45 protein-coding genes, 15 tRNA genes, 1 rRNA gene and 3 pseudogenes (2 of these 64 only partly in view) are annotated in these 48,451 nt (G+C 44.7%); 60 read left to right on the top strand and 4 right to left on the bottom strand.

The window, feature by feature from the left end:
* The 24 genes and pseudogenes from AC0WRU_RS20475 to AC0WRU_RS20360 form a co-directional block, all read left to right on the top strand.
* Window positions 1-2,566: ribosomal RNA gene (locus AC0WRU_RS20475) — 23S ribosomal RNA — on the top strand; it begins 362 nt to the left of the window's first position.
* A 66-nt stretch (window positions 2,567-2,632) separates the two neighbouring features.
* Window positions 2,633-2,708, top strand: a tRNA-Asn gene (locus AC0WRU_RS20470).
* A gap of 3 nt (window positions 2,709-2,711) precedes the next feature.
* Window positions 2,712-2,803, top strand: a tRNA-Ser gene (locus AC0WRU_RS20465).
* A gap of 17 nt (window positions 2,804-2,820) precedes the next feature.
* A tRNA-Glu gene (locus tag AC0WRU_RS20460) sits at window positions 2,821-2,892 on the top strand.
* Window positions 2,893-2,961: 69 nt separating this feature from the next.
* A tRNA-Val gene (locus AC0WRU_RS20455) sits at window positions 2,962-3,037 on the top strand.
* A gap of 27 nt (window positions 3,038-3,064) precedes the next feature.
* Window positions 3,065-3,138 (top strand) — tRNA-Met (locus AC0WRU_RS20450).
* A 25-nt stretch (window positions 3,139-3,163) separates the two neighbouring features.
* A tRNA-Asp gene (locus tag AC0WRU_RS20445) sits at window positions 3,164-3,240 on the top strand.
* 39 nt (window positions 3,241-3,279) lie between these two features.
* Window positions 3,280-3,352, top strand: a tRNA-Phe gene (locus AC0WRU_RS20440).
* A 22-nt stretch (window positions 3,353-3,374) separates the two neighbouring features.
* Window positions 3,375-3,450 (top strand) — tRNA-Thr (locus tag AC0WRU_RS20435).
* Between the two features lie 5 nt (window positions 3,451-3,455).
* Window positions 3,456-3,541: transfer RNA gene (locus AC0WRU_RS20430), tRNA-Tyr, on the top strand.
* Between the two features lie 7 nt (window positions 3,542-3,548).
* Window positions 3,549-3,622 (top strand) — tRNA-Trp (locus AC0WRU_RS20425).
* A gap of 22 nt (window positions 3,623-3,644) precedes the next feature.
* A tRNA-His gene (locus AC0WRU_RS20420) sits at window positions 3,645-3,717 on the top strand.
* 12 nt (window positions 3,718-3,729) lie between these two features.
* Window positions 3,730-3,804: transfer RNA gene (locus AC0WRU_RS20415), tRNA-Gln, on the top strand.
* A 7-nt stretch (window positions 3,805-3,811) separates the two neighbouring features.
* A tRNA-Gly gene (locus tag AC0WRU_RS20410) sits at window positions 3,812-3,883 on the top strand.
* A 12-nt stretch (window positions 3,884-3,895) separates the two neighbouring features.
* Window positions 3,896-3,969, top strand: a tRNA-Cys gene (locus AC0WRU_RS20405).
* 11 nt (window positions 3,970-3,980) lie between these two features.
* A tRNA-Leu gene (locus AC0WRU_RS20400) sits at window positions 3,981-4,059 on the top strand.
* A gap of 97 nt (window positions 4,060-4,156) precedes the next feature.
* Window positions 4,157-5,361, top strand: a pseudogene (locus AC0WRU_RS20395) (MFS transporter); the annotation flags it as partial.
* A gap of 30 nt (window positions 5,362-5,391) precedes the next feature.
* The gene (locus AC0WRU_RS20390) at window positions 5,392-5,703 is read left to right on the top strand and encodes a LiaF transmembrane domain-containing protein (protein ID WP_025686559.1); all 312 of its coding nucleotides are present in this window, start codon (window positions 5,392-5,394) and stop codon (window positions 5,701-5,703) included.
* 90 nt (window positions 5,704-5,793) lie between these two features.
* Complete coding sequence (locus AC0WRU_RS20385) at window positions 5,794-6,462, top strand: PspA/IM30 family protein (protein WP_476126112.1); 669 nt, start codon at window positions 5,794-5,796, stop codon at window positions 6,460-6,462.
* A 7-nt stretch (window positions 6,463-6,469) separates the two neighbouring features.
* On the top strand, window positions 6,470-6,958 hold the full coding sequence (locus AC0WRU_RS20380) for a PspC domain-containing protein (protein ID WP_476126111.1): 489 nt from the start codon (window positions 6,470-6,472) through the stop codon (window positions 6,956-6,958).
* Window positions 6,958-7,662, top strand: a complete 705-nt coding sequence (locus AC0WRU_RS20375) for a PspA/IM30 family protein (RefSeq protein ID WP_025686556.1) — start codon at window positions 6,958-6,960, stop codon at window positions 7,660-7,662. Before AC0WRU_RS20380 ends, AC0WRU_RS20375 begins: the two co-directional genes overlap by 1 nt.
* Before the next feature lie 150 nt (window positions 7,663-7,812).
* The gene (gene liaF, locus AC0WRU_RS20370; RefSeq protein ID WP_476126110.1) at window positions 7,813-8,460 is read left to right on the top strand and encodes a cell wall-active antibiotics response protein LiaF; all 648 of its coding nucleotides are present in this window, start codon (window positions 7,813-7,815) and stop codon (window positions 8,458-8,460) included.
* A 16-nt stretch (window positions 8,461-8,476) separates the two neighbouring features.
* Window positions 8,477-9,556, top strand: coding sequence for a sensor histidine kinase (locus tag AC0WRU_RS20365; RefSeq protein WP_476126109.1), 1,080 nt, complete (start codon window positions 8,477-8,479; stop codon window positions 9,554-9,556).
* The gene (locus tag AC0WRU_RS20360) at window positions 9,534-10,184 is read left to right on the top strand and encodes a response regulator (RefSeq protein WP_025686553.1); all 651 of its coding nucleotides are present in this window, start codon (window positions 9,534-9,536) and stop codon (window positions 10,182-10,184) included. The genes AC0WRU_RS20365 and AC0WRU_RS20360 overlap by 23 nt, the downstream gene beginning before the upstream one ends.
* Before the next feature lie 146 nt (window positions 10,185-10,330).
* On the opposite strand, the gene AC0WRU_RS20355 is transcribed toward AC0WRU_RS20360, so the two are convergent.
* Window positions 10,331-11,014, bottom strand: a complete 684-nt coding sequence (locus AC0WRU_RS20355) for a hypothetical protein (RefSeq protein WP_476126108.1) — start codon at window positions 11,012-11,014, stop codon at window positions 10,331-10,333.
* A 36-nt stretch (window positions 11,015-11,050) separates the two neighbouring features.
* Between AC0WRU_RS20355 and AC0WRU_RS20350 the strand changes: the two genes are divergently transcribed.
* From AC0WRU_RS20350 to AC0WRU_RS20340, 3 genes are all read left to right on the top strand, one after another.
* The gene (locus AC0WRU_RS20350) at window positions 11,051-11,821 is read left to right on the top strand and encodes a YwmB family TATA-box binding protein (RefSeq protein WP_476126107.1); all 771 of its coding nucleotides are present in this window, start codon (window positions 11,051-11,053) and stop codon (window positions 11,819-11,821) included.
* A 186-nt stretch (window positions 11,822-12,007) separates the two neighbouring features.
* The gene (gene zwf, locus AC0WRU_RS20345; protein ID WP_476126106.1) at window positions 12,008-13,564 is read left to right on the top strand and encodes a glucose-6-phosphate dehydrogenase; all 1,557 of its coding nucleotides are present in this window, start codon (window positions 12,008-12,010) and stop codon (window positions 13,562-13,564) included.
* 309 nt (window positions 13,565-13,873) lie between these two features.
* Window positions 13,874-15,454, top strand: coding sequence for a peptide chain release factor 3 (locus AC0WRU_RS20340; protein WP_476126105.1), 1,581 nt, complete (start codon window positions 13,874-13,876; stop codon window positions 15,452-15,454).
* A 145-nt stretch (window positions 15,455-15,599) separates the two neighbouring features.
* Here the strand turns inward: AC0WRU_RS20340 and AC0WRU_RS20335 are convergent, their stop codons facing one another.
* Complete coding sequence (locus tag AC0WRU_RS20335; RefSeq protein WP_044648543.1) at window positions 15,600-15,833, bottom strand: small acid-soluble spore protein SspI; 234 nt, start codon at window positions 15,831-15,833, stop codon at window positions 15,600-15,602.
* A 164-nt stretch (window positions 15,834-15,997) separates the two neighbouring features.
* On the opposite strand from AC0WRU_RS20335, the gene AC0WRU_RS20330 reads away from it, so the two are divergent.
* The 10 genes and pseudogenes from AC0WRU_RS20330 (at window position 15,998) to ltrA (ending at window position 25,424) form a co-directional block, all read left to right on the top strand.
* On the top strand, window positions 15,998-16,660 hold the full coding sequence (locus AC0WRU_RS20330) for a potassium channel family protein (protein WP_014277969.1): 663 nt from the start codon (window positions 15,998-16,000) through the stop codon (window positions 16,658-16,660).
* A 74-nt stretch (window positions 16,661-16,734) separates the two neighbouring features.
* Window positions 16,735-17,523, top strand: a complete 789-nt coding sequence (locus AC0WRU_RS20325) for a TrmH family RNA methyltransferase (RefSeq protein WP_476126104.1) — start codon at window positions 16,735-16,737, stop codon at window positions 17,521-17,523.
* 613 nt (window positions 17,524-18,136) lie between these two features.
* Complete coding sequence (locus tag AC0WRU_RS20320; protein ID WP_476126103.1) at window positions 18,137-19,105, top strand: cation diffusion facilitator family transporter; 969 nt, start codon at window positions 18,137-18,139, stop codon at window positions 19,103-19,105.
* 285 nt (window positions 19,106-19,390) lie between these two features.
* A pseudogene (locus tag AC0WRU_RS20315) lies at window positions 19,391-19,558 on the top strand (transposase); the annotation flags it as partial.
* On the top strand, window positions 19,557-19,736 hold the full coding sequence (locus AC0WRU_RS20310) for a transposase (RefSeq protein WP_081750809.1): 180 nt from the start codon (window positions 19,557-19,559) through the stop codon (window positions 19,734-19,736). The pseudogene AC0WRU_RS20315 and the gene AC0WRU_RS20310, both read left to right, overlap by 2 nt.
* An 890-nt stretch (window positions 19,737-20,626) precedes the next feature.
* On the top strand, window positions 20,627-20,944 hold the full coding sequence (gene trxA, locus AC0WRU_RS20305; protein ID WP_025686545.1) for a thioredoxin: 318 nt from the start codon (window positions 20,627-20,629) through the stop codon (window positions 20,942-20,944).
* A gap of 243 nt (window positions 20,945-21,187) precedes the next feature.
* Window positions 21,188-21,853 (top strand): ArsR/SmtB family transcription factor, encoded by a 666-nt coding sequence (locus AC0WRU_RS20300; protein ID WP_476126102.1) that lies wholly within the window; start codon window positions 21,188-21,190, stop codon window positions 21,851-21,853.
* A 249-nt stretch (window positions 21,854-22,102) separates the two neighbouring features.
* Window positions 22,103-22,432: a thioredoxin family protein gene (locus AC0WRU_RS20295; RefSeq protein WP_025686543.1), complete on the top strand. Its 330-nt coding sequence runs from the start codon at window positions 22,103-22,105 to the stop codon at window positions 22,430-22,432.
* 146 nt (window positions 22,433-22,578) lie between these two features.
* Entirely contained in the window at window positions 22,579-23,541 is a 963-nt protein-coding gene (locus AC0WRU_RS20290; RefSeq protein ID WP_476126101.1) for a zinc-binding dehydrogenase, read from the top strand.
* A 491-nt stretch (window positions 23,542-24,032) separates the two neighbouring features.
* The gene (gene ltrA, locus AC0WRU_RS20285) at window positions 24,033-25,424 is read left to right on the top strand and encodes a group II intron reverse transcriptase/maturase (protein WP_476125370.1); all 1,392 of its coding nucleotides are present in this window, start codon (window positions 24,033-24,035) and stop codon (window positions 25,422-25,424) included.
* 126 nt (window positions 25,425-25,550) lie between these two features.
* On the opposite strand, the gene AC0WRU_RS20280 is transcribed toward ltrA, so the two are convergent.
* On the bottom strand, window positions 25,551-26,519 hold the full coding sequence (locus tag AC0WRU_RS20280) for a LacI family DNA-binding transcriptional regulator (RefSeq protein ID WP_476126100.1): 969 nt from the start codon (window positions 26,517-26,519) through the stop codon (window positions 25,551-25,553).
* Between the two features lie 147 nt (window positions 26,520-26,666).
* Here AC0WRU_RS20280 and AC0WRU_RS20275 point away from each other — a divergent pair, with 147 nt between their 5' ends.
* Window positions 26,667-26,804: a hypothetical protein gene (locus tag AC0WRU_RS20275; RefSeq protein WP_476126099.1), complete on the top strand. Its 138-nt coding sequence runs from the start codon at window positions 26,667-26,669 to the stop codon at window positions 26,802-26,804.
* 93 nt (window positions 26,805-26,897) lie between these two features.
* On the opposite strand, the gene AC0WRU_RS20270 is transcribed toward AC0WRU_RS20275, so the two are convergent.
* Window positions 26,898-27,566 (bottom strand): ArsR/SmtB family transcription factor, encoded by a 669-nt coding sequence (locus tag AC0WRU_RS20270; protein ID WP_476126098.1) that lies wholly within the window; start codon window positions 27,564-27,566, stop codon window positions 26,898-26,900.
* 785 nt (window positions 27,567-28,351) lie between these two features.
* Here AC0WRU_RS20270 and trxB point away from each other — a divergent pair.
* From trxB to AC0WRU_RS20160, 22 genes and pseudogenes are all read left to right on the top strand, one after another.
* Window positions 28,352-29,281 carry a thioredoxin-disulfide reductase gene (gene trxB, locus AC0WRU_RS20265; protein WP_476126097.1) on the top strand — a complete coding sequence of 310 codons (930 nt, stop codon included), beginning with the start codon at window positions 28,352-28,354 and terminating at the stop codon, window positions 29,279-29,281.
* A gap of 106 nt (window positions 29,282-29,387) precedes the next feature.
* The gene (locus tag AC0WRU_RS20260; protein WP_025686538.1) at window positions 29,388-29,876 is read left to right on the top strand and encodes an OsmC family protein; all 489 of its coding nucleotides are present in this window, start codon (window positions 29,388-29,390) and stop codon (window positions 29,874-29,876) included.
* 31 nt (window positions 29,877-29,907) lie between these two features.
* Window positions 29,908-30,249, top strand: coding sequence for a thioredoxin family protein (locus tag AC0WRU_RS20255; protein ID WP_025686537.1), 342 nt, complete (start codon window positions 29,908-29,910; stop codon window positions 30,247-30,249).
* Between the two features lie 98 nt (window positions 30,250-30,347).
* Window positions 30,348-31,091, top strand: coding sequence for an NADPH-dependent oxidoreductase (locus AC0WRU_RS20250; RefSeq protein WP_476126096.1), 744 nt, complete (start codon window positions 30,348-30,350; stop codon window positions 31,089-31,091).
* 103 nt (window positions 31,092-31,194) lie between these two features.
* Window positions 31,195-32,256 (top strand): NADH:flavin oxidoreductase, encoded by a 1,062-nt coding sequence (locus tag AC0WRU_RS20245; RefSeq protein ID WP_476126095.1) that lies wholly within the window; start codon window positions 31,195-31,197, stop codon window positions 32,254-32,256.
* A gap of 365 nt (window positions 32,257-32,621) precedes the next feature.
* Window positions 32,622-33,278: a carboxymuconolactone decarboxylase family protein gene (locus tag AC0WRU_RS20240; RefSeq protein WP_476126094.1), complete on the top strand. Its 657-nt coding sequence runs from the start codon at window positions 32,622-32,624 to the stop codon at window positions 33,276-33,278.
* A 24-nt stretch (window positions 33,279-33,302) separates the two neighbouring features.
* The gene (locus tag AC0WRU_RS20235) at window positions 33,303-34,031 is read left to right on the top strand and encodes a DsbA family oxidoreductase (protein ID WP_476126093.1); all 729 of its coding nucleotides are present in this window, start codon (window positions 33,303-33,305) and stop codon (window positions 34,029-34,031) included.
* A 62-nt stretch (window positions 34,032-34,093) separates the two neighbouring features.
* On the top strand, window positions 34,094-34,609 hold the full coding sequence (locus AC0WRU_RS20230) for an OsmC family protein (RefSeq protein ID WP_476126092.1): 516 nt from the start codon (window positions 34,094-34,096) through the stop codon (window positions 34,607-34,609).
* Between the two features lie 269 nt (window positions 34,610-34,878).
* A complete protein-coding gene (locus AC0WRU_RS20225; protein WP_103048575.1) occupies window positions 34,879-35,136 on the top strand; it encodes a YciI family protein in 258 nt (85 codons plus the stop codon).
* A gap of 387 nt (window positions 35,137-35,523) precedes the next feature.
* Complete coding sequence (locus tag AC0WRU_RS20220; protein WP_476126091.1) at window positions 35,524-36,039, top strand: OsmC family protein; 516 nt, start codon at window positions 35,524-35,526, stop codon at window positions 36,037-36,039.
* Between the two features lie 138 nt (window positions 36,040-36,177).
* Window positions 36,178-37,368, top strand: coding sequence for a MalY/PatB family protein (locus AC0WRU_RS20215; protein ID WP_025684200.1), 1,191 nt, complete (start codon window positions 36,178-36,180; stop codon window positions 37,366-37,368).
* 401 nt (window positions 37,369-37,769) lie between these two features.
* Window positions 37,770-38,210 carry an OsmC family protein gene (locus tag AC0WRU_RS20210; protein ID WP_025682072.1) on the top strand — a complete coding sequence of 147 codons (441 nt, stop codon included), beginning with the start codon at window positions 37,770-37,772 and terminating at the stop codon, window positions 38,208-38,210.
* 59 nt (window positions 38,211-38,269) lie between these two features.
* On the top strand, window positions 38,270-39,955 hold the full coding sequence (gene lpdA / locus AC0WRU_RS20205; RefSeq protein ID WP_476126090.1) for a dihydrolipoyl dehydrogenase: 1,686 nt from the start codon (window positions 38,270-38,272) through the stop codon (window positions 39,953-39,955).
* A 103-nt stretch (window positions 39,956-40,058) separates the two neighbouring features.
* Complete coding sequence (locus tag AC0WRU_RS20200) at window positions 40,059-40,493, top strand: MarR family winged helix-turn-helix transcriptional regulator (RefSeq protein ID WP_476126089.1); 435 nt, start codon at window positions 40,059-40,061, stop codon at window positions 40,491-40,493.
* Window positions 40,494-40,789: 296 nt separating this feature from the next.
* Window positions 40,790-42,229 (top strand): 6-phospho-beta-glucosidase, encoded by a 1,440-nt coding sequence (ascB, locus tag AC0WRU_RS20195; protein ID WP_476126088.1) that lies wholly within the window; start codon window positions 40,790-40,792, stop codon window positions 42,227-42,229.
* A 275-nt stretch (window positions 42,230-42,504) separates the two neighbouring features.
* Window positions 42,505-43,335, top strand: a complete 831-nt coding sequence (licT, locus tag AC0WRU_RS20190) for a BglG family transcription antiterminator LicT (RefSeq protein ID WP_025682067.1) — start codon at window positions 42,505-42,507, stop codon at window positions 43,333-43,335.
* Window positions 43,336-43,586: 251 nt separating this feature from the next.
* Window positions 43,587-45,476: a beta-glucoside-specific PTS transporter subunit IIABC gene (locus AC0WRU_RS20185; protein ID WP_476126087.1), complete on the top strand. Its 1,890-nt coding sequence runs from the start codon at window positions 43,587-43,589 to the stop codon at window positions 45,474-45,476.
* Window positions 45,477-45,701: 225 nt separating this feature from the next.
* Window positions 45,702-46,307: a bifunctional transcriptional activator/DNA repair enzyme AdaA gene (locus tag AC0WRU_RS20180; protein ID WP_476126086.1), complete on the top strand. Its 606-nt coding sequence runs from the start codon at window positions 45,702-45,704 to the stop codon at window positions 46,305-46,307.
* The gene (locus AC0WRU_RS20175) at window positions 46,288-46,803 is read left to right on the top strand and encodes a methylated-DNA--[protein]-cysteine S-methyltransferase (protein ID WP_476126085.1); all 516 of its coding nucleotides are present in this window, start codon (window positions 46,288-46,290) and stop codon (window positions 46,801-46,803) included. Before AC0WRU_RS20180 ends, AC0WRU_RS20175 begins: the two co-directional genes overlap by 20 nt.
* A gap of 17 nt (window positions 46,804-46,820) precedes the next feature.
* Window positions 46,821-47,093: pseudogene (locus AC0WRU_RS20170) on the top strand (radical SAM protein); the annotation flags it as partial.
* 70 nt (window positions 47,094-47,163) lie between these two features.
* Window positions 47,164-47,781, top strand: a complete 618-nt coding sequence (locus AC0WRU_RS20165) for a DNA-3-methyladenine glycosylase family protein (protein ID WP_476126084.1) — start codon at window positions 47,164-47,166, stop codon at window positions 47,779-47,781.
* 19 nt (window positions 47,782-47,800) lie between these two features.
* A protein-coding gene (locus AC0WRU_RS20160; RefSeq protein WP_476126083.1) for a DNA alkylation repair protein crosses the window boundary here: on the top strand, window positions 47,801-48,451 show its 5' portion. 39 nt of this gene lie beyond the right edge of the window; only the first 651 of its 690 coding nucleotides appear in the window; its start codon is at window positions 47,801-47,803; its stop codon lies beyond the right edge, outside the window.

Raw genomic sequence — 48,451 nt, 5'->3', positions numbered from 1 at the left:
CCAGAGAAGGTAAAAGCCCTGTAATTCAAAACCTGTTCCCTCCGAGACGGATCCCGAGTAGTGCGGGGCACGTGAAACCCCGTATGAATCCGGCAGGACCATCTGCCAAGGCTAAATACTCCCTGGCGACCGATAGTGAAGCAGTACCGTGAGGGAAAGGTGAAAAGCACCCCGGAAGGGGAGTGAAATAGATCCTGAAACCGTGTGCTTACAAGAAGTCAGAGCCCGATCTATGGGTGATGGCGTGCCTTTTGTAGAATGAACCGGCGAGTTACGTTCCCGTGCAAGGTTAAGGTGAAGAGCTGAAGCCGCAGCGAAAGCGAGTCTGAATAGGGCGACTTAGTACGTGGACGTAGACCCGAAACCGGGTGATCTACCCCTGTCCAGGGTGAAGGTGCGGTAACACGCACTGGAGGCCCGAACCCACGCATGTTGAAAAATGCGGGGATGAGGTGGGGGTAGCGGAGAAATTCCAATCGAACCCGGAGATAGCTGGTTCTCCCCGAAATAGCTTTAGGGCTAGCCTCGGAATAAGAGTCGTGGAGGTAGAGCACTGATTGGGTGCGGGGCCCGCAAGGGTTACCAAGCTCAGTCAAACTCCGAATGCCATAGACTTAGTTCCGGGAGTCAGACAGTGAGTGCTAAGATCCATTGTCGAAAGGGAAACAGCCCAGACCATCAGCTAAGGTCCCCAAGTGTGTGTTAAGTGGGAAAGGATGTGGAGTTGCACAGACAACCAGGATGTTGGCTTAGAAGCAGCCACCATTGAAAGAGTGCGTAATAGCTCACTGGTCGAGTGACTCTGCGCCGAAAATGTAACGGGGCTAAACACGCCACCGAAGCTATGGCTTGATATTTAGGTATCAGGGGTAGGGGAGCGTTGAATGCGGGTTGAAGGTGTACCGTAAGGAGCGCTGGACTGCATTCAAGTGAGAATGCCGGTATGAGTAACGAAAAGATCTGTGAGAATCAGATCCGCCGAAAGCCTAAGGGTTCCTGAGGAAGGTTCGTCCGCTCAGGGTAAGTCGGGACCTAAGGCGAGGCCGATAGGCGTAGTCGAAGGACAACAGGTCGAAATTCCTGTACCACCGTAATCCGTTATGAGCAATGGGGTGACGCAGTAGGGTAGTGACGCGGACTGATGGATGTCCGTCTAAGCAGTGAGGCTGATGTGTAGGCAAATCCGCACATCGTAAGGCTGGGCTGTGATGGGGAGCGAAAATTGTAGTAGCGAAGGTCATGATCTCAGACTGCCAAGAAAAGCCTCTAGCCAGGAGAAGGTGCCCGTACCGCAAACCGACACAGGTAGGCGAGAAGAGAATTCTAAGGCGCGCGGAAGAACTCTCGTTAAGGAACTCGGCAAAATGACCCCGTAACTTCGGGAGAAGGGGTGCCTCGGTAGGGTGAATAGCCCGAGGGGGCCGCAGTGAAAAGGCCCAAGCGACTGTTTAGCAAAAACACAGGTCTGTGCGAAGCCGCAAGGCGAAGTATACGGGCTGACGCCTGCCCGGTGCTGGAAGGTTAAGGGGAGTGGTAAGTCCTTCGGGGCGAAGCTATGAACCGAAGCCCCAGTAAACGGCGGCCGTAACTATAACGGTCCTAAGGTAGCGAAATTCCTTGTCAGGTAAATTCTGACCCGCACGAATGGCGTAACGACTTGGGCGCTGTCTCAACGAGAGATCCGGTGAAATTTTAATACCTGTGAAGATGCAGGTTACCCGCGACAAGACGGAAAGACCCCATGGAGCTTTACTGCAGCTTGATATTGAATTTGGGTACGATCTGTACAGGATAGGTGGGAGCCTAAGAGACTTGAGCGCCAGCTTGAGAGGAGGCATCCTTGGGATACCACCCTGATCGTATCTAGGTTCTAACTTGGTACCGTGATCCGGTACGAGGACAGTGTCAGGTGGGCAGTTTGACTGGGGCGGTCGCCTCCTAAAGAGTAACGGAGGCGCCCCAAGGTTCCCTCAGAATGGTTGGAAATCATTCGAAGAGTGCAAAGGCAGAAGGGAGCTTGACTGCGAGACCTACAAGTCGAGCAGGGACGAAAGTCGGGCTTAGTGATCCGGTGGTACCGCATGGAAGGGCCATCGCTCAACGGATAAAAGCTACCCTGGGGATAACAGGCTTATCTCCCCCAAGAGTCCACATCGACGGGGAGGTTTGGCACCTCGATGTCGGCTCATCGCATCCTGGGGCTGAAGTAGGTCCCAAGGGTTGGGCTGTTCGCCCATTAAAGCGGTACGCGAGCTGGGTTCAGAACGTCGTGAGACAGTTCGGTCCCTATCTGTCGTGGGCGTAGGAAATTTGAGAGGAGCTGTCCTTAGTACGAGAGGACCGGGATGGACGTACCGCTGGTGTACCAGTTGTTCCGCCAGGAGCACCGCTGGGTAGCTATGTACGGAAGGGATAAGCGCTGAAAGCATCTAAGCGTGAAGCCCCCCTCAAGATGAGATTTCCCAGTATGTAAGACCCCTTGAAGACGACGAGGTAGATAGGTTGGGGGTGGAAGTGCAGTAATGCATGGAGCTGACCAATACTAATCGGTCGAGGGCTTATCCTAAGATAAGACGCAATGGAGTTTCGGATCCAGTTTTCAGGGTGTAACCTTGAAACAAATGTCTGTTATTCCCTGATAGCTCAGTTGGTAGAGCACTCGACTGTTAATCGAGTTGTCACAGGTTCGAGTCCTGTTCGGGGAGCCATATGGAGAGGTGTCCGAGTTGGCCGAAGGAGCACGATTGGAAATCGTGTAGGCGCCAAAAGCGTCTCGAGGGTTCGAATCCCTCTCTCTCCGCCAGATATTATTTATTGTGTGGCCCGTTGGTCAAGCGGTTAAGACACCTCCCTTTCACGGAGGTAACAGGGGTTCGATTCCCCTACGGGTCATTAACTATTCTATAAAAGAGCTTGAAATAAAAAGCTTCTAATGGTATAATATGTGAAGTGTTGCGTTGTGGAGGCTTAGCTCAGCTGGGAGAGCATCTGCCTTACAAGCAGAGGGTCGGGGGTTCGAGCCCCTCAGCCTCCACCACTTGGAAAATTGAATACTTATTATTGTCGCGGGGTGGAGCAGTTCGGTAGCTCGTCGGGCTCATAACCCGAAGGTCACAGGTTCAAATCCTGTCCCCGCAATTAATTTCCCTTAGGAAATACCCTTGGAACTGTGGTGTAGAGGCCTAACATGCCTGCCTGTCACGCAGGAGATCGCGGGTTCGAATCCCGTCAGTTCCGCCATTTTAGTAATACAATGTTTGTCGAAGAGCCTTAGAATAAGGCTCGGTAGCTCAGTCGGTAGAGCAGAGGACTGAAAATCCTCGTGTCGGCGGTTCGATTCCGTCCCGAGCCACTTTTAATTGAATAATTTATGCGCCGGTGTAGCTCAACTGGTAGAGCAACTGACTTGTAATCAGTAGGTTGGGGGTTCAAGTCCTCTCGCCGGCACCATTTTTGGAGGATTAGCGAAGTGGCCAAACGCATCAGACTGTAAATCTGCTCCCTTACGGGTTCGGTGGTTCGAATCCATCATCCTCCACCAGTTTTATAGGGGCATAGTTTAAAGGTAGAACAACGGTCTCCAAAACCGTTGGTGTGGGTTCAATTCCTGCTGCCCCTGCCAAATTTTTTTTTTTGTCTTTGCGGCGATCGTGGCGAAGTGGTTAACGCACCGGACTGTGACTCCGGCATTCGTGGGTTCAAGCCCCATCGGTCGCCCTTTACCTTTAGTGGGGATTAGCCAAGCGGTAAGGCAACGGACTTTGACTCCGTCATGCATAGGTTCAAATCCTATATCCCCAGCCATCTTAATGCGGACGTGGCTCAGCGGTAGAGCATCGCCTTGCCAAGGCGAGGGTCGCGGGTTCGATTCCCGTCGTCCGCTTCGTTATACTTTGGCGCCATAGCCAAGTGGTAAGGCAAAGCTCTGCAAAAGCTTTATCCCCAGTTCGAGTCTGGGTGGCGCCTCCATAATTATATATGCCGGCGTGGCGGAATGGCAGACGCGCTCGACTCAAAATCGAGTGGGAAACCGTGGAGGTTCGAGTCCTCTCGCCGGTATACCAAAAAGAGTTATGAAATTGCTGATATCAGTAATTTCATAACTCTTTTTTCTTTAGATTTTAATCATAATACTGGCTGCAATTTTTAATACATAATAAGTGAGCTAGGGATGAAACGTTCCTCGATGGGACTGATGATTGCTGTTTTTGCGCTGACACAGCTTTTATTATCACCATTGTCAGGAAAGTAGTCTGACCGTTATGGACGCAAAAAGTTGATTGTTACTGGGATGTTCATCTTCATGTTATCTGAGTTTGTTATTGGACTTGGGAGTTCCATTCCTATCTTGTTTGTTGCACGGATCATGGGCGGGGCAGGGGTTGCGTTGCTTACCCTTCTATTATGGCCTATGTCACTGAGGTGACCTCGTTTGGAGGAAAGAGGCAAGGGAATAGGCATGATCAATGCAGCGATTAACACAGGCTTCATAATCGGGCCAGGGATTGGTGGTTTGCTTGCCATCTATGGAATACGCATTCCCTTCTTCGCGCGGCAGGAGCCGCCATCTTCTCCCTGTTAGTGCTGCCTGAATCCGTAAGCAAGGAAAAGAAACAGTACAATAGAGAGCTTCCACGTCAGAAAGAAAACCTTTTGCAGCAATTTGCCAAGCCATATCAATCTCCTTTTTTCATGGGTTTACTCATTGTATTTGTCGTTGCTTTTGGCTTAGCTAACTTTGAAACGGTATTTGGACTGTTTGTTGACCATAAATATGGTTTTACACTGATGGATATTGCCATCATTATAACGACAGGCTCCATTCTGGGGGCAATTGTCCAAGCGACTATATTTGGCTGGATTATTAATCGTTTTGGCGAGAAAAAGATCATTCATATCTGTCTGGCTGTTGCGGGATTATTCATTTTTCTGACACTGTTTGCCGAACAGTATGCCATGATTATGTTGACGACTTTTATCGTTTTTCTGGTGATGGACATCCTTCGTCCGGCTGTAAGCACATCCTTGTCACGGCAGGCCGGGGATGAGCAGGGGTTTGTGGCTAGAATGAACTCATCTTATACAAGTTTGGGTAATGTGATCGGACCACTGATTGCAGAACTGCTGTTTGATGTTCATATTAACTTGCCTTATATGGTTGCAGCTATAGTGTTACTGGCTTGTCTCGTCCTTTCACTAGGCTCCAAGCAAGCGGGTGAGCAACACCCAACAGCCCGTGCGGCAGAAAAACATAGAGGGTATAGCCGCAGGTCTGTATGCACCCCCGACTTAGGTCTAGGTTCAAAAACCGTCTGGGGTCCGTTTTGGAGAACTCCAGATCAGCGTACAATAAGGACATAAGCAAGACACAGTGAAAGGCGGTGAGAGATGATGAGAGTTAACAAAGGGAATGGGTTGGCTATTGTACTGATTGTATTGGGTTCGATTATGCTGCTCGGTAAGTTTACTCCGTTTTTCGGTCACTTTGTAGGACACTTGATCGGTTACTTAATCCCGATAGCGATGATCATGTTAGGTTACTACGGTGTGAAAAGAGGAAATGTGGTCTTCGGATGGATCGTACTTGTAATTGGCGTACTCGTTTTACTTGGCAAACTGTCCTGGCTTTTGGGGCCACTGCTGGCAATCGGGTTAATCATATTCGGTGTTTCACTGCTGAGCGACCGCAGAAGACGTTATTAATTAAGATTGATGGGCTTGCGGGTGAATGCGAATTACAGAAACGAAAGTATGAAGATATGAAAATACGAAATGTGAAAGGAGCAGACGCAAATGAGTGTTTTTCGTAGAATGCGTGATATTACCGTAGCGACCTTTAATGAGCATTTGGAACAAAGTCAAGATCCGATACAACTGATTGACCAGTTCTTGTATAACACCCGCAAGGATATTGCAGAAGCGGAAAAGCTTCATCAGCAATACGCATTGCACACAAGACAGATGAAGCAACAGTTGGATCACGCAGTGTCCATGCAGATTAAACGGGAGGAACAGGCGCTGTTGGCTTTAAAGGCTGATGAAGAGCATGTTGCGAAACTGGCCCTCCAGGAGAAAATGTTGTATGCGGAAAAAGAAGAACAGTACAGAGAACTGTTGGAGCAGAGCCGTGAATCCCTGTGTGAGTTGGAGCAACAGCTGGATACCTTAAAAACGGAATATCAAATGGTAAACAGCAAGCGTCAGTATTATGCGGCACGTGTACAAACGTTGAGACTCCAGCAGCAGATGAACGAACGGGCAGGTACATACGGTGGACGAAATGTTCCCCGAATGTTCAACCGCTTGGAAGACCGGGTAGCAGATATGGAAGCAGAAACGCTGAGCCTGCGTGATTTGCGGCGGGGAGAAGGCAGTCAGCTGAATGTCCAAGGCGGTGGATCGCTGCTCGAACAAGAGTGGGCGAGACTGAAGAGTAAGCTGAACAACAGCGGGAAGGAGTAAGTTGATTATGACCCGAATTTACCGATCAAACCGGGATAGAGTATTAACAGGTGTATGCGGCGGTCTTTCTGATGCAACAGGGATGGACTCAACGTGGATTCGTATTCTGGTTGTGATCAGTTTCTTTATTACAGCAGGAACCACGTTTATGATTTATGTGATTGCGGCATTGGTTATCTCCAAGGAGCCGAGATCTCCTTATGATGGAGGATTTGGTCCCAACAGCGGGCCTTACAACCAACAGGACTCACGCTATTATGGTGGGAACAGCACCGGATCGCAGTACGGACCGGGAACTGGCTACAATCAAGGTGGAGCATACGGTAATACGAGCCAATCTTTTGGTCAAGATGCCCGCCATTCATCCCAATTTAACACAGGTCCTAACAGTGATCTGGATTCCATGATGGAAGATATCGAGAAAAAAGCAATGAAAAAAGAGTTGGCAGAGTTACGCAAAAAAGTAGAGCAATTCGAGAAGGGAGATCGTAAATAATGGGAATCTTTAAAAGAATGAAGGACATGACAAGAGCATCGGTGAATGAAGTGCTGGATAAAGTGGAAGACCCGATTATTATGCTGAACCAATATCTGCGCGATATGGAGGCGGAAATTCACGAGGCCGAAGTAACGGTAGCCAAGCAAATGGCAAATGAACGTCGCATGAAACAGCGCTTGGAGGAAGCAGTACGAGTATCTAATGAGCGTGAACAACAAGCAGAATCCGCGTTGCGGAACGGCCAGGAGGAAGTAGCACGCAAGCTGCTGGGCGAAAAGATTTATTTTGCACAAAAGCAGGATGAGTACCGTGATCTGCACACTCAAGCCGAGCTTCAAGCCAAAGAACTGGTACAACAGCTTCACGATATGAAGGATGAATTCTACAAAATGCGCAACAAGCGCAATGAGCTAGTATCCCGTGCTCAAATGGCGAAGGCGAAAAAGCAATTGTCGCAGATCAACAGTCTGCATACCATTGAAAGCGGTTCTGCTTCGCTGGGCTTCCACCGAATGGAAGAAAAAATTATGCAATTGGAAGCGGAAGCTGACGTACTGCGTGCCCCTTACCGTCAAGCTCCGGGGGAAGCTTATGTCAACCCGGCTGAGGCTGAAAAACAGTTCAAAGTGGATGAGCAGCTTCAACAGCTCAAATCTAAAATTCAAACGGGTGCTAAACCAGTAGATATAAAGAAGGACTGACTACTCGAAAATAAGACATTATGATATGCTGTATGGGATGGACACTGGTCAATGATCGTGCTCAATCTGTATGGTTCGGGAAAGCCATATGGCCGAAATATCGCGCCACTATGGCTTTTCCTTCCTGTATAAACAAAAAGGGGGTGCAGCATGGAGAGAAGAAAATCAGCCTTGGCACTGGCAGGGATCGCCATCGGAGTTATCATTTTATTCGGTCAGTGGATTGGGTTCCTCTCCGTGGTTGCACTGATCCTGATGTTGACCGGAATATATAAGATTCGCAATTCCAAGATCAAAAAAGGTTACACGATGCTCGCAATTGGTGCCGGACTGTTGGTGCTGGATCATTTGTTCCTGTTTGTGGTAGTTACACTGACATCACTAGCTGTATTCTATTCACGTTCAAGAAAGCTGCATAAGGGTCAAAGCTCGATATTCAAGCACAATTTCATATCCAATCATAAATGGGATGAAGTGCCGTGGAGCCTGCGCAGCACAAGTATATGGCATGTAGTTGGGGATGTGGACGCCGATCTGACGTTGGCTCTCCCAGAGGAACGTGAATCCGTCATATTTTTGCAGGGAATCTTCGGCGACATTGACATCACGCTGCCGGATAATTACGGTGTAGAGGTGGAGATGTTCGTATTGTTTGGGCAGATTCAGTTTGACCGGGATCATGAGGCAGGTATGCTTAATCGACTGGTTTGGAGGTCTCCCCATTTTGAGCAGAGTGAATATAAAGTGAAGTTTGTCGTTTCGTACTTGGCGGGCGATGTCCGCGTCCGATTTTATTGAATCAGGAGGAGCCGGAATGGATCATAAAAAAACGTCCAACATGGTAACCCGCAGTATGGGTGAAGGTATCCTCCTGTGTGTTGTTGTGGGCGTAGTTGTCTTTTATATGCTGTATACATATGGATATGTGAAGTCGTTCCCAACCTGGGGAATGATATTGAAATTTGCAGGAGCCATTATACTGGTACTGATTGGTACAGGGGCAATGTACGGATTTTATGAGAGCTACCGCTTTAAAAGCAGGCTGGAAAAGCTGCGGGAGACGCTACTGATGTGGGAAAAGGGGACCCCTGCTCGGGAGCTGCCGCCACTGGGGCATGATGAGCTAGGCAGGCTGGGGGAGCAACTGGAGCGAATCGGGAGCAAATGGCAAGAGCAGGTTACTTCTTTACAACGCTTGTCCACCAACAATGCACAACTGGCAGAACAGGCCAGAGTGACCGCGATTGTCGAGGAAAGGCAACGATTGGCGAGGGAGCTACATGATGCAGTGTCACAGCAATTGTTTGCGATTTCGATGACGGCAACGGCTGTAGGCAGGACGCTGGATAAGGATTTTGATAAGGCGCAGCGTCAGGTTGCATTAATTGAAGAAATGTCCTCGGTGGCGCAATCCGAGATGCGAGCGTTGCTGCTTCATCTACGGCCTGTTTATCTGGAAGGCAAGCGGCTGGAGCAGGGATTACGTGATTTGATACAGGAATTGCAGGCCAAGGTTCCCATGGAGATTGATTTTGAGATGGAGAGCGGAGTACAGTTGGTTAAAGGCATTGAGAATCATTTGTTTCGCATTGTTCAGGAAGCGATGTCCAACACGTTGCGTCATGCCAAGGCAAGCCGTATGGAGATTCGTATCGTGCAACGCACGGATTCCGTTCGGTTAACGATTAGGGATAACGGAATTGGATTCGAGCTGGATGAGAAAAAACAGACTTCGTATGGATTGTCCACGATGCAGGAACGGGTCAGTGAGATTGGGGGAGCTATACAATATATAACAGCCCCGGGGAAAGGGACACGAATTGAGGTATCGGTGCCGGTTTTAAATGATGAAAGCGGAAGGAACGATGATCATGGAAACGGAATTGCCGATTAGCGTACTGCTGGTAGACGACCATGAAATGGTACGAATTGGTCTGGCGGCGGTGCTGGGCACGGAAGATGGCATTGAAGTGGTAGGCGAGGCCGGGAGCGGGGAAGAAGGCATACGACTGGCTACAGAGTACAAGCCGGACGTGATTTTAATGGATCTGGTTATGGACGGTATGGATGGCATCGAAACGACTCGCCAAGTGACACGCTTGCTTCCAGAGACGAAGGTTATCGTACTGACGAGTTATTTGGACGATGAGAAAATGTATCCGGTTATTGAAGCGGGTGCGTTCAGCTATCTACTCAAAACGTCCCGCGCATCCGAGGTTGCGGATGCGATTCGTGCAGCGGCACGCGGACAATCCGTGCTGGAGTCACAGGTTGCTTCCAAGATGATGAACCGATTTCGACAGCCACAGGCTGAAGCGCCTGCGCATGCGGAACTGACGGATCGTGAAATGGAAGTGCTTCGGCTGTTAGCACAAGGTAAATCCAATCAGGATATTGCGGATGAGCTGATCATCGGGATTAAGACAGTTAAATTCCATGTCACCAATCTTCTCGCCAAGCTGGGAGTGGAGGACCGCACACAGGCGGCAATCTATGCCTACAAAAACGGATTAGCAGAGTAGCGTGTAGAACGGACTAATACTATGAGATACCAAAGAGTGGAGCACTTCTACGCTGTTGAACAGGTTCCACAATTTAAATAGGGAAATACAATGAACCGGAGACTTGTATTAGTTCTCCGGTTTTTTTGTGCTCTTGAAAACGGTATTTAAATAAGTAAGAACAGAAAAGCGATTAAGGCCAGATCCAGCACAAGTCCAGCTCCGTGTCCATATCCACCATAACTACCATATCCGCGGCCATAGCCTGGTCCACCTTTTCCATATCCACCGTAGCTATTTCCGGCAAATCCACCTGTGTCATAGGGAAAGGACGGACTTAAGGGCTCACTGCGAGGTTTGATTAAGCTGTTTATTTTGGCAGAGGAACGTGCTTTGTTTTTAGAGTTTCGTTTTTTCTTTTTAGAGGATATCTTCTTGGCTTCTTGTTTTCCCTTGTTATTATAGTTTCCGGCATTGAGACTGTTGGGAAAGGAGGATGGATATCCGTTTAACATCAGCTTGCCTTTGCCACACCCGCTGAGAATACCAACATGTCGTGTTCCGTCATGCAGAACAGCACAGACCAATCGTCCACCATGAGGTGCCACATTGGCTTCATTTACAGGATATATTGGAAACATGATTTCACCTCTTTCTGTATAAGATACGTTGTGATCACAGTCTATTCTTACGATGCCTATAACGTATGGTCGAACACCCAGCAGGTAAACGATAATTTTTAAAACGTGGGCTTCTGCGTTTTGCGTGTATAAAATCTCTGGCAACGGGAAAGCTATTGATAGATTGATAGATTCCAAGCCAGCCGAAAAAAAACATCCAGAATGTCCCATCCGGAATCGGAAGCTTGTGGAGCGGGAGGAACGACGATGTTAAAAGCAGAGGTCATCAAAAAAGGGATGGTAGCTATTGCAGTGTTCGGAACGGTGCTGTTACTCGTAGGCTGGCGTTATGGGACGTTTCAAACGACTGAATATGACTCGTATTCCCGCAAGGCAGAAACGGACTTGCGCTCTGTATTGGCTGTCTCGGATACTGCTCCCGGTATACTGGATAAAGTGGTTGTGAAATGGCAAGGTGATTGGACTTCTTACGGTGAAGATCCGGCAGACATGGCGGTCCAGATAGCCGATCAACTAAATATTCCCGCCGTAAACAAGGTAGAGGAAAACGGACACACAGTGTATCGTTCGGTTGGCAGTAGCGGAGAACTGAAAATCCGCTTGAACGTAATGGAACAGCTTGCGGGTCAATGGTATACGGTTGTTCAACTGGAGAGTAACAATGCAGGACGTGAGCAGTTAATCCGGCTGCATAAGCTTTGTGCTGTACAATTGGCGACTGTGGGAGTAAAAGCAGTATGGAATACGTCCATTCAGCATTCGCTGCATTCAAATGAGCCCGTTAACCAACTGATGAAGCTGACAGAGACACGGTTAGCAGAAAGCTTGCCCATGAAGGCAAAAGAAAGATATACAGATGCGACGACGATAGCTGTAACCTATGAAGCACCGAAGCTGCCTCTGGCGGTTCAAAGTGGTGAGCATCTGGTGCATATGCAGATGGCTGTGCATGAAGATGAGGAGCATCAGGATACACGTATTACGATCGGTTTTCCGCTAATTACGATAGAATACTGACTTATAAGGTAAATTTATGATTCATCGGATAGCTTATCCATGCGGAATATGCTAAAATGTCATCAAATCTTCAGTTTCATGTTTGTCGAAAATCAAGTATGATCTTGTATAAATATACACAATACTACATGCGGATTTCGAGGGTTGTGGAAGCGGAATCTTGTCATGGGAAGAATGAGGTACTTCATGGCTGACATACCTAATAATGAATCTGTTGTGACGCAAGGCGCAGTGTTATTTATTTTTGGTGCTACGGGTGATTTGGCTCGCCGCAAGCTTTTCCCTGCGATCTACAGCTTGTACCGCGAAGGGAAGCTTGGTGAGGATTTTGCCGTTATTGGCGTAGCGAGACGCCCTCGCACAGAGGAAGAATTCCGTAATGACCTGTACGCTTCGATACAGGAGTTTAGCCGCTACAAGGCAGAAAATGATCAAGAATGGCAGGCATTTGCCGAGCATTTTGAATATAAATCGCTGGATATCAACAATGTCAAAGGATTTCATGAACTGAGACAGCAGACGGAGACCATAGAGACGAAATTCAGTATTCCGGGGAACCGTTTGTTTTATTTGGCCTTGTCCCCTGAACTGTTTGGAAGCGTATCGAAGAGCCTCAAAGAAGGCGGTATGATGGATGGAAAGGGCTGGAATCGTCTTGTTATTGAGAAGCCGTTCGGTTATAATCTGGAATCTGCGCAAGAGCTGAATGTTGAAATACGCGAAGTATTTGAAGAGGAAGAAATTTATCGGATTGATCACTATCTTGGTAAGGAAATGGTGCAAAATATCGAAGTGATCCGCTTCGCAAACGCCTTCTTTGAACCATTGTGGAATAATAAGCATATTTCCAATGTGCAAATTACGCTTAGTGAAACCGTGGGCGTGGAGGAACGCGGAGGTTATTACGATCATTCCGGTGCTCTGCGGGATATGGGACAGAACCATATGCTGCAAATGCTGACGATGATTGCAATGGAACCGCCGAGCCGTTTGCTCCCTGAGGATATCCGTGATGAAAAGGTGAAAGTGCTGCGTTCGCTGCGTCCTTTTGAATCAGCAGAGGATGTGCTGACTAATGTGGTACGCGGTCAATACACGGAAGGAAGCTACCGCGGTCAGCAGTTGCCGGGGTATCGTGAAGAGGACAAGGTTGATCCACAGTCGAGCACAGAGACTTATTTTGCTTCACGCGTATTTGTGGATAATTTCCGTTGGGCAGGGGTTCCGTTCTACATTCGTACCGGCAAACGTCTTCCTGTAAAGACAACCGAGATCGTTGTGGAATTTAAGAGCATGCCTACGAACGTGTATCTTGGTCAAAAGCATAAGCTGGAGCCAAACTTGCTCGTGATCCGGGTTAATCCGATGGAGGGCATTTACATCAAAATTAATGCCAAGAAGCCGGGTTCGGAATCGGATATTGAACCGCTGGCTATGGACTTCTGCCAAAGCTGTATGGTCGGCATCAACTCACCGGAGGCTTATGAACGGTTGTTGATGGACGCGATTGAGGGGGACTCTACGTACTTCACGCGTTGGGATGAGGTTGCGACAGCATGGAGATTCGTGGATCGGATCGCCAAAGCATGGCAACAAGCCCCGGATACGCTGGAAACCTATGCCGCAGGCTCATGGGGACCGGAAGGCGCTCACAAGCTGCTGGAGCAAGATGGCTTCAAATGGTGGCCTGTCAGCGGTCAGGATGAAGATAATGTCATCTGGCGAGTAGGCGGCACTAAGTAATCCTGATATTGTTCAGCATCCCCCTACGTCCTGTTCAGGATGTAAGGGGATGCTTTGCGTTCGGAGTGTGCTATAATAACTTAGTCTCAGGTTTTCAGTTTGCAACTGATTATACGTTAAAGGCAGGCTAAAACATGTAAATAGATCGTATTTATAATGAATATGGTAACGGAGTACGCCAAATACTGGTTCTAACGGTAAAGAAACCGATAGAACCGATGAATTTACGAAAACAGGCGTGCATCATGGCCTTTTTATGAATAGCTTGTGCAGGAACGCAATGGATTTGATCATGAAGGGATATGTGAAATGAGTAAAACACTGGATATACTTCAACAGGAAGTCGACAAACGGCGCACGTTTGCGATTATTTCTCACCCGGATGCGGGGAAAACGACACTGACGGAGAAGCTGCTGCTGTTCGGGGGCGCGATTCGTCTTGCCGGTTCAGTTAAAGCGCGTAAAGCAAGCAAGCACGCGACGAGTGACTGGATGGAGATTGAAAAGCAGCGGGGGATTTCGGTTACATCCTCAGTTATGCAATTTGATTATAATGGGCATCGTATTAACATTCTGGACACCCCAGGTCACCAGGATTTCAGTGAAGACACTTATCGTACATTAACAGCAGCGGATAGTGCAGTCATGCTGATTGACGTAGCGAAAGGTGTGGAAGCGCAAACGATTAAGTTGTTTCAGGTTTGTGCCAAGCGTGGAATTCCGATTTTCACCTTTATTAACAAGCTGGACCGAGAGGGACGCAGTCCTTTTGATCTGATGGAGGAGCTGGAGCAGGTGCTCGGCATCCGTTCGGTGCCTATGAACTGGCCAATTGGTACAGGACGTGAGTTGTGCGGTGTCTATGACCGTGTCAAAAATCAGGTCGAGCTGTTTCAGGGAGACGACCATTCCACGATCAAGGTACAAAAAGTGGAGGGTTACAATGATCCAATCATTCGCGAAATGGCGGGTGAATATTTGCATGACCAATTGTGTCAGGATCTGGAGTTACTCGATGTTGCGGGTGACCCTTTTGACATGGAGAAAGTACAACGCGGGGAATTAACGCCTGTATTCTTCGGTAGTGCGATTAATAACTTTGGAGTTCAAACGTTTCTGGAAAACTTTCTTCAGCTTGCTCCCAAGCCGGAGCCGCGTCACAGTACAGCGGGGGAAATCGAGCCGACGAACGAGAAATTTACTGGCTATGTATTTAAAATTCAAGCAAACATGAACCCAGCTCACCGTGACCGCATCGCATTCCTGCGTATCGTATCTGGTAAGTTCCAACGGGGCATGAGTGTTAAGCATGTACGGATGGGCAAGGAGATTAAGCTGTCCCAGCCACAGCAATTTTTGGCGCAGGACCGCGATATTGTCGAGGAAGCTTTCCCTGGCGATATTATCGGATTGTTTGATCCGGGCATTTTCCGTATTGGTGATTCGCTCAGTCAGGGTAGTGAGGTCGTATTTGATGAATTGCCGACCTTCTCGCCTGAGATTTTTGCCAAGGTTACCGTAAAAAATGCTTTGAAGCACAAGCAGTATCTGAAGGGTATTGACCAGTTGACCGAGGAAGGTATGATTCAGGTGTTCCGTACGGTAAGCTTTGACGATACGCTGCTGGGCGTTGTCGGCCAACTGCAATTTGAAGTATTTGAGTACCGCATGAAGGGTGAATATGGAGTTGATGTACAGCTTCAGCGTATGCCATTCCAATTTGCACGCTGGATTGTGGATGATCAGATTGATCCAAGCAAATTCCGTATTAACTCCACGTTGGTGAAGGACAAGAAGGGCAATTATGTCGCCTTGTTCGAAAATGAGTATGCGATGCGGACCGCTATAGAGAAAAATCCTACAGCCAAGTTTTTGGAGATGGCTCCATAAGATTTGGATTTGATAAGCAGGCAGGAATGAAACCTGTTATTTGATCTGTACAACGAATAGTCCACTCAGTGTTACGGCGAGTGGACTATTTGCGTATACGGGCAGTAGGATGAAGCAGGGTTGAACAAAAGTTTGAAGATAAGACTTAGGTTAGCGGGACGGGCTTGATTTTATCAAGCTGCTCATGTGCCAGGTGGACAAACTCTTGTTGCTGGGTCTGATTCATGTGCTTCCATGCCACCTCAAGAATGACACCCAATCCGGGCAAAGCGGCCTCTGGTCCATCCACTGACCCGATAATCATATCGGTAAGATCAGCTTCTGATTTGCCGTGAACTTTGTGAACAATGGCTTGTCGTAAATCCAGTGTAATGGGCATGTGGTACCTCCCGTATGTTTGTAATGGTTGTCGGGTGTATTATGGCTTGGACTGCTGCCTGGTATACATGATGAAGCATTTGGCATAAGCATACCAAATTTATGTTTTTGGCGTGTTATGCTATACTATGACGGACAGTATGGTGATCGGGAGGTAAGGTAGGAATGGCAAAGAAGCAGTATGCGGTAATTGGTATGGGTCGTTTCGGCTCCAGTGTTGCCACTGCATTGAGCGAAATGGGCTTTGATGTGTTGGCGATCGATTCGGACGAGCAGCGCACACAGGAAATGTCGAATATTGTGACCCACGCGGTATCTGCCGATTCAACGGATGAGGAAGCGTTGCGTGCGCTCGGTATTCGCAATTTTGATGTCATCGTGGTGGCAATTGGCGAAGATATACAGGCAAGCATATTGACGACATTAATCCTCAAGGATATGGGCGTGCCAGCTCTGATCGTAAAAGCGCAAAATGAATTGCATGGGAAAGTGCTGCAAAAGATAGGCGCGGATAAGGTGGTTTATCCTGAGCGGGACATGGGGCTGCGAGTAGCCCATCATTTGACGTCTCCAAATATTCTGGATTATATTGAGCTGTCTAAGGATTATAGTATTCTGGAGATGAAAGCGGCGGATTCCATGATAGGAAAAAATCTGAAGGAACTTGATATACGCGCCCGTTTTGGCTGTAACGTGATGGCGATTCGTCGAGATCAGGAAATGAATATCTCGCCTTATGCTGAGGATCGGCTGGAGACGGGGGATGTGCTGGTTATTGTAGGTCACAAGGATGACTTAACCAAGCTGGAGTTGGCTTTTGCAGTATAATGTCTGCTTGATGACTTGATGCTCGAACACAAGTGATGCATCATTTATTTTTTAAAGGAACGGACGGATAACGAATGGAAATCATTTCACCAAACAATACACGTGTAAAGGAATGGGCACAACTGCTGGAAAAAAAGCATCGTACCCGCCAGCATAAATATATCGTCGAAGGCGTTCATCTGGTGCAGGAAGCGCTGCGTTCGGACGCAGCTGTCGAATGTGTTGCCTATGATTTGGACAAGGGCATTCCTGCCGAGCTGAATGGCTTGGACCAAGCTGACCAGCCGGTGGAATGGATTCCCGTGTCGGCGGCGGTCATTGCCAAATGCACCGATACGAAGACACCGCAGTCTGTCTTTGCTATCGTGCGCAAGGAGGAGCGTGGCGCATTCCCGGCGTTGCTGGAGCAGGCGGATGCGCTGGTGATGGTGCTGGACGGGGTACAGGACCCCGGCAATGTAGGCACCATTATTCGTAGTGCCGACGCCGCCGGAGCCGCAGGCGTCATTCTGGGTCATGGCTGCGCCGACCTGTATAACCCAAAGACGATCCGTTCTACGATGGGATCGCTTTTTCACCTGCCCGTGATTGAGGGCAGTCTGGAGGAGCTTTTGCCGCAGGCCAAAAGCAAAGGCGCCCGACTGATCAGCACCTCGCTGGACGCAAGTCTGTCGTGCTATGCCGTTGATTTGCGTGTTTCTGCTTGGCTTGTCATTGGCAACGAGGGGCAGGGTATTTCCGCGTCCACCGCACGTATGGTGGATGAATCGGTGTTCATTCCGATGCAGGGGCAGGCGGAATCGCTGAACGCAGCGATGGCCTCCACGGTGCTGCTTTTTGAGGCGATGAGACAGCGAAGCTAGTGAAAATAATTATATATTTGTGGGTTATAACATCAATTGAGACAATTTATATTACTAAATGAGACAGTGAATATCCCCTGAAAACCCAGTAATCGGACAATCCTGCAATAGGTTAACCGAGTGGGAACAAGTTATCAATTCAGCCAAGAATGGACTACCAAAGTTAGAGATGTGAGCAGCAGATGATGTGCTGAATCAATCAAATCAGCTTTGAATGATTAGGTATGCACCTAATGAAATACCACTAGAAAAGTTGTATCGTTAAAAGTTCTTTACCTCGGTTGGTGACGGTAAAGAACTTTCAACGATATCCGAAGGGGTTACCTATGAGAGCGCTTCCTTTCCCCGCTCCGGCGCAGTTCGGTATATTTCTGCGTGTTTGTCCCATATATTTTCCTCCTTAGGCTCAGATTTCGTTCAATCAAGAATGAGGGTTGACACCTGTATCGGGAACAAATATAATAAGGCTAATTAAAACATATGAACAGTTGATCATATGTTTATATAAATTCAATTCGTTTCTTTCAAACTGTAAAGAAAGGGAATAAAAAGCTGATCGAAACAGGAAAGGTATTATGACAAACCATTCAATTTGTTTAAGGAGAGGATAACGATGTCCGCACACAATCACGACCATGGACATAACCATGACCATGGTCATACCAACAATAAAAAAGTACTCCTGATTTCATTCTTCATTATTACGGCGTATATGATTATCGAAGCGGTTGGAGGAGTGATTACCAACAGTTTGGCTCTACTTTCCGATGCGGGTCATATGTTGTCCGATTCCATCGCTTTAGGGGTGGCTTTGCTTGCATTCACATTTGGCTCCAAAGCTGTAAACACAGGGAAAACATACGGCTACAGGAGATTTGAAATTTTAGCTGCAGCCCTTAACGGTGTTACGTTGATCGGCATTTCACTCTACATTTTTTATGAGGCGATTGAGCGGTTCATGAATCCTCCAGAAGTAGCCACCTTTGGCATGTTGATTATCAGTTCCATCGGGTTGCTTATAAATCTGTTGGTTGCGTGGATTATGATGCGTGGAAGTGACACCAAGGAAAACCTGAATATGCGCAGTGCCTATTTACACGTGCTCAGTGATATGCTGGGGTCAGTTGGCGCCATTGCCGCAGCTCTTATGATGATGTTCTTTGGCTGGGGCTGGGCAGATCCGCTTGCTAGTGTCATTGTCGCGGGACTTGTTTTACGCAGCGGTTACTTTGTCACGAAATCTTCCTTACATGTTTTGATGGAAGGGGCGCCCAAAAATGTTGATATGAACGAAATTGTTAATTCGATTCGAAAGGTAGATGGTGTTAAGGGAGTCCATGATGTACACATTTGGTCCATTACAAGCAGCATGAACGCTCTTACTGCTCATGTTGTCGTTAACGGAGACAAATCGATCTATGAAACCGAAGTGATTCTAAAAAAAATCGAACACATGCTGAAACACAAAGAAATCTGGCACGTGACCTTACAAGTTGAGTCCGAACGGAATGCTCACGATAGCTCGATTTTATGTACCGTCAAAGCCGATGCGCCGGATGCGCATGCTCATCATCACCATTGATGAACGTGGAATCGTCAACATCAACTGCTGAAGACGAAATGAATTTATTCCCCCACAAGCGGCCTCTCCACTCCATAGTGTGATGAGGCTGTTCTGCTTCTTATGGAACGAAGTCAATCAAATCAAGATGACTTCTATAATGAGTTATTAATAAAAGGTGTCTGGCCTACATTCAAGTTCGGAACTAATTCTTACTAAAATAGTATCTCAGTGTAATAGAAAAAGTACTTTAATCCTACTGGATTGTTATAAAAACTAAGTCTCAATGGATGTTATAACCCATACTACTGCAAGTATTACGGCAGGCTGGCAAACGAGCCGGAGCTGCTGTTTCGCTTGCTGTTTTTGCAGATCCTATACAATCTCTCGGATGACCGAATGATTCAGGAAGCTCAAGTGAATTTGGCTTACAAGTGGTTCATCGGGATTAATCCGGAGGATCCGCTGACAGATCGAGTTTGACCTTAGCGATACGTTCAAGAAATGGATCAAGCGCAGGCAGATCATTGAACACAAAAACGTGGAGATGAAGAGATTCCACGGTATGGATACAGCCAGGTACCAGGGTCTCTTTCGCATGCGATTACAAGCCTACCTCACCGCGTTCGTTGTAAACGCGAAACGGAGGTGAAGCTAATAGAGCAAAAGCAGCCCATCCTCGGGTAGAGGATGGGCTGCTTTTTTCGTCTCATCGTATCCATTTTCCAGTCTGAGCCCTCACAACTATATAAGCGAGGGTTTGCAGGACTCTCCTAATTCGGGGCTGTTTTTACGTTATGGATGGTAGGTTGAAATGGTGAACCGTTTTTGGGGAAATGTTGCCCTCATTCAAATCTCTTTCTGCTATTTAGAAGCTGCATCCATCGATACTCAGGCAAAGTTTGTCTTTAGCTTTCGGGATATTTAGATAATTAACAAGCCTGTTTTTAGATTGTATTTGTTAAGCTGGGGTGAAAAAGTGCCCATTAGTTTTATATAGTTTACATATTCAGCTTTTTGATGTATATGAGAGGAACCAACAGGATCGCCATCCTTATCAAAAGGATATTAATTTTTATAATAGACAAGCCAAAGCGAAAATATTCAAGAAAAGCAAAATCACAGATGAGTTCCCAGTCTGGGTATACCAGATGAACCAAAGCCAGTAGCTCCGTTTTCCTTGGCTGTGGAATAGGGCTGTTATTATCGTTTTTTTCCATAAGGGCTTTATTTAATCTTGGCAGCTATATGGTGTGGATTACTTGAGTTTGAAGACACGCCCTAGTTAATCAAAATCTTAAATAAGTTGGATCTTTAGCCGTTGATCTAAATCAAAAGATCTTCGTCTTTTTGGTTTAAGAACAAAATAGACTTAGTAGTTTAAACGGGAAAGTAATACAGGGAAATCGTACAGGTGCTGTAATGAATTTAAGTCTGATATATAAAGAATAGATATTAAAACGTTGACTAAATTCGATTTCATAAGTATAATTCAATTAATCGATTTAATAATTGATAAGTTGATTGAGGAGGATTATATTTATGGGAGCAGTATCTTTAACAAAACAGAATTTTGAATCGAACATTAAAACCGGAGTGACACTAGTCGATTTTTGGGCACCGTGGTGTCCACCTTGTCAAGTGCAACTTCCAATCGTGAACGAGCTAGCTGATGATTTAGCTGGACAAGCAACAATAGCCAAAGTCAACGTTGATGAAGAAATCGAATTGGCTTCACAATTTGGAGTTAGAAGTATTCCTACGTTACTCTTATTTAAAGATGGTAAATTGGCTGAAACAATGGTGGGGGTCAATCAAAAGCAAGCTCTTAGAGAAAAAATTCTAGGATTGCTTAATTAACAGAGTATTCAACAAATCCATTTTTGTAATATCATTGAAATACATGTGAAGAGAACGACGGATTTGGATTTTTCTGAACCGTCGTTTTTTTTACATAATTTATTAAGTGAATTCTTGAGCTAGAGAACCAAAATGAACGGAAAGTAAATGTTGCTATTTTATACTTGGACATATTAGTGAGTAATTCGAATGCAGGAAGGCATACCCGAAAATCTAAGATATTGCAACAAAGAGGAGGTTCCAATGGAAAGTAGATGTTCTGAATCGGATATTAAAGAACGTTTATATCAGCAATTCGCTCGAATTGGGAAATGTTTATCCAGTGACAAAAGACTTGAGATTATGGACCTCTTATCAAACGGACCAAAATCTGTTGAAAGTTTGGCTACACAAACTGGTATGAGTGTTGCGAATGTATCCCGTCACTTACAAATTTTGCTGGAAGCCAAGTTGGTTAGATTCAACAAAAAAGGTACTTATGTCATATATAATATTAGTGATTCATCTGTAACTCATTTTTTGTCCTCTTTATGGAATTTGTGTGAGGACAGACTCTCTGACATAAAACAGATTAAAGATGAGTTAAAAAGGAAATATGTAGGTGTTCAAAGTATCACAAAAAACGACCTATTGGCAAAAATGAAGCAGGATAACATGGTTCTCATAGATCTTCGACCAGTTGAGGAGTATAAAACATCTCATATCCCGGGTGCTATTTCTGTACCTTTAGAGCAGTTGGAAGAATACCTGAAAACATTAAATAAAGCTGATGTAGAACTTGCTGCATACTGTCGTGGCCCTTATTGTTCTCTTGCATCTCAAGCTGTTGATTATGTTCAAAAACAGGGCTTCACAGCGTATCGAATAGAAGAAGGAGCTCAAGAGTGGAATGCTTACGATGGAAGATGAGGAACGGAATTTTCATAAAAGATGCAGGTGGGAAATATAGTACTTTTAACATTTAAAGTTCGATTTAGAGAGTTAATAATACTGAAATTTAATCATTTAATTCAGCTGTTCAATTGATTTTAATGATTTAACTTAATGTGTCAGAATGGAATAGAGTAGAAAAAAAGTAAATTAGAACAATATTACATTGAATATTATTGGATCTGTAGCCATTCAGTTCCGAATAACATACAGTAAGGTGGGAGATTAATGATAAATGTCCAAGAAATAACTTCAGTGAATGAAATAGATACGTTTATCCAAAATAATAGATTAAGTATGCTATATATATCTCAAGATAATTGTAATGTATGTCATGCAATTTATCCCAAACTAAAAGAATTACTCAACAACTATCCAGAAATAAAACTTGCGCATATAGATGCTAGTCAGGTAGAGGCGGTTGCAGGCAAATTTTTGATTTTTACAGTTCCCATGATCATCTTATTTTTTGATCAAAAGGAATATCTTCGTGAAGGACGGTTTGTTCAGTTTGAACAATTAGAAGCACGATTAGAACAGTTGTACAATGCGGTATAAATTCTAAGGTAATATTCATTTGGAACAGAAGCAAACTCCGTAATGAAAATAATTAATTCAAATATACAATTAATTAATTGAAAGTTTGACCCGTTTAAACTATACTAATGGAGAGTTCCATATATTAGAACTAAGGAGGTTTATTCATGAAGAAAATGAAAGCCATGCAAATTCCAGCTGCAGGAGAAAAAATGCAGTTAGTTGAGGTGCCGGTTCCGCAGCCGGCAGAAGGGCAAGTATTGCTCCGCGTTGAAGCTTGCGGCGTATGTAATGGAGATTCAATGGCCATGGGCGGTGCGGCGTCAGCATATCCCCGCATTCCTGGACATGAAGTGATAGGAATTGTTGATGAGCTTGGATCAGGCTCGTCAAAATGGAAAATTGGAGAACGTGTCGGCATTGGATGGCATGGGGGACATAGCCATGTGACCGGATTAACAATGGACGGTGGATATGCTGAATACATGGTTGCTTATGAGGATAGTTTGTCCAGTATTCCAAATGAAATTTCGGCAATGGAAGCTGCTCCACTAATGTGTGCTGGAGAAACGACCTTTAGTGCCATCAAAAATAGTAAAGCTCGCCCTGGTGATCTGGTAGCGATTCAGGGGATTGGTGGACTGGGACATCTTGCCGTTCAGTTTGCAAGCAAAGCCGGATATCGCACCGTGGCTATTTCACGAGGAAATGATAAAGAAGCTCTCGTACGTGAACTTGGAGCCCATCACTACATTGATTCGGCTAAAGAAGATCCGGCTGAGGCATTACAAGCATTAGGCGGTGCTAAAGTCATCCTGGCAACTGCACCTAACGCGAAGGCCGTTTCCTCTCTGATCAACGGGTTGGGTCAAGACAGCGAGCTCATCATTGTGGCAACTTCCACTGATCCACTAGAATTGTCAGCGATGGACTTTTTGAAAGGACCTAACACGGTCAAAGGTACGTTAACAGGCGGAGCGGAAGAAATCCAAGCGACGATTAATTTCAGTGTGCTGACGGATATTCGCCCCATGATTGAGTCATATCCATTAGATCGTGCTAGCGAAGCATACGATAAAATGATGTCAGCATCGACTCGATTCCGTGCTGTCCTGAATATTTCTGAGTGAAGATATAATTCTATGGGTGGGTAGCCTACGACTCGCTGGTTAATAGAACCACTTGTTCAATTTGAACAAGTGGTTTTTTAGTACGCCCAGCATGGGCGTCATCTCTAGGGTGAAAGTCCTGAACGGGGGCTGGCGAGCGCCTACCGTTAGCCAAGGGCAAGGGTGTCCACCGTGAGGTGGAATCTGAAGGAAGCTGGAGGCAAAAGCACGGGCCAAGGTACACGAACTGGATTTGAGGCTGTGTCAGTCGGATGAGTCACCTAAACATGACGAAATCCAAAGCCGCCAAGGACTGACGCGGTATACTCCAGTGGTCGCGGGCAGAAAGATGGCGTTCTTATCTGGGGAGACCTGTCAGATAAGCAAGGAAAAAAAACTTGTAACCGTAGCCGAGAGGCTACGCTGAACGGACAGGAGTCAGCAGAAGCCATAGTACGTAAGCTGTTGCAACAACTTACGGAAGGGCTGAACCGAAAGGAGAGAGGAAACCGATGCGTTCGCATGAAGAGCAAAGACAGCCGAATATCTCGCAAGAGAGCTGCCAGCAAAGAGAAGCGGTGAAGCCGTCAGGGTATGCTGGAGCGCTGAGTTCTTCGTCGGCACAAGTCGCCCTATCCTCTCGCGAAGACCAGAACAACTTGCTGGAACGAATGCTCGAAGGAGATAACCTCAGGCTCGCATACAAACGAGTGGTGCAAAACGGAGGAGCGCCTGGTGTGGACGGTGTAACGGTAGCCAATCTACAAGTTTACCTGAATACGCACTGGGCAAGGGTGAAAACTGAACTTCTGACGGGAACGTACAGGCCTGCGCCAGTCAAACGGGTGGAAATTCCCAAACCCGGAGGCGGTGTACGGCTTTTAGGCATCCCGACCGTAATGGACCGATTTCTCCAGCAGGCGCTTTTACAAGGGATGAACCCGATCTTTGACGCGCAATTTTCCTGGTATAGCTACGGCTTTCGCCCGGGGAAAAGTGCACATGACGCGGTGAAACAAGCGCAAAGATATATCCAAAGTGGACTTCGCTGGGTCGTGGATCTAGATCTGGAAAAGTTCTTTGACCAGATGAATCATGACATGTTGATGGGAAGGGTGGCGCGGAAAGTGACGGACAAAAGAGTGTTGATGCTGATTCGTGCCTATCTGAACGCCGGAGTCATGGTGGACGGAAAGCTGGAGCGTAGCCGGGAAGGAACGCCACAAGGCGGCCCGCTTAGTCCGCTATTGGCCAACATTCTACTGGACGATTTGGATAAAGAATTGACGGAACGTGGCCTGCGGTTTGTGCGCTATGCGGACGACTGCAATATCTTTGTGGCGAGTAAGCGAGCAGGCGAACGTGTGATGGAATCGGTAAGTCGGTTTGTAGAAGGAAAGCTAAAGCTAAAAGTGAATGGGGAAAAGAGCGCGGTAGCCAGACCCTGGCACCGGAAGTTCTTAGGGTTCAGTTTCCTGAGCCAGAAGCAGGCGACGATTCGAATAGCACCGAAGAGCCTCAACGCATGTAAAGAGAGGATTCGAGAGCTGACAAATCGAACATGGTCCATTTCCATGGAAGAACGGATTCGCCGATTGAACCGCTATCTGTTGGGTTGGCTCGGTTATTTCCGTCTAGCTTCGGTGAAGACGCACCTCCAAAAACTGGACCAGTGGATTCGGAGAAGACTACGAATGTGCCTGTGGAAGCAATGGAAACGAGTACGCACACGAATCCGTGAACTCCGGGCACTTGGGGTTCCAGAGTGGGCATGTTTCAAGATGGCTAACTCGAGGCGAGGCGCATGGGAAATGTCCCGGAATACCAATAATGCCCTTCCTACTTCCTATTGGAAAGAGAAAGGGCTGAAAAGTTTGCTTTCACGTGATCTGGAGCTTGGTTAACCTTTTGGAACCGCCGTATGCGGACCCGCATGTACGGTGGTGTGAGAGGACGGGGGTTTACCGCCCCCTCCTACTCGATATGTACTGTAGGATTTACCATACGCCTGTAATACTAAAGATACTGCGTTATGTCGAACTTCGCTCAACTAACTTGTATGTTAAAGTGTTTAGCCTGTTTTTGGTGTTATTCAACTTATTTTGCAAAATAAGAAATGCATTCTCAGCTTGCTGGTCGATAGGATAGTCAATCGTTGTCAAATCGAGCAAGTGAGCCACCTCCGTATTATCGAAGCCCATAATCCCCAAATCTCCCGGAATGGAAAATCCCAATCGACGCAGGGCTGTCATAAGACCAGCTGCCACTTCATCATTGGCACAAAAAATAGCATCAGGTCGGTCTTCCTGCGATACCCACCATTTAGCAAGCTCCTCCCCATCACGAACTAAAGTTTTATCTTCGAAATGAGGAAATGGATACGCCATGAGATTGTGTTTCTTAACGAATTCTGTATGGGCACGAATGCGTTCCTTTGTATTCAGTCCTTTGGACATCGGATATATGCTAAGTATTTTTCGGTAACCTTTGGAATGAAGATATTCAAGACCTGTCCAATAGGCATGAAATTGATCCATAAAGACAGAAGGAAGATTCTCGTTTTGAAGACGTTGCCATATAACAATGGGGCCATACCGGGCATAGGATTCAATGACATCCCATTCATTGGACCGTATCAAACACACGATAGCATCTAATTGCTTCCGTTTTAGCATTTCCAGGGCGATAAGCTCCTTTTCAGGTTCTCCATTCGTGATAAAAAGAGTGATGATAAATCCGTTTTTCTCAGCAAAAAGAGTGAATGCACGAACAAAATTAATAATAATGGGACTAAAGGCGACCGTCATTATTCCAATCTGACGAGTTTCACCTTTTTTTAGAGAGATCGCATTAGCATTGGGGACATAATCAAGCTCCTCGATAATTCCTAAAACTTTTTGTCTGGTTAAATCACTTACGTAGCCGTGTTTATTAATTACTCGTGATACAGTTGCTGTGGATACTCCCGCTAAGCGAGCAATTTCTTGAATATTCGCCACTTCTAACCACCTCTTAAGAGAAATCATATCATGTTTCCTAAGCAGCCACAAAGCAGAAAAGGGAGACATTCGGAGCACGATTTTTTTATGCTTGACATGTAATGCATTACATAAATTACAGTGCAAATATTGTTTGGAGGAGGTGCTATGGCCAATGCACTGGTTCTAAGCGGTGACTCGGCCAAAGTTTTGTTGGATGAATTACTTGAGGCTCATATAACAGTATTTACCGCAGTTTCACCGGAAAGAGTCAATCCATGTATCTTTAAAGTTTGTCTTAACTAAAAAGGACTTCAGAGCCTATTAATATTGGTCTTGAAGTCTTTTAGTTAAGAATTGGAGAAATTAATTGTTCTTCGTCTGTTCTTAGAAGTCAGCTTAATGTAACTGAAAATGTTCTTGCCACTCATTCAAGCCCTCTTCCATGCGAAAAGACCTAAAGCCTTCAGATTGTAATTTCTGTGTTGCCAGAGCTGAGTAGACACACAGTGGGCCTCTGCAATATGCGATGATTTCTGTGTTTTTCGGTATCTCTCTTATTAATGCATCTAACTCTTCCATCGGCATCGAAATTGCTCCCGCAATATGATCCGTGTCATACTCTTCTTTAGGACGTAAATCCACCAAAATTATTGAATCATTATTAATCTTCTCCCTAACCTCATCCATCGTAAGCGTTTGAACGGTATCAAGATTGCTTAGGAAATCATCTTTCATTCTACTTATGTCAGGAATCTGTTTTTCACTGATTCGCCATAAAGAGGAAATAAATTCGATGATTTCTGGATCAGCCAAAGAATAGATCACATATACTCCTTTTTTTGTGAATTTAACCAGTTTTGCATCGAGCAGAACATGAAGGTGTCGGGATACATTGGCAATATTCATGTCTGTGCAGGTAGCTATTTTTTCTACAGTTCTAGAACCATTGGATAGCAAATTTAAGATCTCAAGGCGCTTATCACTGGATAAACATTTTCCGATTCTAGCCAATTGTTTATAGAGATCTTCCTTTAAAATTTTCGCAGAGTTCAGCATATCTTCCATTATTGTCAACCTCTATTCTTGTCGTATTATAAAAACGGGAATCCCCAATTTCAATTCTCAAAAATTGACTCTAATCACGAAATTGAGCTCTTGGTCATTTAATTGAATATTAAAATTTTAACATGAACATCCCGAGTGGAGTCAAGTCAAAAGGATATAACTCCAATCTATTGACAGAGAACCAAAGCACATCAGTTAATCTCCATCCGAATGGATTATGATTAAAGGCGCCAAACCTGCTGCTCGATGACTATCGGGCGTGTAGAACAGCGTCCCGGAAGTCGAATCTGCAATCCTCAACGAGATGGCGCAGATCAATTCCCAGGTGCTTGAGACAGTCGATCCGCTCTCAGCCAATCACCAGCCCGGACTATAAGGCAACAATGATGCAGTACGGGATGACTGAGGCATGGTCGACATGGCTACGGCCCAGGTCAGGGCCTCCGCAACATTGAGTCGCGTAATGCACAGCTTACCCCAGAGACTGCTAAGTGACCAAACAAAGTGAAGATCATTCAGGAGAATTATGATGACGAGTTGCGGCTAGCCCATTTCTAGCTGAGAAGGGACAGTCTTTACATCACTTATAAACGCCCACAAATATAATTTTCTACAATGCGTGTGTCTCATTTGCAATTATTTTCTATCCGTGTGTTGACGAACAGATATACCAATGTTATAATTCGATTAATCAATTGAATATTAAAAAAAGCATGGTTATAAACAACTGTAAAAACTAACTGTAAAAACTAACTGTAAAAACTGTCGAATTTGGAGGGATGAATATGTATAAATCTGTAATTGTTGGAACTGGTCCAGCAGGATTGACCGCAGCGATCTACCTGGCTCGTGCTAATATGCATCCACTCGTCATTGAAGGACTTGAACCAGGAGGACAGCTTACAACAACAACTGAAATTGAGAATTATCCTGGATTTTCAGAAGGCATCACGGGCCCTGAATTAATGGATAATATGCGTAAACAAGCGGAACGCTTCGGGGCTACATTTATTAGCGGTTGGGTAAAGACGGTAGATTTGGAAAAACGGCCGTTTAAACTGGAAGTGGAGGGCAGAGGTGAAATTATTACTGAAACTCTGATCATTTCAACCGGTGCCAGTGCGAAATATTTAGGAATACCAGGCGAAACAGAAAATGTAGGCCGGGGAGTTAGTACTTGTGCCACTTGTGATGGATTTTTCTTTAGAAATAAGGAACTCATCGTAGTGGGTGGAGGCGATACTGCTTTGGAAGAGGCAAACTTTCTAACACGATTCGCTTCCAAAGTTACTGTGGTGCATCGTCGAGAAGAACTGAGAGCCTCAAAAATTATGCAAGATCGCGCTCGTTCAAACCCTAAAATTGAGTGGGCTTTAAGCAAGACCCCTCTTGAGGTTGTTGCGGGAGAGCGCGGAGTGACAGGATTGAAAGTCCGGAACAATGTTTCAGGCGAAGAGGAAATCCTACACGCAAACGGTGTATTTGTAGCCATCGGCCACCATCCGAATACTGACTTTTTAAAGGGTCAAATTGAAACGGATGAGAACGGCTATATCGTTACAGTACCCGGCACATCAATGACAAATGTTCCAGGCGTGTTTGCTTCTGGAGATGTACAGGATACTCGCTATCGTCAAGCCATTACTGCAGCAGGCACTGGAGCCATGGCGGCCATGGATAGCGAAAAGTTCATCGATTCTTTGGAAAATAATTAAAACGTCGTTAACCAATAGAACGTTTTTAAGCTTCTCGGAATCTAAGGATTTTTGTTTTTAGTGACAAGTACAAGTATTGAAAATATGGGAAAGGAGCATATTAGAAATGCCAAATCAAAAAATTAATATGAATACGGTTTGGTACAAAGACGCGAAAGGTATTGGTCGCATAAAAAGCGACAATTTACAAACTCAAATTGCTATCCCTGTTCCTAAAGGGGGAAGTGGAGAAGGTGCTAATCCACAACAACTCCTGATGTCCTCAGCCACTGCTTGTTATGCTCTGACACTAGCGTACATGCTCGATCGCAAGAAAGTACCTGTTGCCGGGTTCTTTATGGACACAGAAGGGAACATAGCTAAAGGGGATCAACTTAGCATTACACATCGTCCGCATGTTGTTTTATCCTCGAGTGCATCAAAGGAGGATATCACTGTGGTGGAAGCATTAATTCTCCAAGCCGAAAAAAAATGCCACATTGGTCACCTGCTTGTAAAAGCGGGTGTGCCCGTAGGTACCGAGGGTAAGGTGTCGATTGATGCTGGAGATGATCTGACAAGTAACTATATTGAAAAACATCAAATGGAATGGTAAACCCATTCTTTTATAAAAAGGAGATACTAAAATGAAAAAAGTTTCCTCCAAATCAGAATTTGATACAGCTATTCGTTCCCCAAAAATTACAGTTGCTGTTTTTAAAGCCGACTGGTGCCCGGACTGTAAATTTATTGATCCATTCATGCCTGAAGTTGAAGAAAAATTTGCGAATGATTTGGATCTCATCGAGGTGGATGTAGATCATGTAGGGACTGTAAGTGAAGAACAGAATATTATGGGTATTCCAAGCTTTGTAGCCTATGTCGACGGTAAGGAGCTTACCCGATATGTCAATAAGCTTCGTAAATCACGCGAAGAGATTGAACATTTTCTGCAAAGTGCTATTGAGGTATATAACAAACGTTCATAAGGATTTTGTGCTAATTGGGTTTCTCTTTATTTGTGAAGGCTTGTCAATTCAATATAGAAATTAATTACATTGGATGAACTAAAGGGAGATAAGAAATAATGAATAAGAATGAACTATACGAAATCTTAATGAATCACCGATCTATCCGCAGTTACACGGATCAGCCAGTCAGCGAGCAAGAACTGACACTAATCATGAATTCTGTGCAAGCAGCTCCATCCTCTATTAATGGGCAGCAAGTGTCTGTCATAAGCATTGAGGATCAACAAACCAAAGAAAAAATCGCTGAGCTGACTGGAAACCAGCCATGGGTAGCACAAGCTCCAGTGTTCCTATTGTTTTGTGCTGATTTTTTTAGAGCGAAAATTGCGGCAGAATTGAACGAGGAACCCTTGGTTATTACCGAAGGCATGGAGTCCATCTTAGTAGGAGCGACTGATGTTGGACTGGCAATGGGCAATGCAATTGCTGTAGCTGAATCATTAGAACTAGGTATTGTGCCGATTGGAGGAGTGAGAAACCGGCCGCTTGAATTAATTGAGTTGCTTGGGCTTCCTGAATATGTATTTCCTGTGAGTGGACTGGTTGTTGGACATCCTGCTAATCCCTCTGCGAAGAAGCCACGTTTACCTCAAAAAGCAATTTGGCATAAAGAACGGTACAACACCGACTTAGAAGGCCTTATTAGAGAATTTGATCAAACGATCTCTAACTACATGGATAAACGTACAAATGGAAAAGAAAAAAGAGGTTGGAGTAAAGAAATATCCTCTTTTTATAACCACATTTATTATCCTGAAGTGAGAAAAATGTTGGAGCAGCAAGGATTCGATTTCAAGTAATTCTTAGGCTAAACAAGCCCTAAGCCAAAGATGGAGCAGATATCTGCTAATACACAAAGGTCTACGTTATAAAATGACAAAAATAAAACTTGGAGGTTTTTTTATGAATAATTCTCAATCTGTTGCAGCTCTTTTTAAACCATTCGAAATGGGTAATCTCAAACTATCTAATCGTATTATAATGGCACCTATGACTCGAAATTTTTCTCCAAATGGAGTGCCAGGGGAGGATGTCGCTGCGTATTATCGTCATAGAGCTGAAAATGGTGTTGGACTTATTCTGACAGAGGGTACGTTTATCAACCATCCTGATGTTGCATCCGAGGTGCCAGCATGGCAGGAGGACGTACCACACATATACGGAGAAGAGGCGCTAAAGGGTTGGTCAAAAGTAGTTGATGGAGTACATGAGGCCGGTGGGAAAATTTTCTCTCAATTGTGGCATATGGGTGCACGAGGCAACGCTAATGATTACTCAAAACAAGAAATTTCGGAATTGGTTGAAGCTTTCGCACAGGCAGCAGTCAATGCTAAAAAAGTTGGGTTTGATGGCATCGAGATTATGGCAGCCCATGGATTTTTAATTGATCAATTCTTTTGGGAAAAAACAAACTCGCGTACCGATGAATACGGTGGCAGCATTGTCAAGCGTTCACACTTTGCTAGTGAGGTTATCGCAGCTTGCCGACGTGCTGTTGGACCAGAATTTCCAATTGTGTTCCGAATCTCACAGTGGAAATACGATGCGTATACAGTAAAATTAGTAGAAACTCCAGAAGAACTAAAAGACCTCTTAGCGCCATTAGTTGATGCAGGCGTTGATATCTTTCATGCCTCTCTTCGTCGCTTTTGGGAACCAGCTTTTGAAGGATCTGACTTGAATCTTTCAGGATGGATAAAAAAACTGACAGGGAAACCAACAATTACAGTTGGATCTGTCGGTCTTGACGCTGACTTTTTGGATTTCTTTGCTACCGGGGAAAAGGCTAATGGCAAAACCAACAAGATGGGCGATTTAATCGAGAGATTGGAACGTGAAGAATTCGATTTGGTCGCAGTCGGGCGCGCATTATTGGCTGACCCTGACTGGGTAAACAAAATCCGTGATGGACGAACAGAAGAATTACTTCCGTTTACGCGTGAGGCAATCGCAACATTGAATTAAACGAGAGTATGAAAAATAACGAAGAACCTATATCGATTTGAAATGCACCCACTAGAATACATTAGATAAACCCTGGGTTTAACCAATGTATTCTAGTGCTTCATTTTTTTATAACTTATTCATGGCTTCCAAGGTGTCCTCCTCTTCGCATAAAAAGTACTTGACTTAAATGCTTTTACATTCTATAATTCAATTAATCAATTGAATTATGTTTTCCTGTTTTCGACTAAAAGGAGGCATTTAATGAGAGAAACTTATTATTCAATCGTAGGATCTATGAAAAGCGTAAGTAAGGAAAAAATTTTGAGCGTGATGAATTAAAGTTTAGAGTACACTAAAATTTCTAATGAATAGAGGGGTTTTTTATGAGTCATCAAGACAGTTTATTTAAAAAATCGAATTTTCAACGTATTGGAGAATTTAACTCGGCTTCTCCAGAGATATTCAAGGCGTTTGTAGCCTTTGATAAGCTAGCATTGGCTGAAGGTAAACTTACGGCAAAATACAAGGAACTAATTGCAATCGCTATAGCCCACACCACGGGGTGCCCTTATTGCATTGAGGTTCATGTAACACAAGCTAAGAAACTGGGTGTTTCAAAAGAGGAAATGGCAGAAGCTATAATGGTCGCCACCGCGCTCAAAGCCGGTTCGGCGATGGCTCATGGCGTTAATGCTTTAAATGCGTATGATGGGTCCGATGACGACGAGTTATACCGTGCATCTTATATTAATAGACTGCGGGAGTTTACCCAATTAAGTGATTCGTTTAAATCATTTGCGTCTTTTGATCAGCAAGCGTTGAAAGCCGGCATGCTCAGTACCAAGGAAAAAGAATTGATGGCGGTTGCGGTTGCTCATACCACTGGGTGTCCATATTGCATTGATATTCATACGAAAGCAGCCAAAAAAGCCGGAGCAACCAAAGAAGAGCTGGCTGAGTCGATTATGGTAGCTACTGCTTTAAAAGCTGGTTCCGCCCTTGCTCATGGAGTAAATGCACTGATTGCATTTGACGAATAATTAAAACGGAGAAGGGGTAGAAATATGAAGATTGAAATCTGGTCTGACATTGCATGTCCATTCTGCTATATTGGTAAACAAAATCTGGAGCGGGCCTTAGATGGATTACCGTATAAAGATGAAATAAGTATTGAATACAAAAGCTTTGAGCTTGATCCGGGAGCTTCTTCGTATGATGGAACAAGTTTTGTAGAAAAATTAACTCCTAAGTTTGGCGGAAGAGAACAAGCGAAAGAATTTCTTAGCCACTTAACTCAACAAGCCAAGAACGTGGGATTATCCTTTCAATTAGATAATCTTAAACCCACCAATACACTGGATGCTCATCGTTTATTAAAATGGGCAAAAACCAATGGCAAAGAAACAACATTGAATGAAAAATTACTTATTGCACATTTCACTGAATCCAAGGATGTAGGAGATTATGATACACTGGCCGATATTGCAGAAGCGGTTGGGTTAGACAGAAAAGAAGCCCTCGGAGTCTTGAATAATAAGGATCTCTATGCAGATCAAGTGCGAAAAGATCAAGATGAAGCTCGTCGAGTTGGGATTAGCGGGGTACCGTTCTTTATATTCAACCAAAAATATGCAGTTTCAGGGGCACAGCCAACAGAATCTTTTTCTCAAGTGTTGGAGAAAGTTTGGGAAGAAGAGCATCCGGCACCTAAGTTTGAAATTCTTTCTGATGAAACCTCTAGTGAAGGACTATGTACTGATGAAGGGTGTGCGATCCCGCCTAAAAAGTCATAAAGGACAAGCGAGGATTAATTAAGATTGGTTTATGAAAAATATAAAATAGAGGAGTCCTAAACATGAGTAAAATGAACGGTATAGATGTGAATATGCTCGGAAGCTTGGCAGAAAAATATAAGGAAAACCCTGAGGAGGCAATTACAAGTTTTGCTTCTACAGTAAAATGGAAAGATGGGTTTTACTCGGAGGCCGAGGTTGGGGACTATAAGCCGGTATCCATTGATGAACCAGAGTGGCTATCCGGAACTGGAAAAGGACCTAATCCCGTTGAGCTTTTGTTAAGTGCACTTGGCGCTTGTGTAGGTGTTGGATTCATTGCAACAGCTAGTGGTATGGGGATTAAAGTAAATTCGTTGGCCGTTGATGTTACTGGCGATATAGATTTGAACGTTTTCTTTGGCTTAAAAGAGGGGAATTCTGGATTTAATGAAATAAACGTTCGTTTCAATGTGGATAGTGACGCAGATGAAGCGCAGGTTGAAAAGTTGATTGCAAAAGCTATAGAAATATCACCTGTGAGAAACACCATTGAAAGAAACGTTAAAGTGACTTCGGAGTATACACTTCACAGTTAAAACGTAAGCGTCAAACCCAGTACACCTGTAAACCCAACACCAGTCATGAGATCATAGGCATATCTTAACGATTTGCCAGATGACCAAAGCAGAACGACACCAGCAGCAATGGACGGAGAGCATCACGGACTATCGAGCCAGTGGCCTCACTGTATGAAAAACGTGAAGATCACGAAATTGTGTACTAATTTAAAAGATTCGTGCTATTAAGAATATAAAGGCTTCATAGACTTGGTAATCTATTTTTCATTCACTTAAGGAGTGATACAATGGCACATTACGCAGCAATCTTGCACATAGTTGACCCGGTAAAAAGACAAGAGTTACATCCTAAGCACCTGGAATTTTTGAACAAAATGAAGGAACAGGGGAAAATTTATGCCATGGGACCTTTTGTTGATGGGGCCGGCGGTCTAGTCATTTACGTTGCAGATTCATTGGAAGAGGCACAGGCGATGGTTGAAAAAGACCCGTATGTGTCGGAAAAAGCGCTTCGCTTGGAACTTCATGAGTGGAAAATGGTATAAATGAACATACATTTCTCTTTTAGGTTTCGTTAAAAAGCCATCAACGCTACTACAATATCAAGAGGCCCCCAGTATAGGGAGCCTCTTTTTTTGGTGCACCTCACAGTCCCATCATTAGGTGGTTCAAATCCACCGGGTAACTTTACCCTTTAAAGTGCCGTAGCCGAAGCAGACATCCGGCAACCCAAGGTTTCGGATGGTCAGGGTGGAGAAAGTTTGGGAAGAAGAGCATCCGGCACCTAAGTTTGAAATTCTTTCTGATGAAACCTCTAGTGAAGGACTATGTACTGATGAAGGGTGTGCGATCCCGCCTAAAAAGTCATAAAGGACAAGCGAGGATTAATTAAGATTGGTTTATGAAAAATATAAAATAGAGGAGTCCTAAACATGAGTAAAATGAACGGTATAGATGTGAATATGCTCGGAAGCTTGGCAGAAAAATATAAGGAAAACCCTGAGGAGGCAATTACAAGTTTTGCTTCTACAGTAAAATGGAAAGATGGGTTTTACTCGGAGGCCGAGGTTGGGGACTATAAGCCGGTATCCATTGATGAACCAGAGTGGCTATCCGGAACTGGAAAAGGACCTAATCCCGTTGAGCTTTTGTTAAGTGCACTTGGCGCTTGTGTAGGTGTTGGATTCATTGCAACAGCTAGTGGTATGGGGATTAAAGTAAATTCGTTGGCCGTTGATGTTACTGGCGATATAGATTTGAACGTTTTCTTTGGCTTAAAAGAGGGGAATTCTGGATTTAATGAAATAAACGTTCGTTTCAATGTGGATAGTGACGCAGATGAAGCGCAGGTTAAAAAGTTGATTGCAAAAGCTATAGAAATATCACCTGTGAGAAACACCATTGAAAGAAACGTTAAAGTGACTTCGGAGTATACACTTCACAGTTAAAACCATGAATACTTGATTGTTTCACAAAAAAAGTAGACATTATGCGAGGAACACATAGCATAATGTCTACTTTTTTTGTAATATTAGGATCAGGGTGCCGATGTACGAACTATTCTACAGTAGGAGTGGAGAAAACAGATGAAGTACAATTTTGATGAAATTATTGATCGAAAAAACACCAATGCTATGAGTACAGATGGCTTTAAAGAATACATTTTTAAGGCTTCTAATGACATGACGTTCCCTTTTAAAGATGATGAATTTATTCGTATGTGGGTGGCTGATATGGAATTTGCTACTCCTCCTGAAATTATCCAAGCCGTTAAAGAACGGTTAGATAAACGAATTTTGGGCTATACGAAGGTATTTGATCCTGATTATTATCTTTCTGTTGTTCATTGGACACAAAACTACTACAATTGGAGCTTTCAAAAAGAACATTTGGTAACTTCACCTGGAATTATTCCCGCTTTATATGAGTTGATTGAGTACATTTGCAAACCAGACGAAAAGGTTTTAATTGTTACGCCATCCTATGCATATTTCAAGCACGCTGTAGACTTTAATAATCTTGAATTAGTGACCTCCGATTTAATAAATCACCAGGGGGACTATACGATGGATTATGATGATATAGAATTAAAAGTGCGAGATGAAAAGGTAAGTTTATGTATCTTTTGTAATCCGCACAATCCCACAGGACGTGTTTGGACACCGGAAGAACTAAAAAAGTTTGGTGAAATTTGTCTTGAAAATGACGTTTGGATTATTTCAGATGAAATTCATTGTGATTTGCTCAGGAATGGCATGGTTCATACGCCTTTGGCCAAGATCTTTCCCAATACAGATAAGATCATCTCCTGTATGGCTCCAAGCAAGACCTTTAATATGGCGGGGTTGATGCTCTCAAATATAATCATTCCCAATGATGAAGTCAGAGCAGTGTGGCAGGCTCGTCACTACAGCATGGAAAATCCACTGAGCATTGCGGCAACACAGGCAGCTTATCAACACGGTGATGAGTGGCTGAGACAATTAAAAACTTACTTGGATGACAATTTTATTTTTACCCAGCAATATCTAGAAAGCCATTTACCTCAGGCTGTATTCCGTATCCCAGAGGCTACTTATCTTGCATGGGTGGATATTAGTGCATATCTTCCACATGAAGAAAATATGTCTTTATATTTTGCGAACAATGCAGGAGTATTACTAGAAGGAGGAAGTATGTTCGTGGCCAATTCAGATGGTTATATTCGTCTTAATCTGGCATGTCCGAGAGCAATTTTAACAGAAGGGCTAAAGAGAATATGTGGAGTGTTGCAGTAGAAAAACTATACCAAAAACGAAAAGGTATTATGTGATATTGTTCGACCTAGTATTTTTAAAATCGAAAACTTTAATTTCATTGGAGGGCTAAGGCTCTTCCTTTTTTTATTTCGATATGCCCAGCCAAGCACGCTTTTCGTTTCGCTGTTGAAAGTCTGGTCGGGCAAAAGAGGCTCCGAAGCGCTTTTCTGGTTGTGGAAGTGAGTCGGGTAGACGAAGGTGACCAGCCACTAGATTTTCCCGGATCATTGTCTAGAATGAAAAGAATTGGGAAGGTCACTTTGTTCGTCATGTTTATTTCAACAAATTACTTAGCTAACTATTGACTTTGAGTAAATAGATTGTTATTATTTTCACAAGAATAAGTTATTTTTTTCACAAAGCAAAGGGAGGCCATTTCTATGTTAACTACGTTCAAAGCTACTGCCACAAAATTGCCAGAAGGTTTGCAGGTTGAGGCTCAATCCAGAGGTTTTAAAATCTTGATGGATGAACCCCAAGATTTAGGTGGAACAGATAAAGGGATGAATCCGGTCGAAGCGCTTCTGTGTGCGCTGGGAGCATGTCAGTCTATCGTTGCTGCTGCTTTTGCGGATGCGTATAACTTTTCGTATGAAGAGTTGCATGTTGAGCTTGAAGGGGATTTGGACCCGGATGGGTTCATGGGGCTGGCAGATGTAAGAAGCGGTTTCCAGGAAATTCGTTTTGTAATGCACTTCAAAACGACCGAAAGTCAAGAAAAAACAGAAGCTTTTGCGGCATTCATTGAGAAGACCTGCCCGGTTGGAGACTGCTTGGCGAACGGGGTTAAACTGGTGCAATCCGGTGTAGTCAGACACTAAACTATTCGCTAAAAGCGGCGCGGTTTAGCCCTTTTTAGTAGTGAAGGAGCTTGAACATCATGGAAATTAAAATGTCAATGATTGCTGGGGGAAAAAAAGGGAAAGCAGGAACAATCAATGTGCAGCTAGGGGAGAAGGTCTCTTTAGGAGACTTACTCGTCGAGGTTGAGACGGGAAAAGGCAATCGAGAAATTACAGCGACCGCAGAGGGGACCATCAGCCACATTTTCTTTGAAGAAGGTGGAGAAATTTCCTCCAACCAAGTTTTGTTTACGTTGGAAACCGCTGTAGAAGACACCGTTGCATTATCTGAGCCGCAGGCTGCTGCAATGGAACAGCCGGTCATGGCTAAGAAAGTTGAGCTATTGATTATTGGAGCAGGACCAGGTGGGTATGTGTCCGCGATTTATGCAGCCAAAAAGGGGATTAAGGTTACATTAGTTGAAAAGGAAGAATTGGGCGGTACATGTTTAAATGTAGGTTGTATTCCAACCAAATCACTGGTTAAATCTTCTGAAGTTTGTCACCATGTCAAACAATCGTCTTTGTTTGGCATTCACACGGGAACGGACCTTCAAGTCGATATGAAGCAGATTATTCGTCGTAAAGATGAAATCAAGGAAAAATTAATTTCCGGGATTGACTACTTGATGGAGAAGAATGACATTGAAGTTATCCGCGGGCAAGCATCTTTCTTATCCGCACATGAAGTGAGTGTAAAAGGGCAGAACCACTACCATATTTCAGCGAACGACATCATCGTAGCGACAGGCTCCAAAATTGCCAAGGTGAATATTCCTGGCATCGATCTTCCTTTTGTGATGAACAGCACTGATGCGCTTGCATGCACCGAGCTGCCGAAGAGCGTCACGATCATCGGCGGGGGTGTCATTGGCATGGAGTTTGCCTTCATCTATCGTTATTTAGGTGCTGAAGTGCATGTAGTTGAATTTATGAGCCGACTGTTGACCATGATCGACAGCGACATTTCCGAAGAAATCAAACATTCGGCGGAGCAAGCAGGGATTCATATCCATACGAACTCGAAGGTAGCCAAAATCCAGCGTGCTGACGATGGACAAGCGATTGTAAATTATGAGGATTCTCAAGGTGAGCACCTGCTCGTTAGTGAAAAAGTGTTGGTGGCTGTTGGACGTGAGCCTAACTTGGAGGGTTTGGAGGTTGAACGAGCCGGAGTTCAGCTTAATGAACGTGGGCGCGGTATTGCCGTGAACGAACATATGCGTACAAACGTCGAACATATCTATGCGATAGGCGATGTTACGAATATTATGCAGCTTGCCCATGTCGCCTCGCATCAAGGCATTACAGCCATCGATGGGATATTAGGCGAATCGGGAGGCATGCACTATACGGCAATCCCGAACGTGATTTTCACTTCACCTGAAATAGCCAGTGTAGGTCTATTAGAGGATGAATGTAAACAGCAGGGGATGGATTACAGCGTGAGCAAGGTTTCCTTTGCCAGCAATGGTAAGGCGTTAACAATGAATGAACCGGAAGGTTTTATTAAATTGATTAAGGATAATCGCTCACAAAAAATAGTTGGAGGGTCGATTATTGGTCCCGATGCGTCTTCCCTGATCAGTACCTTAACGCTTGCGATTGCCAATGAGCTGACGGAGCAACAAATCACGAACACCGTGTTTGCTCACCCGACTACGGGAGAAGTGATTCATGAAGCTGCATTCGGCCTTAGCATTGGGGCACTCCATCAAGCGTAAAACACGCTGATGTAGCCATACCATTTCACAAAAAGTGAAATGTTTGCTATCATACTGCGAACAGAGGAGAAATACACGGAGATAAAACTGTTGGGATTGGTTGGTGTGTCTATTGTTTAATATAGAGGATTGCCTTGCTTTTGTTACAAACCGTAGTGGGAAAGTCTTTGCGGAAGCATTGGAGAAAGAGTTTCGACCCTACCACATCACCAGGAGTCAATGGATCGCTATGTATTACATCTATATTCATGAATCCATTACCCAGAGAGAACTAGCAGAAAAAATGTCGATTAAAGAACCGAGCGTAGTACGTTTGCTTCAAAAACTGGAATTGGATGGGCTTTTATATCGCTCCGCTACTAATGCAGATAAACGAGTCAAGCAGTTAGAATTGTCCGATAAGGGCGTAAAGGTATGTCTCGATTTAATGCCAATTGCCGAAAAGTTCAAAAATGATACAATTGCAGGTATCTCCAAGGACGATCTTGAGACATTCAAACATGTGTTGAGTATTATGGTTGAAAATACAACAAAATAGCGAAAATGTTCTGACTTCATTTTTGTAATGACGGATTGTAATATGAAGTGTGACACCTGCTGGAAATAAATAAAAAAGGGCCCATGGTCTGTAGCATCAAATGAATTTGACAGGCTTCCAAATCTTTGTTAGAGTTTCATCAAATACGTATAACCTTTTCATGGGATGTTACCGTTAGGGCATAACCTGAACCGGCTTGTTTACACTACGCGTGTATCCTGGCCAGTTTGGGTTTTTTTTATTTCTCCAAACCCTTTCGGCTTTCCCTTCATCACACATTTGGAAGGAGAACGTTTATGTCCAGCTTTATTTTTCCGAAAGACTTTTTATGGGGGGGTGCTCTTGCTGCCAATCAGGCCGAGGGTGCTTATCTGGAAGACGGCAAAGGATTGAGTCTGGTGGATCTGCTACCTACTGGCGAGAAAAGAAGAAGCATCATGAAGGGGAATGTTCCCTCGCTCACTCCGCTCGAAGGCGAATTCTATCCTTCTCACGAAGCGATTAATTTTTACCATCGCTATCGCGAGGATATTGCGCTATTTGCAGAAATGGGTTTCAAGGCGCTGCGTGTTTCCATTGCCTGGGCCCGTATTTTCCCAACGGGAGAAGATGCTGCACCGAATGAAGCCGGGTTACAATTTTACGATGATCTGTTCGACGAATTGCTTAAACATGGCATCCAGCCAGTGGTTACGCTCGCTCATTTTGACGTACCGGTAAATCTGATTGCTAAGTACGGAAGCTGGCGAAGCCGGAAACTGGTAAGCCTGTTTGAAACATATGCAAAAACGGTATTCGCCCGTTACAAGGATAAAGTAAAATACTGGATGACGTTCAACGAAATTAACATGCTGCTCCATTTGCCGTTTATTGGCGCCGGGCTTGTTTTCCAGGAAGGTGAAAACGTCAAACAAATTCAGTATCAGGCTGCACATCACCAGCTTGTTGCAAGTGCACTGGCTGTCAAAGCGTGCCATGAGATCATTCCAGACGCCAAGATTGGCTGTATGCTCGCTGCGGGCAGCTTCTATCCGTATACATGTAATCCCGAAGATGTTCATCAGGGAATGGAAAAAGACCGCGAGTCCTACTTCTTTATCGACGTGCAGTCACGCGGTGAATATCCAGGTTATGCGAAGCGCTTCTTCAAGGATCATGGGTTAACCATCGAGATGGAACCGGACGACGCGGATATTTTGAAGCATCATACCGTCGATTATATCGGTTTCAGTTACTATTCCAGCCGAACCACCAGCACAGACCCGGAAGTTATCAAAAACATGACGAGCGGCAATGTGTTCGGCTCCGTAGCCAACCCTTATCTGGACAAGTCCGAATGGGGCTGGACGATTGATCCGAAAGGGTTCCGTATCACGGCAAACCAATTGCACGACCGTTATCAGAAGCCTCTGTTTGTAGTGGAAAACGGCTTTGGTGCCAACGACGAGGTTTCTCCTGAAGGAGAAGTCAATGACGATTACCGGATCGACTATTTGAAGCGGCATATTGCTGAAATGGGCGAGGCTCTTCAGGACGGAGTCGAGATTATCGGTTATACAAGCTGGGGCCCTATTGATATTGTCAGCGCCTCCTCGGGAGAGATGAGAAAACGCTACGGATATATTTACGTGGACCGGGACAACGAAGGCAACGGCTCGCTGAACCGGATAAAAAAGAAGAGCTTCCACTGGTACAAAAACGTAATTCATTCCGATGGCGAGAATCTGGGCGAGTAAGAATCTCATAAGAAAATAGATCGGACATCCCGGTTGTAAAGGGGATTTCCGGTCTCTGTTTCTTGATTGAAAGCGTTGACAATCTCTCGTCTTCGGGCTATACTTGACGCAATTCCATCATTTTTAGGATTGTTACTGGTTATGCAGGCAAAACCTAAGCCACGAATAAGCGGATTTTACAGTCTTGTTTATTTGTTGAGCTTCGGTTTTTTTTGTTTGCCATAAACAGGATGGAATAGGAGTGGCTCTTGCTGGCATATGGGGGGATTTATTAGATGAAAATAGCAAAGGTCATCAACAACAATGTAATCAGTGTCTACCAGACGGACGGTACAGAGCTCGTGGTGATGGGCCGCGGGATTGCTTTTAAGAAAAAGCCCGGAGATAAAGTAGACGAAACCAGAATTCAGAAAGTATTTGCCCTGAAAAACAAGCAGACGTCCGACAACTTCAAAATGCTACTGCGTGAGGTTCCACTGGAACTGATTGTGATTGTGGAAGAAATCATTAATGACGCCAAGCACAATTTGAATAAAAAGCTGAACGAAAATATTTATGTTTCCTTGACCGACCATATCAATTTTGCCGTTGAAAGATATCGGGAAGGATTGGAGATCAAAAACGCGTTATTGTGGGAAATCAAGCAGTTGTACAAAGAAGAATTCGCGATTGGTCTGAAAACGCTGGAACAAATCAAACAAAAGCTCGATATTGAACTGCCTGTGGACGAAGCGGCTTTTATCGCGATTCACATCGTGAATGCCGAAATGAACGAAGAAGTTATCACCACGATGAGTATTACGAAATTTATGCAGCAAATTATCAATATTGCGAAATATCATTTTAAGGTCGATTTTGACGAGGACTCTCTGAGTTATTTCCGCTTTATTACACATCTGAAATTTTTCGCCCAGCGAGTGTTTAAGGGGAATCACTATGAAAATAACTACGATCATTTGTATGACATGATTAAGGAAAAGCACAGAGACGCGGCAGCTTGCACGGAGAAAATCGGAGCTTTTGTGGAAAAAGAATACAACCACGAATTGACGAACGAGGAAAAGCTGTATCTGACCGTGCATATTGAGCGGGTGGTTAACAGATAAGCTGGACTTTTCCTGCAAACAGGATAGAGAATATATGGGTAAATATTTTTATTGACAGATATGGTTGATTAATTATATTATGAGAACAACAGGAATTTAATAAATCTTTAACTGGGATTGTTACTGGTTATGCAGGCAAAACCTAAGTCATGAAAAATTGCGGGACAAAAAGCGCCCACCATTTTTCAAGGCTTAGGTTTTTTGTGCGCCTAAATACGTAAAATGCCCATTAGAACATGGAGGTGTCTAGCATGAGTTATGAAAAATTGGCTAAGGAAATCGTTCATCTGGTAGGCGGTGAAAAAAATGTGGTATCACTCGTTCACTGCGCCACCCGCTTGCGTTTTGTGCTAAAGGACGAGGCGAAAGCGGACAAAGAAAAACTGGAAAAAACCGATGGGATTATCACGGTTAAGCAAAGCGGTGGCCAGTTTCAAGTCGTAGTCGGTAACAAAGTACCAGAAGTATACAGTGCTATCAGCAAGGTATCCAACATTTTGGACGAATCCAAAAAAGATGAAAAACCTGCTAAAGCCAACAAAGGCTTCGGTGCCATTATAGACGTTGTTTCCAGCATTTTTGCACCGCTACTCGGAGTCATGGCGGGAGCCGGTATTCTGAAAGGCCTACTGCTGATTGCCAGCAACGCTGGATGGCTGACACCGAAGGACACGACCTACATTATTTTGCTGGCCGCTGCTGACAGTCTGTTTTATTTTCTCCCGCTCTTGTTAGCGGTTACAACAGCCCGAAAATTTGAAGGTAACATTTTCGTCGCCCTGACCATTGCCGGAGGTTTGCTTTACCCGTCCATCGTCACGTTGAAAACGGAAGGTACACCTACTGACTTTTTCGGTATTCCAATCGTCATGATGAGTTATTCGTCAACAGTTATTCCCATTATTATTGCTATCATTGTCATGAGCAAGCTAGAAAAATGGTGTAATCGGTTGATCCATGAAAGCGTCAAAAATTTTATTACGCCATTGATCCTGCTCGTGATTATGCTTCCTCTAACTTTGATCGTGTTTGGTCCATTCGGGGTCTACGTGGGCAACGGCATCGCAACTGGACTCATTGCCGCGTTCGGCTTCAGCCCGTTATTGGCTGGCGCAATCATGGGTGCTTGTTGGCAAATTCTCGTTATCTTCGGTGTCCATTGGGGCCTCGTACCTGTATTCATTAATAACATTGCTGTTAACGGCAGAGACGGAATCAAACCTTCCGCTGCGGCTTCCATCTTCGCCCAAACCGGTGCTGCGTTTGGTGTCATGCTTAAAACAAAAAATAAAAAGTTGAAGACCTTGGCGGGTTCCGCTACGCTTACCGCATTGTTCGGTATCACAGAACCAGCCGTCTATGGAGTCACGCTTCCGCTGAAACGTCCGTTTATTGCAGGTATTATCGGCGGTGCTATCGGTGGTGCAATTATCGGCCAAGCGGGAACGCAAGCATTCGCTTCCGGCGCGCCGGGACTGCTGACCTTGCCCATCTTCTACGGCCCTGGCGGACAAGGCTTCCCGGGACTGATTTTAGGAATTTCGGTATCGTTTCTGGTTTCGGCCATTCTGACTTATATTTTAGGGTTTGAAGATCCGGTTGATGCGGAAGAATCACCCGAAAATTCGACTAAAGAACCAGTTCATACGACAGATGTTTCTAACGAAGAGGTATTTAGTCCGATTGAAGGAACCGTTGTCGCTCTCTCGGAAGTTCCCGATCCCGCATTTGCGTCGGAAGCTATGGGTAAAGGCCTCGCCATCGAACCGACATCAGGCAGAGTTGTAGCCCCGTTCGACGGGACGATTACCGTGGCGTTCAAGAAAAAACATGCGCTTGCAGTTGTTTCGCCCAAAGGCGCAGAAATTCTGATTCATGTCGGAGTAGACACGGTTAGGCTCGACGGTAAACATTTTACCTCCCATATCAAAGAAGGCGATCAGGTAAAAGCAGGGGACTTGCTGCTCGAATTTGACGTTGAGCAGATCAGGGCAGCAGGCTATCCTACGATTACGCCGATTATCGTTACGAATTCTTCCGATTATACAGATATCCTTCCAACCACCCAAGGACAGGTAAGGGTGCAGGAACCGCTCTTAAAACTGTTCGGCGGTACCAATGAGAAGGAGGGCATTGCCTGAATGACATAAGAAAAAGCTCTAAGGTCCACCTTATCGGTATTTCCGGGCTTTGGTTCAAGTGCATACAAGAAGATGGACATGTAAGATCAAAGGTGGCTCCAATGGAGTCATCTTTTTTTCGTTATCTTGCCTTTACATTCCAAGAGGGGTACATATGTTCACTGTTTGGTTTATAATTTAGACATAGATAAATGGGAGCTACATCGCAAATGAGAGGTGAATGTAATGAAGAAATCCGAGTTGCCCATCACTGACGAGAAGTGGAGAGCTATTGTGGAGAACGACAAGTCTTATGATGGTGAATTTTTTTATGCTGTGAAGACAACGGGAATATTTTGTCGCCCCTCCTGCAAATCCCGTCCTCCTAAAAGAGAAAACATCCGCGTATTCAAAAAAGCAGAACAGGCTTTAGCGGAGCATTTTCGACCATGCAAAAGGTGTAAACCGACAGGACAAAAATTGCCTGATCATGAATGGATTGCACTGGTTACAGAGTATGTGGGTTCTAATTATAAGGAAAATTTAACGCTGCATCTGCTTGCAGAGATGAGTCATGGGAGCCCGTACCATTTACATCGTACTTTCAAGCGGGTCATGGATATAACTCCGATGGAATATATACAGCAAACCAGATTGGAGCATGCCAAGCAACAGCTAATGGACTCGGATAAGTCCGTTGCGGAAGTGGGGGAGAGCGTAGGTCTGTCCAATACTCCTTACTTTATTACGTTATTTAAAAAGAATACAGGCTACACCCCTTTGCAATATCGCCACCTTAAATCAGAACAATTACAAAATGGAGGTATACATCATGTTAACCCAAACCCCTAAAACAATCTATTGGTCATTATTAACCCACGAGGATTGGAATTTATATATTGCAGCTACATCGTATGGATTATGTTACGTAGGCTCGCCCGATAAACCTTTAGAGGAATTGGCTTCGTGGGCAGGGAGTCGATTTCCCGGCAGTCCATTAGTTGAAGATGATAAGGTTTTACAGCCCTATGCTACAGAGCTTATTGAATACTTTCAAGGGAAGCGCACAAGTTTTACCGTTCCTTTTGACTTTCGGGGGACTGCGTTTCAAATGGCGGTCTGGAACGCACTGTGTGACATTCCGTATGGAGAGACACAATCCTACTCAGACATTGCGAACGCGATTCAGAAGCCCGCCTCTGTTCGTGCGGTGGGAGCTGCCATCGGTGCTAACCCGATTCTGGTCACCGTCCCATGCCATCGGGTTATCGGCAAAAATGGCGCTTTAACCGGATATCGCGGTGGTTTGGATATGAAGGTAAAGCTTTTGCAGCTCGAAAGAGGTTAGCAATGGAAGCACATCATACGCAAGCGACCATTGCTCCGATGCTTCCAAGCAGCGAGCAGTTTGCGGACAAGCTTTTGCCACTGGTCAACCGTGTCTGTATTGATGATTATTTTATGGGAGACGGCAGTAGAGGAAGGCGTACACGAAGCTTAAATATCGGTGCGCTTTACGAGCCGTTAGGGCTGGAGGATTGGTATCATCCGGCTGCCTACAAGGCAGTCTACGAACAGTTTCGTAACGTTTTTCCTGAAGAACAGCTTTATGTAAGCCGTGGAGGATTTGAGCCCTGATTTTGGTGTAGACTGCATTCAAATGGAATGTGGTGGAACTGCATAAGGGTTGCAGAGGAGGAAGCGGAGTGTGCAAACCGTGATCACGAAAAATTTTGACTATGGAGAGAAGGAAATCAACTATCTGAAAAGCGTGGATACTGTACTTGGTACAGCAATGACGCAAATGGGGAAGGTCGAACGAGTGATTATTCCCGATCTGTTCGCCGCGCTTGTTCATGCGATTGTGGGACAGCTTATTTCTGCGAAGGCGGTTCAAACGATATGGGCAAGAATGCAGGAGAAGCTGGGTGTGATGACACCGGAAAATATAGCGACCCAGTCGGTTGAAGTGATTCAAAGCTGTGGTATCACGATGAAAAAAGCGGCTTGTATCCTGAATATAGCCCAAACCATAGAGCAGGGCTTGTTGGATTTGCAGGAACTATATGAGCTCTCCGATACACAAGTAATTCAAAAATTGTCCTCGCTGCATGGGATAGGTCCGTGGACGGCTGAAATGATGCTGATTAATTCCATGGAGCGTCCGGATGTCGTCAGTTGGGGCGATATAGCTATTCGACGGGGGATGATGAAGCTGTATAATTTGGATACACTGACCAAGCAGCAATTTGAGGAGTACCGCCGAGTCTATTCGCCCTATGGTTCTGTGGCCTCTATTTATTTGTGGAGCATTTCATTTCGTTAAGAATCAGGGAGTGGAAACTATGGAGAAAACAATTAGAGAACAAATACTGTCATATGTTGATGCGGATTTTCAGAAATTCACGGCTGCACTGCTTCCGACGATTAATAATGTGCTGGGTGTACGTCTGCCAGTGCTGCGTAAGCTGGCTCAGGATATTGCCAAAGGAGATTGGCGTCTCTACCTTGAAACCGCTGAAAGTGAACATTTCGAGGAAGTAATGCTGCAAGGCATGGTGATTGGCTATGTGAAAGCGGATATAGAGGAAGTTTTGGGCTACGTCGCCAGGTTTGTTCCTAAAATTGATAACTGGTCGGTTTGTGACAGCTTCTGTGCCGGATTAAAATGTACGAAAAATCATAAGGAACGAGTATGGGACTTTATCCAGCCGTATCTGTCATCCAGAAAAGAATATGAAATTCGGTTTGGAGTGGTTATGCTTCTGAATTTTTATATTGAGGAAGAGTATATCATCCGGGTACTGCAATGGCTGGATCAAACCCACCGTGAGGATTATTATGTACAAATGGCGGTCGCATGGGCGATATCCATCTGTTATATCAAGTTGCCTGAGATTACGATGAGTTACTTGAAAAACAATACACTGGACGATTTTACCTTCAACAAAGCTCTGCAAAAAATCACGGAATCATACCGGGTGGATCAGACAACG

It is taken from the genome of Paenibacillus sp. 1-8 (assembly GCF_056316205.1).
Note: the sequence above shows the minus strand (reverse complement) of the source record. Positions and strands in the feature narration are given on the sequence as shown.

Excerpts from the sequence above, each read along its gene's own strand:
- lpdA (WP_476126090.1), top strand. The coding sequence starts at position 38,270 with ATGGAAATTAAAATGTCAATGATTGCTGGGGGAAAAAAAGGGAAAGCA.
- AC0WRU_RS20360 (WP_025686553.1), top strand. The coding sequence starts at position 9,534 with ATGGAAACGGAATTGCCGATTAGCGTACTGCTGGTAGACGACCATGAA.
- zwf (WP_476126106.1), top strand. The coding sequence starts at position 12,008 with ATGGCTGACATACCTAATAATGAATCTGTTGTGACGCAAGGCGCAGTG.
- AC0WRU_RS20385 (WP_476126112.1), top strand. The coding sequence starts at position 5,794 with ATGAGTGTTTTTCGTAGAATGCGTGATATTACCGTAGCGACCTTTAAT.
- AC0WRU_RS20365 (WP_476126109.1), top strand. The coding sequence starts at position 8,477 with ATGGATCATAAAAAAACGTCCAACATGGTAACCCGCAGTATGGGTGAA.
- AC0WRU_RS20235 (WP_476126093.1), top strand. The coding sequence starts at position 33,303 with ATGAAGATTGAAATCTGGTCTGACATTGCATGTCCATTCTGCTATATT.
- AC0WRU_RS20340 (WP_476126105.1), top strand. The coding sequence starts at position 13,874 with ATGAGTAAAACACTGGATATACTTCAACAGGAAGTCGACAAACGGCGC.
- AC0WRU_RS20225 (WP_103048575.1), top strand. The coding sequence starts at position 34,879 with ATGGCACATTACGCAGCAATCTTGCACATAGTTGACCCGGTAAAAAGA.
- AC0WRU_RS20255 (WP_025686537.1), top strand. The coding sequence starts at position 29,908 with ATGAAAAAAGTTTCCTCCAAATCAGAATTTGATACAGCTATTCGTTCC.
- AC0WRU_RS20240 (WP_476126094.1), top strand. The coding sequence starts at position 32,622 with ATGAGTCATCAAGACAGTTTATTTAAAAAATCGAATTTTCAACGTATT.
- AC0WRU_RS20220 (WP_476126091.1), top strand. The coding sequence starts at position 35,524 with ATGAGTAAAATGAACGGTATAGATGTGAATATGCTCGGAAGCTTGGCA.
- AC0WRU_RS20230 (WP_476126092.1), top strand. The coding sequence starts at position 34,094 with ATGAGTAAAATGAACGGTATAGATGTGAATATGCTCGGAAGCTTGGCA.
- AC0WRU_RS20215 (WP_025684200.1), top strand. The coding sequence starts at position 36,178 with ATGAAGTACAATTTTGATGAAATTATTGATCGAAAAAACACCAATGCT.
- AC0WRU_RS20175 (WP_476126085.1), top strand. The coding sequence starts at position 46,288 with ATGTTAACCCAAACCCCTAAAACAATCTATTGGTCATTATTAACCCAC.
- AC0WRU_RS20260 (WP_025686538.1), top strand. The coding sequence starts at position 29,388 with ATGCCAAATCAAAAAATTAATATGAATACGGTTTGGTACAAAGACGCG.
- ltrA (WP_476125370.1), top strand. The coding sequence starts at position 24,033 with ATGCGTTCGCATGAAGAGCAAAGACAGCCGAATATCTCGCAAGAGAGC.
- AC0WRU_RS20300 (WP_476126102.1), top strand. The coding sequence starts at position 21,188 with ATGGAAAGTAGATGTTCTGAATCGGATATTAAAGAACGTTTATATCAG.
- AC0WRU_RS20210 (WP_025682072.1), top strand. The coding sequence starts at position 37,770 with ATGTTAACTACGTTCAAAGCTACTGCCACAAAATTGCCAGAAGGTTTG.
- AC0WRU_RS20295 (WP_025686543.1), top strand. The coding sequence starts at position 22,103 with ATGATAAATGTCCAAGAAATAACTTCAGTGAATGAAATAGATACGTTT.
- AC0WRU_RS20350 (WP_476126107.1), top strand. The coding sequence starts at position 11,051 with ATGTTAAAAGCAGAGGTCATCAAAAAAGGGATGGTAGCTATTGCAGTG.
- AC0WRU_RS20245 (WP_476126095.1), top strand. The coding sequence starts at position 31,195 with ATGAATAATTCTCAATCTGTTGCAGCTCTTTTTAAACCATTCGAAATG.
- trxA (WP_025686545.1), top strand. The coding sequence starts at position 20,627 with ATGGGAGCAGTATCTTTAACAAAACAGAATTTTGAATCGAACATTAAA.
- AC0WRU_RS20180 (WP_476126086.1), top strand. The coding sequence starts at position 45,702 with ATGAAGAAATCCGAGTTGCCCATCACTGACGAGAAGTGGAGAGCTATT.
- AC0WRU_RS20185 (WP_476126087.1), top strand. The coding sequence starts at position 43,587 with ATGAGTTATGAAAAATTGGCTAAGGAAATCGTTCATCTGGTAGGCGGT.
- AC0WRU_RS20375 (WP_025686556.1), top strand. The coding sequence starts at position 6,958 with ATGGGAATCTTTAAAAGAATGAAGGACATGACAAGAGCATCGGTGAAT.
- AC0WRU_RS20325 (WP_476126104.1), top strand. The coding sequence starts at position 16,735 with ATGGAAATCATTTCACCAAACAATACACGTGTAAAGGAATGGGCACAA.
- AC0WRU_RS20250 (WP_476126096.1), top strand. The coding sequence starts at position 30,348 with ATGAATAAGAATGAACTATACGAAATCTTAATGAATCACCGATCTATC.
- AC0WRU_RS20390 (WP_025686559.1), top strand. The coding sequence starts at position 5,392 with ATGAGAGTTAACAAAGGGAATGGGTTGGCTATTGTACTGATTGTATTG.
- AC0WRU_RS20275 (WP_476126099.1), top strand. The coding sequence starts at position 26,667 with ATGGCCAATGCACTGGTTCTAAGCGGTGACTCGGCCAAAGTTTTGTTG.
- liaF (WP_476126110.1), top strand. The coding sequence starts at position 7,813 with ATGGAGAGAAGAAAATCAGCCTTGGCACTGGCAGGGATCGCCATCGGA.
- trxB (WP_476126097.1), top strand. The coding sequence starts at position 28,352 with ATGTATAAATCTGTAATTGTTGGAACTGGTCCAGCAGGATTGACCGCA.
- ascB (WP_476126088.1), top strand. The coding sequence starts at position 40,790 with ATGTCCAGCTTTATTTTTCCGAAAGACTTTTTATGGGGGGGTGCTCTT.
- AC0WRU_RS20335 (WP_044648543.1), bottom strand. The coding sequence starts at position 15,833 with ATGCCCATTACACTGGATTTACGACAAGCCATTGTTCACAAAGTTCAC.
- AC0WRU_RS20320 (WP_476126103.1), top strand. The coding sequence starts at position 18,137 with ATGTCCGCACACAATCACGACCATGGACATAACCATGACCATGGTCAT.
- licT (WP_025682067.1), top strand. The coding sequence starts at position 42,505 with ATGAAAATAGCAAAGGTCATCAACAACAATGTAATCAGTGTCTACCAG.
- AC0WRU_RS20290 (WP_476126101.1), top strand. The coding sequence starts at position 22,579 with ATGAAGAAAATGAAAGCCATGCAAATTCCAGCTGCAGGAGAAAAAATG.
- AC0WRU_RS20270 (WP_476126098.1), bottom strand. The coding sequence starts at position 27,566 with ATGGAAGATATGCTGAACTCTGCGAAAATTTTAAAGGAAGATCTCTAT.
- AC0WRU_RS20355 (WP_476126108.1), bottom strand. The coding sequence starts at position 11,014 with ATGGGACATTCTGGATGTTTTTTTTCGGCTGGCTTGGAATCTATCAAT.
- AC0WRU_RS20330 (WP_014277969.1), top strand. The coding sequence starts at position 15,998 with ATGGCAAAGAAGCAGTATGCGGTAATTGGTATGGGTCGTTTCGGCTCC.
- AC0WRU_RS20380 (WP_476126111.1), top strand. The coding sequence starts at position 6,470 with ATGACCCGAATTTACCGATCAAACCGGGATAGAGTATTAACAGGTGTA.